Genomic DNA, 55,200 nt, shown 5'->3' with positions numbered 1-55,200 from the left:
CACCACCATGGGCACCAGCACGACGAACCACAGCACGACCAGAGCGGCCAGCAGCACACCCGAACCCATCCTGAACACCACCCGTCACATGCGTCACCTGCCGGGCGAAGCTACGGCCTGTCCTCCTCCGTTCGAGGGAGGCGCGCGGCGTGTCCCTGAGTGTCGTGTGACTGGAGTGCCCCGCCGACGGCTCGGCGCGGCGTGTCGACACGGCGACACCCCGCCGTCCGCCGGTCACCGTGGTAGGCGGGACCGCCACCGCTCGACCACGCCGCCGGGCACGTCCTCGGCCAGCAGGGCGAACGTGTCGTGGTCGCGCCAGTCGCCGTCGATGTCGAGGTACCGGCGCAGCAGGCCCTCGTGACGGAACCCCAGCCGGTGCACCAGCCCCCGGCTCGGCCCGTTCTCGGGACGGATGTCGGCCTGCAGCCGGTGCAGCCGCGCGGGCCCGAAGGCGTGGTCGCACACCAGGGCCACGGCCAGCGAGGCCATCCCCCGGCCGGCCACGGCGCGGTCGATCCAGTAGCCGAGGTTGCCCGAGCGCAGCGCGCCCCGGACGACGTTGTCGACGGTCACCTGCCCGGCGAAGCGGCCCTCCACCCGGATGACGAACGGCAGGGACAGGCCCATCGCGGCGCGGCGCAGCAGGGCCCGCCGCATCACCCGGTAGGCCCCCGGGGTGTGCCGCGCGGCCCACGGTCCGGCCGCGGTCGGCTCCCACGGCGCCAGCCACGCCTCGTTGGCCAGCCGGACCCGGCTCCACTCCTCGGCGTCCCGCCGGCGCGGCGGGTGCAGCTCCACCGGGCCCCAGGCCAGGTGCGCCGGCCAGCCGGGGCGCAGGGAGGGGTCGACCACGGCGCCGCTCAGCCGCCCAGCAACAGCGGCATGACGGTGACCAGCCCGCCGGCGGCCACCTCGGTGACGTCCTCGTCGATGACGATCAGGCAGTTCGCCCGCGCCATCCGCGCCAGCATCGCCTCGCCGCCGTCCCCCAGGGGCTCGACGACGTAGCCGCCGTCGGGGTGGCGCATGACCTGGCCGTGCAGGTACTGCCGGTAGCCCAGCGGCGAGAGCAGCCGCTCGGCGGCGATGGCCTGCACGGTGCGGCGGAACAGCTGGCGCTTGCCCAGCATCATCCGGATCGCCGGGCGCACGAAGACCTCGAAGGCGACCAGCGCCGCGACCGGCTCGCCGGGCACGCAGATGACCGGGACGGAGTCCGGGCCCAGCCGGCCGAAGGCCTGCACCGGCCCGGGGTGCATGGTCAGCTGCGAGAACTGCATGGGACCCAGGGCGGCGAGCGCCTCCTGCACCGGGTCGCCCTCGCTGGCGAAGGTGCCGGCGACGAGCACCAGGTCGCTGCGCAGCAGCTGGCTCTCCAGCACCTCGGACAGCCGGCGCGGCTCGGCCGGGAGGACGCCCCACCGGTAGGCCTCGGCCCCGGCGTCGCGCGCCGCGGCGGCCAGTGCGTAGCTGTTGACGTCGACGACCTGGCCGGGGCCGGGCGGCGTGCTGATCTCCACGAGCTCGCTGCCCGCGGAGAGGACGGCGACCCGCGGCCGGGGCCGCACCTGCACCCGGTCGCGGCCCACGGCGGCCAGCAGGCTGATCTGGGCGGGGCCGATCGGGGTGCCCACCTGCACCGCGGTGGTGCCCGGCGCGACGTCGTCCCCCGCGCGGCGCACGTAGGTGCCGGCGAGCGGGCCGGCGTGCACGGCGACGGTGGCCATGCCGCCGTCGGTCCACACCACCGGGACGACGACGTCCGCGCCGGCCGGCAGCATCGCGCCGGCGGCCACCTTCTGCGCCATCCCGGGGCCGATCGACGCCGGGCCGCTCGGACCGGCGACGGTCTCCCCCACCACCGACAGGTGCGCCGGCTCCGCGGGTGTGGCCCCCTCGACGTCCAGCGCACGGGCCGCGTAGCCGTCGAGCGCGGCCTGGTCGAAGGCCGGCAACGCGCGCTGGCTGACGACCTCCTCCGCGCAGAGCAGCCCCTGCGCGTCCAGCACGGCCAGCTCGATCGGGTCCGGCTGGGGCACCGCCGTGAGGATCTCGTCGAGGTGCTGCTCGACGCTGCGCAGCGGCACCGGCTCGGCCGTGGCGGGGGGCGGCGGCACGGCGCCGCGGTCGATCGCCGTCGTCTCGTGCACGGGAGCTCCGGCGACGGCGGGCGACGGCGACGGCACGTCCCGCACCGGGGTGCCGGAGCGCAGGTCCAGCGCCGTGGTGTCCCGGTACCCCGGGACCGTCCGGTCCGTGCCGTCCTCGGTCATGCCCACCACAGGGGTCGATGCTGCCCCCTGAGGGTCTCCGCTCAGGCCTCCGACGCGCCCGTGGCGGGCAGGTCGGCCACGAACTCGGCCAGCCACGAGCGGAAGCCCGGGCCGAGGTCCTCGCGCTCGCTGGCCAGCTGGACGACGGCCTTGAGGTAGTCGAGCCGGTCACCGGTGTCGTAGCGGCGACCGGAGAAGACCACGCCGTGCACCGGCTCCCCGCGCTCCACGAGGGTGGCCAGGGCGTCGGTCAGCTGGATCTCCCCGCCGCGGCCGGGCGCGGTCTCGCGCAGCACGTCGAAGACCTCGGGGGCCAGCACGTAGCGCCCGATGACGGCCAGGCTGGACGGCGCCTCGTCGGCCGGCGGCTTCTCGACCAGGCCGGTGATGGTGACGACGTCCGTGCCACCGGGCTCGACGGCGACCGCGCCGTACTTGTCGATGTTCTCCCGGCCGACGTCGAGCAGCGCGACGACGGAGCCGCCGTGCTCGGCCTGCACCTGCAGCATCTGCTCGAGCAGGTGGTCGCGGGCGTCGATGATGTCGTCGCCGAGCAGGACCGCGAACGGCTCGTCGCCGACGAAGGCGGCGGCCTGCAGCACCGCGTGGCCGAGCCCGCGCGCCTCGCCCTGGCGGACGAAGTGCACCTGTGCGACCTCGGTGGAGTCGTGCACGGCCGCCAGCCGGGCGGCATCGCCCTTCTTCTCCAGCGCGGTCTCGAGCTCGGGGACACGGTCGAAGAAGTCCTCGATCGCGGCCTTGTTGCGGCCGGTGACCATGAGCACCTCGCCGAGCCCGGCGCGCGCGGCCTCCTCGACGATGTACTGCAGCGCGGGCCGGTCGACCACCGGCAGCAGCTCCTTGGGCACCGCCTTGGTGGCCGGCAGGAATCGGGTCCCCATCCCGGCGACGGGGATGACGGCCTTCCGCGTCGGGCGGGCGCTCGGAGTCGGCATGCGCGCGAGCCTAGTGACCGGGCACCGACGCCCCCCGCGCGGTGCCGTCGGACGCCGCCGGGCGGGTCAGCGGGTCGTCGTCGGCGACACGCGCGCGGACACGCCGTCCACGCCACCCGTGCCGGAGCGGTCGGACCGGGACTCCCAGGCTGGCTGGCTAGCCTGCGGCGGTGACCCCCGCGGACGACGTGACCGAGGCCAAGGTCGCGCTCCGCGCCCGGATCACGGCCCGCCGCGAGGCCCGCTCCGCCGAGGAGCGCGCCGCCGCCAGCGCAGCGGTCGCCACCGCCCTGCTGCGCGGCCTGGCCGGCGTCCGGACGCTGGCCGCCTTCGCGCCCGACCCGACCGAGCCCGGGGCGGGCCGGCTGCCGGCGGCCTTCACCCAGCTCCGCTCGCGGGTGCTCCTCCCGGTGGTCCCGGCCGAGGGGCGCGAGCTGACGTGGGCGGTGGACACCGGCCGGCTGGCCCCGGGCCGCTTCGGGCTGCTCGAGCCGGTGGGGCCGCGGCTGGGACCGACCGCGATCGGCGCCGCCGAGGTCGTCGTCGTCCCCGCGCTCGCGGTCGACCGGACCGGGGTCCGTCTGGGCCGCGGCGGCGGCTACTACGACCGCGCGCTGCGGCACGTCCGCCCCGGCGCGCGGCTGGTGGCCCTGGTCTTCGACGAGGAGCTGGTCGACGCGCTGCCGGTGGAGCCGCACGACCAGCGCGTCACCGCGGTGGTGACCCCCTCGGGCGGCTGGCTCGACCTGCCCTGAGCCCCCCGCACCCGTGTTCGGGTCGGGGTGACCGGGGTCGGCGAGTCGACCGGCGGCAGCCGTGCAGGACCGTGCCCGCCCGGCGCCGGCCGGACCCACCGGCGAGGCTGCACCCCCGAGGCACGGCCCCCGACTCCCCCGTGGGTGCACGGTCATCGCGGCCGCGGCCGCCGGCGGGTCCCCGACCCGGGTCGCCTCGGCGACCGCGCGGTGACCCGCGGGACTGCGGGGCGGCCGGCCTCACGGGCCAGCGACTCGATCCGGCTCCGGCACCAGCTCGGCGATCCGCCGGGAGCGGCGGCGTCCGGCTCACCGGGCGCGGACACGGCCCCCCTCCCTGCATGCTGTCGGCGTGGCGGATGACACAGTGTCCCCACGACAGTTGCTAGGCCACTGAGCCACTGCACCGGGTGTCCCAGCCCTCCGACGCCGTAGGAGCCCGTCGTGTCACCGGAGATCGTCACCATCCTGGCGCTCGTCGTGATCTTCGCGATCGCGACGTTCCTGCCCATCAACATGGGGGCGCTGGCGTTCGTGGCCGCGTTCCTCGTCGGCACGCTGTCGGTCGGGCTGAGCACCGACGACATCCTCGCCGGGTTCCCGGCGGAGCTGGTCGTGACGCTGATCGGCGTCACGTACCTGTTCGCGATCGCGCAGAACAACGGCACGGTCGACCTGCTGGTCCGTGGCGCCGTGCGCCTGGTCCGCGGCCACGTGGCCGCCATCCCCTGGATCATGTTCGCGGTCACCGCGCTGCTCACCGCGATCGGCGCTCTGTCCCCCGCCGCGGTCGCCATCATCGCGCCGATCGCCCTCGGCTTCGCCGCCCGCTACGGGATCAACCCGCTGCTCATGGGCATGATGGTCATCCACGGCGCGCAGGGCGGCGGGTTCTCGCCGATCAGCGTCTACGGCGTCACGGTCAACACGATCGTCGAGACCGAGGGGCTGACCAGCAGTCCGGTCACCGTCTTCCTGGGCAGCCTCGTGTTCAACCTGGCCATCGCCCTGGTGCTCTTCTTCGTCCTCGGCGGGCGCCGGCTGCTCGGCCGGAAGGTGGGCGTCACGGCCCCGGCCACGGCCGAGCACGCGGAGGCCACCGTCGTCAGCGGCCACGGCGCCCCGCCCGGACCGGCCGTCGGGGGCGGCAGCGGCAGCGGCGACGCGGTGGACGGCGAGCCCGAGCGCCCGCAGAAGGTGACCCTCGACCAGGTCCTGACCCTGATCGGGCTGGCCGCGGTCGCCGTCCTGGCGCTCGTCTTCGACCTCGACATCGGCTTCGTGTCCATCACGGTCGCCACGGTGCTGGCGCTGTTCGCCGCCGCCCGGCACAAGGGCGCGGTCAGCCAGATCAGCTGGTCCACGGTGCTGCTGATCGCCGGGGTGCTGACCTTCGTGTTCGTGCTGCAGGAGGCCGGCACCATCGACTACGTCGGCGAGGCGGTCATCGGTCTCGGCGTCCCGCTGCTCATCGCCCTGCTGCTCTGCTACATCGGCGGGGTGGTGTCGGCGTTCGCGTCGTCGACCGCGATCATCGGCGTCGCCATCGCGCTGGCCGTGCCGTTCCTGCAGGCCGGCGCGATCGGCACGGTGGGCGTCATCGTGGCCCTCTCGGTGGCCTCGACGATCGTCGACGTCAGCCCGTTCTCGACCAACGGCGCCCTGGTGCTGGCCAACGCCCAGGACGTGGACCGGGACCGCTTCTACAAGCAGATACTCGCCTACTCCGGGATCGTCGTGGTCGTCGGACCGTTCCTGGCCTGGCTGGTCTTCGTCGTCCCCGGCTGGCTGTAGACCCCCGAGAGAGAGGCACCCGTGTCCGGACCCCTGGACGGCGTCCTCGTCGTCGACCTGACCCGCGCCCTCGCCGGGCCGCACGCCGGGATGATGCTCGGCGACCTCGGCGCCCGCGTCATCAAGGTGGAGAACCCCGGCAGCGGGGACGACACCCGCGGCTGGGGCCCGCCGTTCCTCCACCCGGAGGGCGCCGAGCGGGAGTCGACGTACTTCCTCTCGACCAACCGCAACAAGGAGTCGGTCACCCTCGACCTCAAGGACGACGGCGACAAGGAGCTGCTGCGCGAGCTGGTCCGCCGCGCCGACGTGCTGCTGGAGAACTTCCGCCCCGGCACCCTGGAGCGCCTCGGCTTCGGCACCGACGTGCTCGAGCAGCTCAACCCGCGGCTGGTCACCCTCTCGATCAGCGGCTTCGGCCACGACGGGCCCGAGGGCGGGCGGGCCGGCTACGACCAGATCGCCCAGGGCGAGGGCGGGCTGATGTCGCTGACCGGCTCGGGCCCGGACGACCCGCAGCGGGTCGGCGTCCCGATCGCCGACCTGCTGGCCGGCATGTACGGCGCGTACGGGGTGCTCGCCGCGCTCATCGAGCGGCAGCGCACCGGCCGCGGCCAGGTGGTGCGCACCTCCCTGCTGGCGGCGATCGTCGGCGTGCACGCCTTCCAGGGCACCCGGTGGACGGTCGCGGGCGAGGTCGGGCGGGCGCAGGGCAACCACCACCCCTCGATCGCCCCCTACGGCCTGTTCCACTGCAAGGGCGGCAGCGTCCAGCTCTCCTGCGGGTCGGAGGGGCTGTGGCGGCGGCTGTGCACCGAGTTCGGCCTGGACGCCGAGGCGCCCGGTGTGGCCACCAACGGCGAGCGCGTCGACCACCGCGACCAGGTGATCGAGCTGCTGGAGCGGGCCTTCGCCGACCTCACCCCCGAGGAGCTGCTCGCCCGCCTCTCCGGTGCCGGCGTCCCGGCGGGCAAGGTGCGCACCCTGGACGAGGTCTACGGCTGGGACCAGACGCTGTCGCAGGGCCTGCTGGTCGACGTCGAGCACCAGACGCTCGGCCCCCTGCAGCTGCCCGGCCCGCCGCTGCGCTTCTTCGCCCCCGGTCCGGACGGCGAGACCGAGACCACCCGGCGGGACCACGCCGCGCCGCCGGTGCTCGGCTCCTCGAACGAGGAGATCCGCGCCTGGCTCTCCCGGTGAGCTCCCTGGACGCCCGGGCGCTGCGGGACCTCGTCCTCGACCCCGGCTCCTGGAAGAGCTGGGACTCCCCCGTGACGGTGGGCGACGTCCCGGAGTCCTACGCCGCCGAGCTGGCCCGGGCGGCGGAGCGGACGCGGCAGGACGAGTCGATCACCACCGGCGAGGGGCAGCTGCGCGGACGGAGGGTCGCGGTGATCGCCGGCGAGTTCGGCTTCCTCGCCGGCTCCATCGGCGTGGCCGCCGCCGACCGGCTCATCGCCGCGGTCGAGCGGGCCACCGAGGAGGGGCTGCCGCTGCTGGCCGCGCCGGTCTCCGGCGGCACCCGGATGCAGGAGGGCACCGTCGCCTTCCTGCAGATGATCGGCATCACCGCGGCGATCGCCCGGCACAAGGAGGCCGGGCTGCCCTACCTGGTCTACCTGCGGCACCCCACGTTCGGCGGCGTCCTGGCCTCCTGGGGGTCGCTGGGCCACGTGACCATCGCCGAGCCCGGCGCCTCGATCGGCTTCCTCGGCCCGCGGGTGTACGAGGCGCTCTACGGCGAGCCGTTCCCCGAGGGCGTGCAGACCGCCGAGCACCTCGCCGAGCACGGGCTCATCGACGCCGTCGTCCCGCACGAGGAGATCGCCGAGGTCGCCGACCGGGCGCTGCGGGTGCTGGCCGCCCGGCAGACCTGGCACCGGGACGTCGCCGACGCCGAGCGGCCAACGCCCGAGGACGGCACCGACGCGGGGCTGGGCGGGGCGGACGACGCGGACGGCCGCAGCGCCTGGGAGGTCGTCACCGCCTCCCGCCGCGAGGACCGGCCCGGCGTGCGGCGGCTGCTGCGGACGGCGGCCACCGACGTCGTCGGCCTGTCCGGCACCGGCGCCGGGGAGAAGGACCCCGGGCTGCTGCTCGCCCTGGCGCGCTTCGGCGGGGCGCCGTGCGTCGTCCTCGGTCAGGACCGGCGCGGGCAGTCGCTGTCGGCGCCGCTGGGGCCGGCCGCGCTGCGCGAGGCGCGGCGCGGGATGCGGCTGGCTGCCGAGCTGCGGCTGCCGCTGGTCACCCTCGTCGACACCCCCGGCGCAGCGCTGTCCAAGGAGGCCGAGGAGGGCGGCCTGGCCGCCGAGATCGCCCGGTGCCTGCAGGACCTGGTGATGCTGCGGGCACCGACGCTGGCGGTGCTGCTGGGCCAGGGCACCGGCGGCGGGGCGCTCGCGCTCGCACCGGCCGACCGGGTGCTGGCCGCGGCCAACGGCTGGCTGGGCCCGCTGCCGCCGGAGGGCGCCTCGGCGATCGTGCACCGCACCGTCGACCGCGCCGACGAGATGGCCGCCGCCCACGGGGTGCGGGCCACGGACCTGTGGCGGGCCGGGATCGTCGACCGCGTCGTCCCCGAGCGGCCGGACGCCGCCGACGAGCCGGTGGAGTTCTGCCGGCGGCTGGGGCGGGTGCTCGGCGAGGAGCTGGCCGGCCTGCTCGGGCGGGACGACGGCGAGCGCTTCCGCACCCGGCTGCACCGCTACCGCCACCTCGGCCGCTGAGGTGCCGCGACGATCAGCTGAGCTGATCGTCGCGGGTCCTGGCTCACCACCGGTGCTGATCCAGGACCCGCGACGGTGAGCCCGGACGTCGGCCGGGTGCACCAGGATGCCCGGGGTGGACCGACGACCCGTCCGGCGGTCAGCCGGCGTCCGCGCCCTCCCGCAGGCGCAGGCTGTGGTCGGGGTCGAGCCGGTCGAGCACCGCCTGCAGCGCGTCGCCGAGAGCGCGGGTCTGCTCGTCGGTGAGCGGGTCGAACACCGCCGCCCGGACGGCCTCGACGTGACCGGGCGCGACCGAGCGGACGACGTCCCACCCGGCGTCGGTGAGGACGGCGACGTTGCCCCGGCCGTCCTCGGGAGAGCGCTCGCGGCGCACCCAGCCGCGTTCCTCCAGCCGCGCGACGGTGTGCGAGAGCCGGCTCTGCGACTGGTTGGCGCGGCGGGCGAGGTCGCTCATCCGCCGGCTGCGCCCGGGCGCCTCCGAGAGCATGGCCAGGACGACGTAGGCGGCGTGGCTGAGGCCGGCGTCGCGCTGGAGCTGGGCGTCGAGGACCCGCGGGAGCAGCTCGGCGACGCTCAACCACGCCCGCCAGGTCTGCTGCTGCTCCTCGTCGAGCCACCGCTGCGCCACGCCCGGAACCGTACTGGTGCGCGACACGCCGGAGGTCAGCCCTCGACGCGGATGGCGAGGGCGGCGATGTCGTCCTCGCGGTCGTAGCGGACCAGGGCCAGCACCCGGTCGAGGATCGCGTCGACCGGCAGCTCCTGCAGCCCGCCGAGCGTGGCGGCTAGGGCGGCGATGCCGACGTCGATGTCCTGGCCGGTGCTGCGGCGCTCGATCAGGCCGTCGGTGTAGAGCAGCAGCGTGCTGCCCGCGGGCAGGTCCGTCGCGTGGTCCCGGCGCGGCCGGGTGGGGTCGATGCCGACGAGCATGTCCGGCGGGGTGCTGAGCACGTCGACCGTGCCGTCGGGGCGCAGCAGCAGCGGCGGCGGGTGACCGGCGTTGGTCCAGCGCAGCCGCCGCGACCCGTCGGGCTGCGCAGGCTCGATGCGGGCCAGGACGATCGAGGCGATGGCGCCCACCGGCAGCCGGACCATCGCCCGGTCCAGGCGCTGCATCGTGTCGGAGGGGACCTCGCCGCGGTCGACGGCGTAGCCGCGCAGGAGCGTGCGCAGCTGGCTCATGTCCGCGGCGGCGGCGATGTCGTGGCCGACGGTGTCGCCGATCGCCAGCACCGTGACGTCGTCCGCGGAGCAGAAGCCGTCGAACCAGTCACCCCCCACCCGGTGGTTGCCGTGCGCGGGCAGGTAGCGGCCGGCCATCTGCAGGCCGTCGGGCTCCGGGAGCTGCGGCAGCATCGCCCGCTGCAGCGTCTCCGCGACGCTGCTGCGCTCCTCCAGCAGCTGCTGGGTGCGCCGCCACTCGCGGGCGGCGACGTCGGCGGCCTGCGCGGCGCGCGCGGTCATGATCCGCAGCTGCAGCTCCGAGGAGCAGGCGCCGGCCAGGTCGGTGAGCACCGCCAGGTCGGTGTCGGTCCAGTGCCGCGGCTGGGAGTCGATGGCGCACAGCGAGCCGATCACCCGGCCGTCGGCGTCCACCAGGGGCATCCCCGCGTAGGCGACGACCTGCAGGTCGGGGACGGCGAGGTTGTGCCGGACCAGGGGGTGGCGCCGTGCGTCCTCGATGACCAGCGGCTCGGAGGAGGCGACCACGTGCTGGCAGAACGAGTGGCTCAGCGGGGTGCGCCGCTCGCTCTGGTACGGCTCGGGAAGGCCGGCGGCGCCGGGGAAGACCTGCTCCTCGGCGCTCACCAGCGTCACGAGCGCCACCGGCACCGACAGCTGGTGGCGGACCAGCCGGACGAACCGCTCGAAGGCCTCGTCGGGCGCGGCCGGGAGCAGCGTCCCGGCGGGCAGCGGGGCCGACGCCGACGACTCCTCCGGGGACGACGCGGCGCGGGAACGGGGCGACGGGAGGGCCACAGTGCCTCCCGACTGTGCCTGCGCTCGGCCACGATCCGGTGGGTCGCGACTCGATCGAGCAGCTCCACCGTAGCGGAGGCGACCCCTCCCGCGCTGTGACGCACGCCCCTGAGCAGGGAGGACGCCCGCAGCACCGGCTCACCGGAGGGGGCGTCGCACCCCGGGCGGCGTCGTCCCGGTCAGCCGCCGGGCAGGGCCAGCCGCAGGCCGAGACCGAGCAGGGCGACCCCGGTGACGCCCTCGACGGTCCGGCTGACCCTCGGGCGCTGCAGCCACCGGCGGGCGGCCACTGCACCGAGGACGAGGACGGCGAACCAGACGAGGCTCAGCGCCGCGTGGACGAGGGCCAGCAGCACGCCCATCCCGAGGGCCGACGTGTCGGGCGGGAGGAACTGCGGCAGCACGGACACGTAGAAGGCGCCGACCTTCGGGTTGAGCAGGTTGGTCAGCAGACCGGTGCGGGCCGACCGCCAGGCTCCTCCCGGCGACGGGGACGAGCCGGCGTTCGACCCGGCAGGGTGCCGGGTCAGGCGCCACAGGATCCGCCCGCCGAGCCAGACCAGGTATCCGGCGCCGACGAGCCGGAGGACGTCGTAGGCGACGGTGGACGCGGTCAGGAGGGCCGACACCCCGACCGCGGCGGCGGCGCCCCACGCCAGGACGCCGGCGACCACCCCGAGCGCCGTGGCCACCGCGTCCCGTCGTCCCCGCGTGATGGCGGCGCGGAGGACCAGGGCGGTGTCGAGGCCAGGGGTGATGGTCAGCAGCAGGGCGACGAGGCCGAAGCCGAGCACGGCTCCCTGGGCGCTCACGCCTGGGTCCCCGCGGCGGTGGTCACGGTCCGAGCCTAGGGAGGCGGCGCCTCGGCACCGGCCGTCCCGACCACGTGCGCACCGGACCCGGATCCGGAACGACGTCGTGCATGACGCCTCGCTCACCGGGAACGACGCGGGGTGGGGAGGACACGGCCGGCCGCGGCCGGCAGCTGCCGCACAGGTGGACGACCGCTCGAAGAACCGAGGACCGCTCAGGAGGGCGTGATGAGCGTCATGCGTTTCGACCCGTTCGGGGACCCGTTCCGGAGCCTGGACCGGCTGACCAGCCAGATGATGTCCGGCACGCGGACCCCGATGGGCATGCCGATGGACGTGTGGCAGGCCGAGGACGGCTACCACGTGGCGCTGGACCTGCCCGGGGTGGACCCGGACAGCGTGGAGATCACCACCGAGCGCAACATGCTCACCATCCGCGCCGAACGCCGCGCCGAGTACGGGCAGGGCGCCAACGTGCTCCTGGCCGAGCGTCCGCAGGGACGGTTCACCCGCCAGCTGCAGGTCGGTGACGCTCTCGACACCGGCCGGGTGTCGGCCACCTACCAGGACGGCGTGCTCCTGCTGACCATCCCGCTGTCGGAGCAGGCCCAGCCGCGGCGGATCGAGGTCCAGCACGGCGGCCGGCAGCAGCAGCTGTCGGTCGGTGGCGAGCAGGGCGGGCAGCCGTCCGAGCAGACCACCAACAGGGGCGAGGAGCAGAACAGCTGAGCGCTGGGCCGGGGCGGGGCCGGGCAGCACGGTCCCGCCCCGGCTCGACGGCCGCGGTGCTGCGGTCCGGCGCGTTCGAGCCGGGCGACCCACCGTCACCGTCGACGTCCGCGACGGCAGGCTCCACCTGGCTGCCTCGTGCGACGCGCCCGCGCACTCCCCGCGGGCCGCCCCCCGGCCGGGGCGGGCCGGGGCCGGCTGACCGAGGAGGAGGAGCCGCTGCGCCCGGGTGTGGCAGGGTGCCGCCGTGGTGCCCTCGACGATCGCGACCACCGACCACCACACCGGCGGGGAACCGTTCACGGGCCGGGCGCTCGGGACCGTGGACGTCGCCGGGTTCGTGCTGCGGTGAGGTTCCTCGACGCGGCCGCCGTCGCCGCGCTCGGCCCGACCGGTGCGGTCCGGGCGATCACCGACGCGCTCCGCGGCGGTCTCGACCCCGCCACCGACACACCCCGCTCGGCGGTCGGCCTCGCACACGGCCAGTTCCTGCTCATGCCGTCCGAGGCCCCGGCCGCGGCCGGGGTCAAGGTCGTCACCGTCGCCCCGGGCAACCCGGCCCGCGGCCTGCCCCGCATCCAGGCCGTCTACCTGCTCTTCGACGGGGAGACCCTCGCGCTGCGCGCGGTGCTCGACGGCACGGCGCTGACCACGCTGCGCACCCCGGCCGTGTCGGTCGCCGCCGTCCTCCCGGCCCTGCCCGACCGGCCGCTGCGGGTGGCGGTGGTCGGAGCCGGGCCGCAGGCCACCGGGCACGTCGCCACGTTGGCCGCCGTCCGCCCGCTGGCCCGCGCCACCCACCTGGTCCGCGACCCGTCCCGGACCCCGCTGGACGCGGTGCGGCTCGGCTCCGCGGACGCCGACGAGGCGTTGCGGGCCGCGGACGTCGTCGTCTGCGCGACCTCGGCCCGATCGCCGCTGTTCGACTCGAGCCTGCTGCGCGACGACGCCGTGGTGGTCGCGGTCGGCTCGCACGAGCCCGACGCCCGCGAACTGGACGCGCCGCTCCTGGGCCGGGCCACCGTGGTGGTCGAGGACGTCGCCACCGCGCTGCGCGAGGCCGGGGACGTGGTGCTGGCGATCGCCGAGGGCACGCTGGCCGCCGCCGACCTCGTGCCCGTGCGCGACCTCGTGACCGGCGCGGTGCCCCCGCCGGCCGACCGGCCGCTGGTCTTCAAGAGCGTCGGCATGTCCTGGCAGGACCTGGTCGTCGCAGCAGCGATGGTCGGCTGACTACCCGCCCCGCCGGACGTCGACCGCTCCGACGACGGGCTCACGGGACGGGGTCGACCGCGCGTGGAGGCACCGGGAGCGGAGTGCTCCCTGTGTCCTGGTGCTGCCGGCTCGGCGCCGCGGTCAGCACCACGAGGCTGGCGAGCAGGACCCCCATGCCCACCCAGCCCAGGGCCGGCAGTCGTTCGTGCAGGACGAGGACGGCGATGACCGCGGCGACGGCCGGCTCGAGCAGGGAGAGCGCGGTGGCGGTGCTCGCGGGGACGGCGGCCAGACCCCGGCCGAACAGCACGTAGCCGACGAACATCGGCACGAGGGCCAGGTAGGCCACGGCCGCGAAGTTCGGCCAGGACGCGACGATGGGAGCGCCGGTGAGCAGCAGGACCGGCGACAGCAGGACGCCGCCGACCCCGAAGACGGCGCCCATGACCGGGCGGGAGGGCAGCCCCGTGCGCATCGCCCGCGCGGCGCCCCAGGAGTACAGGGCGTAGGTCAGGCCGGCCAGCAGGCCCAGCGCGATGCCCAGCACGGGCTGCGCACCGGGAGCGCCGGTCGCCGCCTCCTCGCCTGCGCGGGCGATGGCCAGCGCCAGCACGCCGAGCACCCCCACGGTGGCGCCGAGCGCCCAGCGGCGGGACAGCGGCCGGCGGTCGACGACGCGCTCGACGAGGGCGGCCGCCATCGGCGCCGAGCCGATGGACACGACCGTGCCCACCGCGACCCCGGCCAGGCGCATCGAGGTGTAGAAGGCCAGGGGGTACACCGCCACCGCGGCGGCGGACACCGCCAGGGTCGGCCACTGCGCGGCCAGGCCGGCGCGGTGGGCACGGATCACCCGCAGCGCGGCCGCCGCCTGCAGCAGGCCGCCGACACCCATCGCCGCCGCGCCGACCGCCAGCGACCCGACGCCGGGTGCCAGCGCCGCCGCGGTGCCCGTCGTGCCCCACAGCAGGGCCGCGGCCAGCACGCACGCGCTGCCGTACGCCTCCCCGCGCCTCACCGCGCGTCCCCGCCGGCGGCGGCGTCCACCAGCTGCAGGGCCAGGTTCCGGACCCGGTGCAGCCGGCGCGAGTCGCCCTCCAGCCCGGCCCGCGCCATCGCGCCCTCGAGCAGGAAGGACAGCTGCTCCGCCAGGTCGGCGACCCGCTCGGCCGGCACCCCGTCCAGCTCGGCGAGGTGGGCGGCCAGCAGCGCCTCGACCTCCTCCTTGTGCCGGCGCACCAGCTGCCGCCCGGGCGCACCGGCGGGCAACTCGGCCGCCGCGTTGAGCAACCCGCACCCGCGGAACCCGTGCTGGTAGGCCATCTCGGCGTGGTCGACGTAGGCGTCGAGGACCGCGGCGACCCGCTGGCGGGCGTCGGTCGCGCCGGCCAGCCGGCGGCGGTAGAGGTCCAGCCACTCCTCGTGCCGCGCCTCGAGGTAGGCCAGGACCAGGTCGTCCTTGCTGGTGAAGTTGTTGTACAGGCTCATCTTCGCCACGCCCGCCGCGGCGGTGATGGTGTCGATCCCGGTGCCGTTCACCCCGTGGTCGTAGAAGCACTCCGCTGCCGCTGCCAGCAACCGGGCCCGGGCCGAGCCGCGGGCCGACTCCGCCGGCCGGCCGATCCCGGCACCCTCTCGGCGTCTCCGTCCGGACACGAGCGACCCCTCCTCCATGTTGGGTAGACCAGTCTACCTAATCGAGCGGACGGGCGTCTCCACGCGCTCGGGACGCCACCCGACCGGTCGCCGCCGACGGCCTGTCCTGGCGGGACCCCGACGGTCACGTTCGTCATCGCCTGGCTGTGGTCCGGCAGGCGGTCGGGCTGCTCGGCCGGATCCGAGCCGCGCTGCGCCAGGGGCGGAACACGCGTACTCCTGCGGAGGCACCTGGCACGGTGCTCCACGGGTCGGTCCAGGAAGGGTCAGGCTCCCGCCAGCGGCGAACCGTTGCGCGCGGCGTCGATGACGTCGGCGATCGCGCGCGCCGACTCCTCGGCGCCTCGCTCCTCCTCCAGCAGTCCAGCGTGCGTGGCGTCGGCGACGCGGTGGCTGTTGTTGGTCGACAGCGCGGCCATCCGGTCCTGAGCAGCCGACCAGCTCGGATCCGGGTCTGCGGCGGTGAGGACGACCAGTGGCGTGCTCCCGAGAGCGGTCAGCGCCCGGGCCTGGTCGAGCAGTGCCGGCATGCTGGCGATCTCGTCGCAGGTGTTGCGCCAGCCGCGGGCGCTGGCGACGAACGCCTGCACCTGTCCAGCGGCCGGCTCGGGCAGCGTGGACCAGAAGGACGTCGGCAGCAGCCGGCCGACGCCCAGCCGAGCCAGGCTGGGCGCCAGCGCGACCGCGCCGGGCAGGCCGGCGTGAGCCGAGCCGGTGTCCGCCGAGCGGTAGGGGTCGGTCGCGTCGAGCAGGACCATGCCGGCGACCTGCTCAGGGAAGCGGGCGGCGTAGGTCATCGCGTGGTTCCCGCCGATGGAGTGCCCGACCAGCACGTACGGTCCGTTCTCGCCGGCTCGGCGCAGCAGCGTGTGCAGATCGGCGGCGGCCTGCACCCCGTCCTGGAGGTGGGGGGCGTCCTCGCTCCAGCCCTGCCCGGCGCGGTCGTAGGCGCACACCCGGGTCCTGCGGCTGACCTCGGGGACGATGCGCGCCCAGTTCGCCGACATCTCACCGAGCCCGCTCTGCAGCACGACGGTGGGACCGCCCGAGCCGGTGCAGGTCAGGTGCAGCCGGTAGCCGCCGACGTCGTGGGACTGCCCCGGCATGGCATGGCTGCGCTGGTCGAGAGCCAGCCCGACGGTCTCGACCATGCCGCCGACGCCCGCCACGGCCACGATCGCGGCCACGGGGTACAGCAGCCAGCGGCCCCCGCCGGCTGCCAGCGAGCGGCGGATGCGGACGCCCATCCAGATGGCGAGCGACAGGAGCAGCGGAGGCCACACCCAGCCGCTGAGGGTGATGGCGCGGTCGTGGGGGGTGAGGGCCAGGAGCCCGAGCCCCGTCGCGCCCAGCCCTGCGGCCGGGACCCACGCCCAGCTCTGGGGCTGGTCGGTCAGCCGGGCCGACAGCACCGCCAGGATCGCCCAGCCGAGGGCGAAACCGAGCAGCGCCGCCCCCGTGATGACGGGCTCGGGTGCTCCGCCGAAGACCACCAGGGTGAGGACGGCGGCGGTGGCCGCCCCGGTCGCCAGCGACCCGGCGATGATCCCGCGGATCGGGCCGGTAGGGGCGCGGTCGGTGGTGGACATGGCTACTGCGGCGGCGCGGTCGGTGTGGTGGTGCTCATCGTGAGTCCTTCTGCCTGGTGGTGCCGGCTGCGCCCGATGGGCCAGGGCTGGTGGTCGGTGGCGGCCGCGCCGCTCGGGCCGGTGACCTTGCCAGTCCTGCTGACGACGGAGGGGGAGGCCAGCCGTGAGCGCGAGCGCGGTGCGACCGGCGGTGCCGGCTCCCGTGAGGACGTGGAGGTCGATGTCGGTGCGCCCGCGGCGCTCTTCCGGACCTCGCCGGACGGCGGCACCTCACGCACGCCGCCGATCATGCGACCAGGACCGACACGACCAGCCGGGTCCCGGCCCACCCCGAGCACCGGGCCGAACCGCCGAGCGGACGACCACCGCGAGGTCTCCTCGCGGCCGCGGAGCCGCCCCCCGGATGACCGCAGTCTCGCCCTGGCGACCGCACTCGGGCACTCACGCAGTCCGCGTTCGCCCTCGCCACGCACGCGGAGGTGACACTCGCCGACAGCACGTGTCGGCGAGTGTGGGCCTTGCGGCGTGCGAGCGTCGATCGCGGACGGGCACCGAGTACGAGGAGTGCGGGCACGGGCGCCGGATCGCGCGCCCGCACATGCCAGGCTGCGGCCATGACGGACAACAGGTATCGGCTCTCGGAGGACGAGCTCCACGCCAGCGCGCGGGTGCCGTTGGACGAGCAGGTCGAGGTGCAGTCCGAGCCGGTTCCTCCACCCGCCGACTGGCGAGGCGACCCGATGCCGTGGGTCGATGGCGGCTCCGGCGACGCGGACGGCGACTGACCGAGCCTCGGGCGTCGAGGGGCGCGAGCACGGTGCGGGCGATCGTCCCCGACCTCGACGGCGTGGATGGCCGCCGTTCGCTCCACCGGGCGGAGAACCACCGGTTTCCGTCGCGCTGACCGGCCTACCCGACACGCGGTCCTCCGCCCGGCGGGCGTACTCCGGTGCGGCGCTGCGGGTGAGGCCGATGACGGCGTGCTCGGAGGCGTTGTTGCCCGGGCGCTACAGCTCGATGCCGTGGAGCGCGAGCACCTGTCCGACCTCGTCCGCGCCGCCCATCCCCGTGCTGTCGCCACCCGCAGACCGCGGCGCCCCGCTCGGCGCAGCGTGGACCCCGGGGTGCAGGCGGTGCCGGACTCGGTGGCGACGCCGGCGCTGGTGCAGGACCTCCACCTGGACCTGGTCGCCAGCAACCCGCTCGGGCGGGCCATCCACCCCCACATCGACGGCACCCGGCTCGCGCCGCTGGCCAGCCGGACCGCCCCCACCCCCCAGACCCGGGTGGCCGCCGAGACCGACGCCTGAGAACGATCCGAAGCGAGGGCCGTGCGCTGCCTGAGCTGCCCCGTACCGCTCCGGCGACTCGGTCGGCGCGGGCGTCCACCGCGGTCAGGCCCGCATCCTCCTCCGGCTCGGGTGGTCGGGTCGCCGGCGCAGCGGTCCGGCCGGGAAGGCGCGGTCAGCCCGCCCGGCCGCCGCTCGGCGCCGCAGAGTCACCCTCGCGCTCGCGAAGTCACCCTCGCACCGGCGCAGTGCCGTCCTCGTGGACGCAACCCCGGCACTCACCGACTTCGCGGTCGCCCTCGCGGAACCTGCACACCGGACACTCGCCGACAGCACGTGGACGGATGCCGCGGCGACGCGCATCATTGGCAGTCGCCGGGTGAGAGTGCCAACCCGGCCCGTCCGACGAGGAGTACCACCACCGTGCCCACGTACCAGTACGCCTGCAGCAACCCCGACGGGAAGCACCAGTTCGAGGTGGTGCAGAGCTTCACCGACGCTCCGGTGAGCGAGTGCCCCGAGTGCGGCAGCGCGGTGCGCAAGGTCTACGGCTCGGTCGGCGTGGTCTTCAAGGGCTCGGGTTTCTACCGCACCGACAGCCGCTCCAAGGCGTCGTCGAGCGAGTCCGGCTCGTCGTCCAACGGCAACGGCAAGAAGGACGCCGCCCCCGCCGCGTCCACCTCGTCGTCCTCGGGCTCCTCCTCGTCGAGCGGTTCCAGCTCCTCCTCGAGCAACGCCGCCGCCAGCTGACCCGCGGTCCACAGGCGGTCGCCGGGTCCACAACCCGGCGTCCGCCGTCCTCCCGCCGGTCGCGGGCGGCCAGCGTGGGCGCATGGTCCGCTTCCGCCGCCCGCGCCGGCCGCTGCACACCGGCCGCCAGGTCCTCGCCGCGCTCCTCGCCGCCACCGCCCTCGTCCTGGCCCTGCGCCCCGCCCCGGCGCCGGCCAGCGCCCCGGCCGCCGTCCCGGTCGTCGTCGCCGCGGCCGACCTCGCGGCCGGCGCCGTCCTGGCCGCCGGGGACGTCGCCGTCGCGCACTACCCGCCCGAGCTGCGCCCCGCCGGCACGGTCGAGGACCCGGCCGCGGTCGTGGGCCAGGTGCTCACCGGCGGCGTCCGGTCCGGCGAGCCGCTCACCGACGCCGCCCTGGGCGGGGCCGGTCCGACCGCCCAGCTCGGTCCCGGCCAGGTCGCCGCGCCGGTGCGCCCCGCCGACCTCGCGGTCAGCGCGCTGGTGCAGCCCGGTGACCGGGTCGACGTCCTGGCCGCGCCACCGGGCGCCGCCCGCGCCGAGGTGGTCGCCGCCGGGGCGCCGGTCCTGGCCACCCCCGCGCCGGAGGACGACGGCCTGCTGCTGCTCGCCGTCGACGCCGACACCGCCGCCCGGCTCGCCGCCGCGGCCACCACCGCGACGCTCACCCTCAGCCTCCCGCCACGCTCGACGCCGGGTGCCGGGCCGCTCGCGCCCGGGGTGGGTGGATGAGGCCCGAGGGCTTCGAGGAACCCCTGCTGCGCGGCCACGTCGCCGAGCTCGCCGTCGCCGTGGTCATCGGTGCGGCCTCCACCGCGGTCGTCGACCGGTTCGCCGAGTCGTGGGGACCCCGCTGGTCGACCTGGTGGGCGGCGGTCGTCCACTCCCTCGTCGTGCTGCCGACGGAGGCGCTCCTCGAGCGGCGCACCTACGGCGAGGAGCCCGGCCCACCCAGAGGCTCGCCGTGAGCTCGCGAACGGCGAGGAGGACGGGCGGCCCTCCTGCAGGGTCCCGCCGCGAGCCTGCGAGTGGTCGGGGCAGGAGGGTCCTCTCAGTCGCTGCCCCAGTGCGGCGGGCGGTCCTCGAGGTAGCGCCGGTCGGCGGCCGACAGCTCCTCGGGGCGCTCGCCCCAGCCGACGTCCCGGTCGTCGGGAGCCCGCTCGGCCGGCGCCGCCGGAGCCGGCCGCGGCGGCTCGGCCACCGGGCGGCCCAGTCCCTCGAGGACCTCCGCGGCGGGCAGCGCGGCCAGCGCGGCCCCGGACACCGCCAGCTTGCTGCCCCGGGTGCCCGACCCGACCACGACGAGGTCGGCGGCCGCGACGGCGGGGTCGACCAGCACCGGCCAGGACGGCGGCAACCCGAGCGGGGTGATGCCCCCGTACTCCATGCCGCTCTCGGCGACGGCGACGTCCTGCGGCGCGAAGGAGACCTTGCGGGCCCCGAGGTGGCGGCGCACCAGGCCGTTGACGTCGGCGCGGGTGGTCGCCGGGACCAGGCACACGGCCAGCTCCGTCTGCCCGGCACGGCGAGCGGCGACGACCACGCAGTTCGCCGAGACCTCCAGCGGCACCCCGTACGCCTCGGCGAAGGCGGCGGTGTCGGCGAGGTCGGGGTCGATCTCGGCGACCCAGGCGGGGGCGGTCAGCGCGCCCAGCGCCGCGGCCACCGGGGCGGCGAGCAGCTCGGGCCGCTCGGCGGCGGGGACCCAGGTCAGCGAGCCGAGCCCGGGGGCGGTCGAGGAGTCCACGGGGCGATCCTGCCCGGTGGCCGGATCGTCGCGGCGAGCGGCCGGATCACCGCTGGTCGGACGCTCCCCCGGCCCGCAGGATGGGCCCATGATCGGCCAGTTGCACTCCGTCGTCATCGACGCGCCGGACGCGTACGCCCTCGCGACGTTCTACGCCGACCTGCTGGGGATGGAGGTCAGCAAGGGCTCCCCGGGCGACGACTGGGTCGTCGTCACCGGCCAGGGGTACCGGCTGGCCTTCCAGCAGGCGCCGGACCTCACGCCCCCGGACTGGCCCGACCCGCAGCGCCCGCAGCAGTTCCACCTCGACGTCCGGGTGGCCGACATCGAGGAGGCCGAGCCCAGGGCGCTCGCGCTCGGCGCTCGGCCGCTGCCCGGCGGAGGGGGCGACTTCCGCGTCTACGCCGACCCGGTGGGCCACCCGTTCTGCCTCGTGTGGGACGCCGCGTGAGCGCCGACCTGCCCGCGGTCGACCTCGCCTCGGCCAGTCCCTTCGTCGCCGCCACCGCCTTCGAGGTCGGCGAGGTCAGCGGCACGCGCGTGACCGGGACGGTCCAGGTCGGGCCGGAGCAGCACACCCCGTGGGGCGTCGTCCACGGTGGGCTCTACTGCGCCGTCATCGAGTCCGCGGCCAGCATCGGCGCGAGCGTGGCGGTGGCCGACGGCGGGCAGTTCGCCGTCGGCGTCAACAACAACACCGACTTCATCCGCTCGATGACCGAGGGGCGGCTGCAGGTCGTCGCCGAGCCGGTGCAGCAGGGCCGCACCCAGCAGCTCTGGCAGGTGCTGCTCACCCGGGCCGACGACGGCAAGCTGGTCGCCCGCGGCCAGGTGCGGCTGCAGAACGTGCGCCGGCCCGGCGCGTGACGGCGCCCGCCCGGGCGGTGCGGGCCCTGCTCGCCGCCCGTGCGGTGGCCGCCGAGCACGGGGTCCGCTCGACCGGGCCACGGGTGCTGCAGGACGGCGTCAACGTCGTCGTCCACCTGGCGCCGGCGCCGGTCGTCGCGCGGGTGGCGACCCTGACGCCGCTGCTGCGCACCAGCCCGCTGCGCTCGTTCGCCCGCGAGGTGGCCGTCGCCGGCGCCCTCGCGGCGGCGGGCGCGCCGGTCGTCCCGCCCAGCGACCTGCTGCCTCCGGGGCCGCACCGGTACGCGGGCCTCGAGCTCTCCTTCTGGCAGCACGTCGAGGTGCTGCCCTCGGTGCCGTCGCCGGGCGAGGCGGCCCGCGCCCTGGTCGAGCTGCACGGCTCCCTCGCGGCGCTGCCGGTGGACGGCGCGCCGCTGGACACCCCGCTCGACGACCTCGCCCGCTTCGCCTCGGTGGGCGGGGCGTGGGGAGCCGCTCCGGCGCAGCTGGACCGTCTGCGCGACCGGCTGGCGGAGCTCCGCCCGAGGCTGGACGGCGAGGTGGTGCGGCTGCACGGCGACGCGCACCCGGGCAACCTGCTGGCCACCCCCGGCGGCTGGCGGTGGACCGACCTCGAGGACACCTGCGCGGGCCCCCGGGCCTGGGACCTCGCCTGCCTGCGCAGCACCTCCCGGCTCGACGGCCGGGCCGCGCTGGACGCGGTCGGCGGCCCCTCCGACGCCGAGCTGGCGCCGTGGCTGGAGCTGCGCCGCCTGCACGCCGCCGCGTGGAGGACCGTCCTCGCGGCCGGCCGGCCCCGTCCCGAGCCTGCGAGGGGTGGGGAGGACGGGGTCCTCCGTCAGGCCAGTGGCAGCGCCGGCTCGCGGTAGGTGGTGCCGGCCAGCGCCGGCGGCAGCACGTCGGGGTCGATGACGACGGAGAACAGCGCGCGAGGGTCCTGCAGGGTGGCCGGCGGACGCGCGGCGGCGCGCGGCACGACGCGGTCCCAGCGGGCGGGACGGCGGTGCGGCAGGAGCTCGCGGCCCTCGAACAGGTAGTCCCCGAGCACCTCCCCCACGAGCAGCCCCGCGCCGTGCTCGATGGGCAGCGCGACCGGGTCGCCGGGGCGGACCTCGTCGAGGAAGGCCGAGAGCTGGCGCAGGTCCTTGGCCGGGCGGCGGCCGGAGATCTCCTTGGAGAGCGCCCGCAGCTCGGCCGGGGACAGCCCGGTGGCGTCCACGTCGATGCCGGACTGGGTGCCCAGCCCGACGACGCCCGCGGCCAGGCAGGCGCCGAGCTCGTTGTGCGCGCGGGGGCGCACCACCCACACCCGGGTGCCCTCGGGCTCCGGCGCGGGCGGGACGTCGTCGGGCCCGGGCCACAGGTAGGGCAGATCCTCGGGCTCGACGCCGAAGATCGGCTGGAAGAGCGGCCGGTAGAAGTCCGGCTCCTTGGCCAGCAGGTTCGACCGGTGCGACAGGTGCAGCGCCTCGTCCCCGACCCAGGTGGGCAGCATCCCGGCCCGGGCCAGTTCCTCCTGCGGGACGCCGACCACGTCGGGAGCGAACTCGGCGATCAGCGTGTGCGTGGTGTCGGCGAACCCGCGCTCCCGCCACACCCGGACCATGGCCAGCCCGTACGCCACGAGCGCCGGCGTCCGCCCGCGCCACATCCGGACCACCGGGTGCGACGTCCAGCCGTAGTCGGGCAGTTCGAGGGCCCGCAGCACCTGGAGCGTCTCCACCCGCTGCTTGCCCAGGCGGGGCGAGTCCAGGAGCCGGGCGCTCTCCTCGAAGTCGGCGACGGGCAGGAAGGTCTGCATCGCGGCTCCTCCTTCCCGGACCGACGCGGGGTCAACCGCCCGGCGCGTCCAACGCGGAGAGGGCGGCCTCCCAGCGGGCCCGGCGCGCGGCGTCGTCCTGCTCCCACCACGCGGTGCCGCGCTCCCCCAGCCCGGTCTTGGCCAGCCGCACCCGGGCGCGGGCGGCGGCCAGCGCGGCGTCGTCCCCGGTGCGGCCGGCAGACCGCACCGCCGAGCGCGCCACCCCGAGGTGGTGCAGCAGGCGGGCGCGGACGTCGTCGGGCAGCGCGGGGTCGGCCGCCCGCCAGCGCCGGCCGTCGACGACCAGCCAGCGGCCGTCCTCGGTGCGGCCGACCTCGCGCGTCACGCAGCCAGACGGCGGACCAGGTCGGGCAGCACCGTGCCGAGCGGGGCGTCCACCCGGACGTCGACCTTCGCGTCACCCCGGGTCGGGCCGAGGTTGACCAGCCCGACGGGTATGCCGAGCTTCTCGGCGCGCAGCACGAACCGGTAGCCGCTCATCACCGTCAGGGAGGAGCCCAGGACCAGCAGGGAGCCGGCCTGCTCGACCATCGCGAAGCAGGTGTCCACCCGGTCGCGCGGCACCGTCTCGCCGAAGAAGACGACGTCGGGCTTGAGCGGACCGCGCCCGCAGGCCAGGCAGTCGACCATGACGAACCCGTCGAGCAGCTCGTCGGGCAGCTCGGCGTCGCCGTCGGGGTTGACCTCGTCGACGTGCGGCCCGAAGTGCGGGTTGACCGCGTGCAGCCGCTCGTGCAGCTCGCCGCGGTCGGCGACGTCCCCGCAGGCCAGGCAGACGGTGCGCTCCAGCCCGCCGTGCAGCTCGACGACGTCCCGCGCGCCGGCGGCCTGGTGCAGCCCGTCGACGTTCTGCGTGACCACCCCGGTCACCAGCCCGGCCCGCTGCAGGTCGGCGACCGCGGCGTGCCCGGCGTTGGGCCGGGCCTCGCGGATCTGCGGCCAGCCCACGAAGCTGCGCGCCCAGTAGCGGTGCCGGCCGCGCGGGTCGCGCAGGAACGTCTGGTAGGTCATGGGCGTGTGCCGGCGCAGCGACCCGGTGGCCCCGCGGTAGTCGGGGATGCCGGAGTCGGTGGACAGGCCGGCTCCCGAGAGGACCACGACGTCGCCGTCCGCCACGAGCGCGGCCAGGTCCTCGAGGGTGCCGGGGTCTGCGGTGGCCGGGTCGACGGCGGTGGGGACTGCGGTCACGCCGCCATGGTCCCCCGCGCCGGCAACCCGCGCCGCGACCTCAGGAGGTGGCGACCTCGCGGTCGAGCCGGCCCAGCAGCTCCTCGTACACCCGGCGCAGCCCCTTGGGTGCGAAGGTGCGCTCGAAGAAGCCGCCGATGCCGCCGGCGCCGTTCCAGGTGGTGCGCACCCGGACGGTGGTCAGCCCGGCGTCGGCCGGGTGCAGCGTCCAGGTGGTCACCATCGACGAGCGGGTGTCGGTCTCGACCAGGGTGTCGGGGTCGGGCTGGCCGACCTCGACCAGCTGGTCGCGGACCCGCTTGGAGGTGGCGGCGAAGCGCCAGGCGACACGGGTGCCCGCGCCCTGGCCGCCGGACTCGACCCGGTAGCCGCTGAACTGCTCGGGGAGCACGCGGGGACGCGTCCCCTCGTAGTCGGCGAGAGCGGACCGCACCCGGTCCACCGGCGCTCGGACGACCCGTTCCGCGGTGGCGACGACCTGACCCATGGCCCCCATCCTGCCGTCGCCCCCACCGGGGACGTCGCCAGGGCTGCCAGCCGGCGCACGGCAGCCGCTCCGCGGGCCGGACCGGCTCGCCGTCGGCAGCGGGGACGACGGTCCGCGGGGCGCGGCCGCACCGGGCACCGCCGTCCACGACCCGCGGTGCGGGGACCCGGGCCCGCCCTGCACCATCACACCGCCGCCGTCCTGCGAGGAGGAGCCCGTGACCACACCGCCGCTGCCCACCGTCCCGGCCGACCTGACCCCGGAGGAGCGCGACCGGTTCTTCCTCGGTCTGGCCGTCGAACAGGCGCGCATCGGCTGGGAGGAGGGCGGGGTCCCGATCGGTGCGGCGTTGGTGGACGGCGACCGGGTGCTGGCCGTCGGCCGCAACCGCCGCGTGCAGATGGCCAGCGCCATCCGGCACGGGGAGACCGACTGCATCGAGCGGGCCGGCCGGCTGCCGGCGTCGGTGTACCGCCGCAGCGTCCTCTACACGACCCTCTCCCCCTGCCTCATGTGCGCGGGGACGGCGCTGCTCTACGACATCCCGCGCGTCGTCGTCGGCGAGAACCGCAGCTTCCAGGTCTCCGAGGAGCTGCTGCGGTCCCGCGGCGTGCAGGTCGACGTGCTGGACGACCCGGACTGCCTCGCCCTCATGGAGCGGATGCTCGCCGAGCGGCCGGAGCTGTGGCTCGAGGACATCGGGGAGGAGTCGTGACCGCGTCCGAGGCCCCGACGGCGGAGGTCGTCGACCCGGACTACCCGGTCACGCCGGTCCCGGCGCACGCGCGGAAGTCGTTCTTCTCGATCGCGGTCGTGCTGCTCGGCTTCACCGTGTTCACCCCGACGATGCTGGCCGGCGCCACCCTGGGGCCGGCGTTCGCCTTCGACGACCTCGTGCTCGTCATCCTCGCCGGTTCGCTCATCCTCGGTGCGTACGTGGCCGTGATGGGCTGGGTCGGCGCGCGGACCGGCCTCACCACCGTCGTCATGGCCCGCTACACGCTGGGCACCCGCGGTGCCAAGCTGGCCTCGATCCTGCTGGGCGGCACGCAGATCGGCTGGTACGGGGTCGTCGTCGGCACCATCGGCGACCTGACCGCCGAGGCGCTGGACTGGCGCTCGTACGGTGCCCGGGCCGCGGTCATGGTCCTCACCAGCGTGCTGATGTGCGCCACGGCCTACTGGGGCTACCGCGGCATGTACTGGGTCTCGCTGGTCTCCACCCCGCTGATCCTCGTCCTGGCGTTCTGGGTGGTCGGCCGGTCGCTGCAGGAGGTCGGCGGCCTCGGGGGACTGACGAGCGTCCGGCCGACGGCGTCGATGGCCGTCGCCGTCGCCATCACCACCGTCGTCGGCACGTTCGTGTCCGCCGGCACCCAGGCGCCCAACTGGACCCGGTTCGCCCGGCGCGGCTCGCACGCGGTGTGGGCCTGCGTCATCGGCTTCCTCGTCGGCAACGGGCTCATGGTGTTCTTCGGCGCGATCGGGGCGCTGACCTTCGGCGAGGGCGACTTCGTCCTGGTCCTGTACCAGCTCGGGCTGGTCGGCTGGGGTCTGGTGCTGCTGTTCGGGAACCTCTGGAAGAGCAACGCCGACACGGCCTACGCCTTCGGGGTGGCCGGCGCCGAGCTGTTCGACCGTCCCAGCAAGGGCCCGTTCGTGATCGGCGGCGCGGTGGTCGGCACCGTGCTCGCGCTCACCGGGGTGCAGAACCACCTCGTCGAGTACCTGGGACTGCTCGGCACGTTCATCCCCCCGCTGGGCGGCGTCATCATCGGCGACTTCCTCGCCCGCTGGCGGCGGCGCGGCATCCCCACCGGCACGATCCCGCCCGCGGTGCGGTGGCCGAACCTGCTCGCCTACGCGGTGGCCGCCGCCCTCGCGTGGCTCAGCGGTGAGCTCGGCATCGGCATCCCGCCGGTCATCGGCATCGTGGTCGCCATCGCGCTGTCGACGGGGCTGTCCCGGGTGGGCTCCCGGCCCGCTGCCTCGGTCGACGCGGCGTGAGGAGACTCACCCCGGCCCGGAGTCCGCCCCGGGTACCCAGGAAGGGTGACCGCACCGCTCTCCCTCACCCGCACCGGCACCGGCACCGGCGAACCGCTGCTGCTGCTCCACGGCATGGGCAGCTCGCAGCGCGACTTCACCGCCGTCGTCGGGTCCCTGGCCGAGCGCTTCGACGTCCTGGACGTCGACCTGCCCGGGGTCGGCCGCTCGCCGGCCCTCGACGAGCGGCCCACGGTCGCCGCGATCACCGACGCGGTCGAGCGGACCCTCGACGACCAGGGCGTCGGCCGGGTGCACGTGCTCGGCAACTCGCTGGGCGCCCGGGTCGCCCTCGAGCTGGCCGTCCGCGGCCGCGCGCGGTCCGTCGTGGCGATCGCGCCGTCCGGGCTCAACATGCCGCCCGAGCGGGCCCTCCAGGGCGGCGGGATGACCCTGGCTCGGGTGGCCCTGCGCACGATCGCGCCGCTGGTCGACCCGCTGTCCCGCTCCGCACTCGGCCGGGCTGCGCTGCTGGCCCCGCTCAAGGCGCGCCCGTGGAGCACCTCCGCCGAGGAGGCCGTCGGGGCGCGCGAGGGCTTCGCCGACTCCCGCGACTTCTGGCGCACCCTGCTGTGGGGGCTGCTGCTCGACGTCCCGCGGGGTCTGGACCGCATCGACTGCCCGGTCACCCTCGTGCAGGGCGTGGCCGACTGGGTCGCCTCGGGACAGACGGTGCGCTACCTGCCGCTGGTCCCCGGGTCCCGCTTCGTCCCGCTGCTGTGGGCCGGGCACGCACCCCAGTCGGACCGACCGCGGACCATCGTGCGGCTCGTCGAGGAGGCCGCCCGCCGGGCCGGTCAGCCGGCGGACTCCTCCGCGTTCAAGAACGAGCACCGGAACCGGGCGGCTGACATCGCCTCGGTGAACAGCGACTCCCAGGCCGGGTCGGCCGACGAGAAGGCCGTGTAGACCCGCTCCTCGAGCACGACCGGCAGCCCGTCGGGGCCGGGGTAGGACCGCCGCAGCAGCACCCGCGTCTCGCCGTCCACCTCGTCGTGCGCCGGCGTCCAGCGGGCACGGGCCACCGCGTCTGCGAGCCGGGCCTGCTCCCGTCCGGACAGGCGCTGCCGGCCGGCGGCCGGCGGGACGGCCGGACGCGCGGACCAGACGCCCAGGGCGTAGAGCAGCAGGCCGACGAGGGCCAGCAGCACCACCAGCTCGAAGAGCAGGACGACCACGGGGACGACGGTAGCCACCACAGGGCGCCGCGGACGGGGTCCGCCGCATGGCCCGCTAACCTCGACGGGTACGCCCCGGTCGGCCCCGCGCCGACGAGCCCCCGTAGCTCAGGGGATAGAGCATCGGTTTCCTAAACCGTGTGTCGCAGGTTCGAATCCTGCCGGGGGCACTGGCGTACCTGCAGCTCAGCGGCTTGTCCGGCGCCTCAGGTGAGGCGCCGGAGGCGATGGCGAGCGATGCGGCCGTGTGGCGCTGCTCGTGGGGCACCGGGCCCTCGATGCCAGCAGGAACCGCTGCCCGGTCGAAGTGGCCCCGGCAGAAGTCCTGCACCCGAAGCGGCGTGCCGGACTGCGACGGGAAGGCCAGGCCGTCGGCGGTGCAGGCGGCGCTGCCCGGCTCTACTCCGTCCCAGACGTGCAGTCCAGCCGACGACCAGCCTTGAGAGCCAGTGGCCCTGGACCGATGCCTCTGTCAGAGCAACACTGTCTTGTTCGGTCCGCGCTGACCCAGCAGGTCGGCACGCCGAAGTGAACGACGCGAGCAAGCCCTTCAGGCACTGCCTGGTGTCGAAGAGAGTGCACCGTGAGGCGGGGTCTCGTACCAGGGAGGAGCGATGGCCTGGTCTGTCAGGGGACGATGGTGGGAGCACTGCAGCTGCAAGATGTGGTGCCCGTGCTGGCTCGGCCCAGCCGAACCCGACCAGGGATGGTGTTCGGGGGTCCTGTTCTTCGACGTGCAAGAAGGACAGTCTGACGGCGTAGACCTCCGCGGCGGGAAGGTCGTCTTCCGGGCCGATTGGCCTGCAGACTTCTTCAGCGGTAACGGCATTGCCCGTCTGTATCTCGATGAGTCGGCGAGCCAGGAGCAGCGGACGGAACTCGCGGAGATATTCTCCGGCAGGCGGGGTGGGCACCTCGAGGCCGTCTGGCAGGGGACGATCTCGGAGTGGCTCCCTCCGGAGATCACCAGGATCGAGCTGAACGACGGCGAGACTCCGTCGATGCGCATCGGGGATGTCGGTCGCGTGGAGTACCAGGCGCCTCTGCAGGACCCGACGGGCAGGGCAACGGCAGTGCAGGATGCGGCGGCCGCCACGGCGTTCGCACTCGGGACCGTCACTCTGACCCGAAGTGACGGCAGCAGCTGGTCGGGACCGGACATGCGAGAATGGGAGAGCGGCGGCTCCGGCACGTCGGGCACCTTCGACTGGAGTTCCTGACCTGTCGAGCGCCACTCGAATCCACGGCTTGCTCGGGCTCCTCGGTCGAGGTGAGCCGCCGTCGCACCATCTCGGAAAGTCGGCTCGGCGGCTGTCCTCCGGTGCGGGCCGAGCTGGGTGCCCACCATGAGCGATGGGATCACGCCGGCTGCTGTCCCTGCGGGCATGCGACCGTGATCGCCGAGCCGACCCCTGACCAGGCTGGCACCGACCCAGCAACCCGTCGGCAGGGCCCGTCCACACGTCTGGTCGCTTCCCGCAACCGGCTCCCGTCGGGCTGCACCGGTCGGGAAAGGGTGGGCCGTGGCCCATCCCGGCGGGAAGCGGCAGCTCCCGTCATCGGCCTGGAGCCGATGGCCGCACTCGGTCCGCAGGACGTCCAGCCGAAGCCCTCGAGGACCGCAGCGCACGAACGGTATGACCGCAGCTCAGCCGCGATGTTCATTGACGATCAACAGCGTCCGGTCACCCGCTGGACGCAGCCCTGAACCGTGTGCCGCAGGTTCGAGTCCTGCCGGGGCACCTCGGCCCTGGTTACGCAGCGACGCCGTGGGTACCGTCCGCCGTGTCCGGGGGAGCCGTCGGTCGAATCCAGGACGCCGGTCCCCCATCGCCGTCGCGGAGGCCGCGGCGCGGAGGTGACCGGCATGAGCACCGGTGAGCGCCTCACCTGGGAGACGTGTCCGACCTGCGGCCGGTGCGCGGCGGTGGGCTGGCGCGATGGGGTCCCCGTCGCGGTCGACTGTCCCGGCGGCTGCCGCCCGAGCGCCGACGAGTTCACCCGGCGCGCCCCGTCCGCCGCGGTGCCCTCGCCCACGTCCCGCTGGACCGCCGCGGCCCGCACCTGGACCTGAGCGCACCCGGCCGCTGCGGGTACCGGCCCCTCCATGGCACTCCGCAACGCGGCCGTCGCGGCCGGCGGCCAGTGGGTCGACCCCGACGACGGCATCCGCTACCCCTCCGGCGAGGTCCACGCGTGGGAGCGCGGCCGCAACGAGACGGTCTGCGGCCTGTCGCTGAGCCGGTCGCGGCTGGCCCGCTTCCCGCACGTCAGCTGGGCCGACGTGCAGCCGGAGTCCGGCCGCCACGCCGAGGAGGTGCAGGAGGTCTGCCGGCGCTGCCGGGCCGCACTCGGCGGACGGCGGGACGAGCGCGGCTGGACGCGGACGAACCCACGGCCCTGAGCGTCAGCGCCGCCGTGAGGACACGTCCCGGAACGGCGGGTGCAGCGCCACGGACACGCCCGATCCGGCCACGGCGTGTCCCCCGCCAGGGCGACACGTCCCCGGCGGGGCGGCACTCCCCGGCGTTCCGAGGCGTTACCGTCTCTGCACGCATGTCGAGTCCCGGCAACGGCGCCGGGGACGAGCGGAGGGGGACACCCAGCATGGAGACGAGCGTGGTCGACGTCCCGGACCGGGGACGGTTCGAGGTCCGGCTCGGTGACCGTGTCGTCGGTCTGGCCAGCTACCACGTCGAGAACGGCACGATGGCGCTGCCGCACACCGAGGTCGACCCGTCCGTCGGCGGCCGCGGCATCGGCTCGGCGCTCGTCGCCGGCGTGCTCGCCGCCGCCCGTGAGCGCGGGCTGACCGTGCTGCCCTACTGCTCGTTCGTGCGCCACTACATCCAGCAGCACCCCGAGGAGCTCGACCTCGTCGCCGACGACGACCGGCCGCACTTCGGCCTGGCCACCGCCGACCGCTGATCCGCTCGGTCGTCCGGCCTGCGCGACCACCGAGGGCTGCCTACGCTCCCCCGGGTGCCCACCGCGCTGCTCTGGTTCCGCCGCGACCTGAGGCTGGCCGACCACCCGGCCCTGCTCGACGCCCGCGAGGCGGCCGGGCCGGGTGGCGCCGTCCTGCCGCTGTTCGTCTTCGACCCCCGGCTGTGGGGGCCCTCCGGACTGCCGCGGCGGCAGTTCCTCCTCGACTGCCTCGCCGACCTCGGCGGGCAGGTGGACGGCGCGCTGGTGCTGCGCTCCGGCGACCCGGCCCGGGTCGTGCCCGACCTGGCCCGCGAGGTGGACGCGGTCAGCGTGCACGTCTCGGCCGACACCGGCGTCTACGGCCGGCAGCGCGACGCGGCGGTCGAGCGGGCCCTCGGCGACGTCCCCCTCGTGCGCACCGGCTCGCCGTACGCGGTGACGCCGGGCCGGGTCACCAAGTCCGACGGGACGCCGTTCCGCGTCTTCTCCCCCTTCGCGCGGGCCTGGCGAGAGCACGGCCGGCGGGCCCCCGCGCCGCGACCGGGGTCGGTGCCGTGGAGCACCGGCGTCCGCTCCGAGGACCCGCCCGAGGTGCCGGGCCTGGACGGCGTCCGGCTGCCCCCGGCCGGCGAGGCCGCCGCCTCCGCCGCCTGGCGGACCTTCCGCGCCGAGCGGCTGGAGGGCTACCGGACCACCCGCAACACCCCGGGCACCGACGGCACCAGCCGGCTGTCGGCCTACCTGAAGTACGGCTGCGTGCACCCGCGCACGCTGCTGGCCGACCTCGACGACCTCGACACCGACTCCGCCGACAGCTTCCGCAACGAGCTGTGCTGGCGGGACTTCTACGCCGACGTCCTGTGGCACCGCCCGGAGTCCGCCCGCGAGCCGCTGGACGAGCGGATGCGCGCGATGACCTACGACACCGGCCCGGACGCCGACGCGCGGTTCGCGGCGTGGGCGCAGGGCCGCACCGGCTACCCGATCGTCGACGCCGGGATGCGCCAGCTGCTCGGCGAGGCCTACGTGCACAACCGCGTCCGGATGATCGTCGCGTCGTTCCTGGTCAAGGACCTGCACGTCGACTGGCGGCGCGGCGCCCGGTACTTCATGCAGCACCTCGTCGACGGCGACCTGGCCAGCAACAACCACGGCTGGCAGTGGGTCGCCGGGACCGGCACCGACGCCTCGCCCTACCACCGCGTCTTCAACCCCACCCGGCAGGGCAAGGAGTTCGACCCGGACGGCGACTACGTGCGCCGCTGGGTGCCCGAGCTGCGCGACGTCCCGGCGAGGTACGTGCACGAGCCCTGGCTGGCGCCGGACGGCGTCCCCGGCGGCTACCCGCTGCCGGTCGTCGACCACGCCGAGGAGCGCCGGGTGGCCCTGGAACGCTACGAGCAGGTGCGCGAGCGCTGATCAGCCGCGGGAGCGGATCCAGTCCGGCAGCAGGCCGGAGTCGAACAGCCGCTCGCGCAGCGGTGCCACCAGCCCGACCAGCCGCTGCGTGCCGTCGGCCCCGAGGTGCGCCCAGCCGGCCACCGCGAGCCGGTCGGTGGTCGCCTCGACGTCCGCCCGCAGGGCACGGCCCGCGTCGGTGAGGCCGCCGTCGTCGACCAGTCCGCGGTCGCGGCAGCGCCGCTCCCCCGCCGTCCACTCCGCGTCGCTCCAGCCCCGGGTGGTGCGCACGAAGTCGGTGCTGCCCGAGGCCAGCCCGCCGGTGACCAGGGCCTCCACGGGGTCCAGCCCGGCGGCCATGAGCGCGGTGACGTGGCCGTCGCCGCGGTGCTCGCGCACCAGCAGGCCGGCGTGCCACAGCTGCAGCAGCGGGTCCTCGGGCCAGTCGGCGCCGCTCCAGGCCGCGTAGAGGGGCCGCCCGGCCGCACCCAGCCCCGCAACCGCCTCGCGGGCCAGCTCCAGCACCTCCGCGACGTCGGGCTCGCCGAGCACCCGGTGCAGGGCCGTGCCGACGGCGTCCCTCCGCGCGGTGGCCCACTCCTCCGGCGTCCCGGCCGCCCAGACGGCCGGGACCGCACGGGCGACGAGGTCGGGCGAGAAGACGTAGAAGGTGGCGACCACGAGCGCCGGGTCGGCCGCGCCGAACGCCGACGACCGGGCGGCGAAGTAGCCGGCCCGGGTCGCCGGCACGCCGAAGCGGTCGTAGGCCCGCTGCACCTCGGGGGCGAAGAAGGCGACGACGTGGAGGGTCTCCAGCGACCCCCAGGCGCTGCGGGCCAGCTGCGGTGTCACCTGGGTCACCGCCCCATCGTGGCGGAGCTGCTGGTCAGGGGTGAAGCTGGGGGCATGACCTGCCGAGCCGCCCGTGCCTGAGGGACACACGCTGCACCGGCTGGCCCGGGACCAGTCGCTGGCCTTCGCCGGCCGTCCGGTGCACGTGACCAGCCCGCAGGGCCGCTTCGCCGCCGGCGCGGCGCTGCTCGACGGCCGGGTGCTCGACGAGGTGACCTCCTACGGCAAGCACCTGTTCGCCTGCTTCGGCGCCGACACCCTGCACGTGCACCTGGGCCTGTACGGCACCTACACCTCCGGCGAGGGCACCCCGCCGCCTCCGCGCGGTGCGCTGCGGATGCGCTGGGAGGGCGAGGGGCCCGACGGCCTGGGCGTGTGGACCGACCTGCGTGGCGCCACCGCCTGCGAGGTGCTCACCGCGCCGGAGGTCGACCGCATCCTCGACCGCCTCGGCCCCGACCCGCTGCGGCCGCGCAGCGACGGCACGGGAGCCCACCGGCGGATCGCCGGCAGCCGCACCGCGATCGGCGCGCTGCTCATGGACCAGTCGGTGCTCGCCGGGGTCGGCAACGTGTACCGCGCCGAGATCCTCTTCCGGCACGGCGTCTCGCCCTTCCGCCCGGGGCGGGACGTCGACGCCGACACCTGGGCGGCGATGTGGGCCGACCTGGTCGTGCTCATGCGCTCCGGCGTCCGGATGGGCCGGATCGTCACCACCCGGCCGGAGCACCGCGACCGCCGCAGCGGCGCGGTCCGGCGGGAGGACGCGCACTACGTGTACCGGCGCACCGGGCTGCCCTGCCGGGTCTGCGGGACGCCGGTGCAGAGCCAGGTGATGGTCGGCCGCAACCTCTACTGGTGCCCGGTCTGCCAGGCCCTCTGACCCGGTGACCGGAGGCTCCTCCCGGCCTATCGTGGAGCATGGCCGGCGGGGGGCGTGCTCTCGGGGTGGCCGCGCTCGCCGCGGCGTGCCTGGCCCTCGGTGTGCCGGTCGCGGCGGCCGACCCGGGCAGGGACGCCGAGGTCGGCCACGACGTCTCCTTCCCGCAGTGCGGCGACCCGCTGCCCGACGACCCGGCGTTCGCCGTCGTCGGCGTGAACGGCGGGCTGGCGACCCGGCCCAACCCCTGCCTGGCCGAGCAGCTGGCGTGGGCGGCGGAGGAGACGACCGGCGCGGTGGCGGCCCAGCCGCGGCTGCAGCTCTACGTCAACACCGCCAACCCCGGCCAGGTCCGCCACCAGGTGACCACGTGGCCCGCCCGCGGCCGCACCCCGTACGGCCGCTGCGAGGGGACCAACAGCCGGGCCTGCTCGTGGCAGTACGGGTGGGAGCGCGCCGCGGTCACGGTGACGGAGTTCTTCGTCCCCGCCGCCGAGGCCGCCGACGTCGACCCCGACCCGGGGGAGCACACCTGGTGGCTCGACGTCGAGACGACGAACACCTGGCAGACCGGATCGGCACCCGCCCGCGCCCGCAACCGCGCGGCGCTCGAGGGGATGGTCGCCCGGCTCGCGGCCACCGGCGCGGAGGTCGGCCTCTACTCCACCGGCCGCCAGTGGCGGCGGATCGTCGGCGTGGTCTCCGAGGACAGCCCGCTGCACCACCTCGACAGCTGGCTGGCCGGGGCGAGCTCCCTCGCCGGCGCCCGCGCCACGTGCCGGTGCGACCCGCTCGTCGACGGCGGGGACGTGGTCCTCGCCCAGTACGTCGTCGGCGGACTGGACCACGACCACAGCTGCGTCTGAGACGACGGACACGGGCTGCCTCCTGGACCCGGGCTTCCCGGAGCCTGGTGCTCGCCCACCCGGGCGGGACAGGATGCGTGACGTGTCGGCCGCCGAAGACCCCGGTCCCCCGTCCCCTCCCCCGCGGCTGCGGGTGGCCGTCGTCGGCGCCGGTCCGGCGGGCATCTACACCGCCGAGGCGCTCACCCGGCAGCAGGAGGTCCCGGTCGCCGTCGACCTGATCGACCGGCTGCCCACCCCGTTCGGCCTGGTGCGCCACGGCATCGCCCCCGACCACCCGAAGATGCGGGCGATCCGCGACACGCTGCACCGGGCCCTGGACCACCCGGCGGTGCGCTTCGTCGGCAACGTGGAGATCGGCCGCGACCTCTCCTGCCGCGAGCTGCACGCCGCGGTGGACGCCGTCGTGTACACCTACGGCGCCGCGCTGGACCGGCAGCTGGCCATCCCCGGCGAGGAGCTGCCCGGCAGCCTGGCCGCCACCGCGCTGGTCGCCTGGTACACCGGCCACCCCGACGCCGACCGGGCGACGGTCGAGGCGGCGTTGGCAGGTGCCCGGTCGGTCGTCGTCGTGGGGGTCGGCAACGTCGCGCTCGACGTGGCCCGCGTGCTGGCCCGCACCCCGGCCGAGCTGGAGCCCACGGACATGCCGCAGCACGTGCTCGACGCCCTCGCCGGCGCCCCGGTCGAGCGGGTCACGGTGCTGGGCCGCCGCGGCCCGGCGCAGGCGACCTTCACCACCCAGGAGCTGCGCGAGCTCGGCGAGCTGGCCGAGGCCGACGTGCTGGTCGACCCGGCCGACCTGGAGCTCGACCCGGCCGCCGAGGAGCGGGTGGCGGCCGACCGGGTGGCGTCGCGGAACCTGGCGGTGCTCCAGGAGTGGGCGCAGCACACGGCGCAGCCGGGCCGGACGACGGTGACGCTGCGCTTCTTCTCCCGCCCGGTGCGCCTGCTCGGCGAGGACCGGGTGACCGGCGTCGAGGTCGAGCGCACCGTCGTCGACGCCGACGGCCGGGCCTCGGGCACCGGCCAGACGACCGTGCTGCCGGCCGACCTGGTGGTCCGCTCGGTCGGCTACCGCGGCGGCGAGCTGCCCGAGCTGCCGCTCGACCCGCGCCGCGGCACCGTCCCCAACGACCTGGGCCGGGTGCTGCGCGGCGGGGAGCCCTCCCCCGGCGAGTACGTCGCCGGTTGGATCAAGCGCGGGCCGACCGGGGTCGTGGGCACCAATAAGCACGACGCCCGCGAGACGGTGGCCACCCTGCTGGCCGACGTCGCGGCCGGCGTCGTCCGCCCCGGCAGCAGCGGGGACGACGACCTGGTGACGACCCTGCGCGCCAACGGCGCCGACCCGGTGCTGCTCGAGGACTGGCGGGCCATCGACGCCGCCGAGGTCGCGCTGGGCGCCACCCGCGGCCGGGCGCGGACGACGCTGCACGAGTGGGAGTCGCTGCTGGCCGCCGTGAAGGACGCGGCCGCCCGCACCCGCTGAGAGAGGACCCCCTTGCCCCCCACTGCTCGCGAGCTCGCAGCGGGCCCCTGCAAGGGCGCCGTGGGCGTGTGCACAGCCTCCTGTGCCTGACCTCAGGTCAGCTCGCGCAGCAGCGCCCGCGCCCGCTCCTCGGTGCCCGCGGCGACGAACCGGAACAGCCGCTCGGTGTCCGGCCGCAGCCGCAGCGGCGCGCCGTCCGGGCCCAGCGCCACCCCGCCGGCGGCGGCGAGCAGCGCCAGCCCGCCGGCGACGTCGTGCACGTGGGTGCCGCTGCGGTCGAGGTTCTGCCACGCCCCGGCGGCACCGTCGGCGACCAGGCAGACGTCCACCGCGGTGCATCCGGTCACCCGCACGCGGCGGGCGCTGGCCGGCACGACGACGGCCGCTCCCGACGGCGCGGTGGGCGCGACGACCGTCCCGGCGTCCCGCGGCCGGACCGGCACGCCGTCGCGCCGGGCGCCGTCCCCGACCGCACCGGACCAGCGGCGGCCCGACGACAGGTCGGCGACCAGGCCCGCGACCGGGCGGCCGTCCTGCACCAGCGCGGCGGAGAAGGCCCACGGGGCCAGCCCGGCGCGGAAGTTGCCCGTGCCGTCGAGGGGGTCGAGCACCACCCACGGCTCGTCGCCGGGGACCGGGCGGTCGGAACGCTCCTCGCTCAGCACGGTCACCCCGAGCGGGCGCAGCGCGTGCGCGGCGGCCAGGTGCGCGGCCTCGTCGGCGCCCAGCGACGGGCTGCCGTCGGCCTTGGTCGACTCCTGGCCGGCGTCCCGCGCCAGCGCGACGGCGACCTCCACCCGGGTCGCGGCCAGGGCGGCGAGGTGCAGGAAGCGGGCGCGCAGCGGGGCGTCGTCCGGCGGCGTGGGGACCGCGACGACGTCGTCGGTGGCCGCGCCGCGCACCCGCTCGCAGCCCCAGGCCGACGCGACGGCGAGGACGGCGGGCTGCGCGACCAGGGCACCGCGCCGGCGGACCAGCACCGCCTCGGCGCGCCCGTCGTCGGCCCACGCGCGGCGCAGCAGGGCGACGCCGTCCCGGTCGTCGACGAGCAGGCGGAGGTCGGGGTCGGTGAGTGTGGTCGCCAGGGCGGCCGGCGCGACGTCGAGGGCCCGGGCCGCGGCCTGGACCTCGGCGGAGCCGGTGGCCACGCGGAGGTCCAGCGGCTCGGATCCGGCCAGCTCCTCCAGCTGCGGCTCAACCACTGTTGCGCAGGGCCGTGGCGATGCCGTTGATGGTCAGCTGGATGTTGCGGCGGACCAGCTCGTCGTCGTCCCCACTCCGCCCCTCGTACCCGCGACGCCGGCGCAGCATCTCCACCTGCAGGTGGTGCAGCGGCTCCAGGTAGGGGAAGCGGTTGCGGATCGACCGCGCCAGCGAGGGGTTGTCGGCCAGCAGCCGGTCGTCGCCGGTGACCGCCAGCAGCATCCGGCAGCTGCGCTCGTGCTCGGCGGTGAGCTGGTCGAACACCCGGTGCCGCAGGTGCTCGTCGGGCACCAGCTCGGCGTAGCGGGCGGCCAGGTCGAGGTCGGTCTTGGCCAGCACCATCCCCATGTTGGACAGCATCGTGCGCAACCACGGCCAGCGCCTGTGGAGCTCCTGCAGCCGGCCGAGCCGGTCGGGGTCGCCGGAGGCCTCGCCCTCGCGGACGTAGCTCTCCAGCGCGGTGCCGGTGCCGTACCAGCCGGGCAGCATGATCCGCGCCTGCGACCAGCTGAACACCCACGGGATGGCGCGCAGGTCGGCGATCGAGTCGCCGGCCTTGCGCGACGGCGGCCGGCTGCCGATGTTCAGCTCGGCCAGCTCGCCGATCGGCGTGGCCGCCCGGAACCAGTCCACGAAGCCCGGTGTCTCGTGCACCAGCGCGCGGTAGGCCCGCTGGGCGCGGGCGGCGAGGTCGTCGAGCAGCGCGTAGGCGGGCTCGGCGTCGTCCCCCAGGCCCTCGGTGTCGAGCAGGGTGGCCTCCAGCGTGGCTGCGACCATCGCCTCGAGGTTGCGCCGGGCGCGGTCGGGCTCGCCGTACTTGGCGGCGATGACCTCGCCCTGCTCGGTGATCCGCAGCGCACCGGCCACCGCGCCGGGCGGCTGGGCCCGGATCGCGTCGTAGCTCGGGCCGCCGCCGCGGCCGACGGTGCCGCCGCGGCCGTGGAACAGCCGCAGCCGCACGCCCTCGCGCCGGGCGACCTCCACCAGCGCCAGCTCGGCCCGGTACAGCGCCCAGTTGGCCGCGAGGTAGCCGCCGTCCTTGTTGCTGTCGGAGTAGCCGAGCATGACCTCCTGCACGTCCCCGCGGTTGCGCAGCAGGGCCCGGTAGAGGGGCAGGCCGAGGACGGCGGTCATGGTCTCCGCGGCGCGCTGCAGGTCGGCGATCGTCTCGAACAGCGGCGAGATGCCGACCGGGCAGCGGGGGCCCGGGTGGGCGGGGGACGGGTCGCCGGGGTCGAGCAGGCCGACCTCCTTGAGCAGGACGGCGACCTCGAGGACGTCGCTGACCGACTCGCACATGCTGATCACGTAGTTCGGGACCGCCTGCGGGCCGAGCGCCCGCACCTGCTCGGCCGCGGCGCACAGCACGTCGAGCTCGCCGCGGGCCAGGTCGGAGAGCTCGGCGTCCGGGCGGACCAGGGGACGGCGCATCCGCAGCTCGCCGACCAGCAGCTCGACCCGCTGCTCCTCGTCGAGGGCGGCGTAGTCGGGGCAGACCCCGGCCCAGGCCAGCAGCTCGGCGAGGACCTCCTCGTGCACGGCGGAGTTCTGCCGCATGTCCAGGCCGGCCAGGTGGAAGCCGAAGTCCTCCACGGCCTCCCGCAGCCGGGCCAGCCGGTCGTCGGCCAGGGCGCCGGCGCCGTGCGTGCGCAGCGAGGCGTCGATCGTGGCGAGGTCGGCCAGCAGCTCGTCGGGGACCGCGTAGGGCTCGAGCGCGGTGTGCGGCGGCGGGCCGGGCACCGACCCCAACACCCGCCGCGCGGTGGCGGCCAGCCGGGCGTGGATGCCGTACAGCGCGCGGCGGTAGGGCTCGTCCGCGCGGAACGGCGAGCTGTCCCGGGAGGCCTCGGCCAGGTGCGCCAGCTCCGGCGTCGGCGTGATCAGCCGGTCGGACATCGACAGCTCGTCGTGCAGCGCCAGCAGCTCGGCGAGGTGGTGGCCCAGCGCCGTCTCGGCCTGCCGGGTGCTGGCCAGGCGGACGGCGTCGGCGGTGACGAACGGGTTGCCGTCGCGGTCGCCGCCGATCCACGAGCCGGGCAGGAGCACCGGCCGGTCCAGCCGTGCCGAGGGCCAGCGCTCGCGGAGCGCCCTGCGCAGCTCGGCGTTGATCGCCGGGACCACCTCGAACAGCGACAGCTCGTAGTAGCGCAGCGCCTCGTCGATCTCGTCGGCCAGCCGCAGCCGCGACAGCCGGAGCAGCGCCGTCTGCCAGAGCGTGAGCACCGCGCGCTCCAGCTCCGCCGACCACGCCGGGTCGTCGGCCTCGCCCGGCGCGGACCGGTCGCGCCGGCGGATCAGCTCGGTGATCTGCCGCTGCACCCGCGAGACGGTGCGACGGCGCACCTCCGTGGGGTGCGCGGTGACCACCGGGCTCACCAGGGCCCCGGCCAGCTCGCGGGCGACGACGTCGGCGTCGAGGTGCGCGGCGTCGAGCAGCTGGAAGGTCGCCGCCAGGCTGCCCTGCTGCGGCGGCGAGCCCTCGATGCGGTGGAACCGGCGGCGGCGCTCGTGGTGCAGGTCCTCGGCGAGGTTGGCCAGCAGCGAGAAGTGGCTGAACGCGCGGATGACGTGGTTCGCCGAGCGGACGTCGAGGGCGGCGAGCCGGGCGGCGACGTCGGCGCGGTCGACCTCCGAGCGGCGCAGCCGGAAGGTCTCCACGCGGGTGGACTCGACGAGCGCGAGGACGTCGTCGCCCGACTGCTGGCGGACGACCTCGCCGAGGACCCGGCCCAGCAGCCGGATGTCCTCGCGCAGCGGGGCGTCGGCGACGTCCTCCTCGACTCCTCCGTGGTGGCGCAGGTCGGCGACGTCGACGGTGGCTTCGGACACCCGGTGAGTATCGACCGCCCGTGTGACGCGTGGGTGTCGTGGCGTGGCCCCGCGGCGTCCGTGGGCGCCCCACCCCCCTGCTCCCGCTCCCGGTGATCATGGGGTCGTCGCAGGGGGACGCGCCGGGCGACGGCGTGTCCGCAGGCGAGAACCCCGTGATCACCGCGCTCGGCGCGCACCGGGCCCACCGCGCCGGGACGATGCGGGGGTGCAACGACTCACCGCCTCGCCCGTCCCCGGCCTGTCCCCCGCCCAGCACGGCGAAGGCCCGACGTGGGACGCCGGCCGCGGCGAGCTGCTGTGGGTCGACATCTCCGGCGGGCTGGTGCGCCGGGCCGCGGTCGACGCCGAGGGCGCGCTCACCGAGACCGGGGTGCACCGCGGCGGGGACACCGTCGGCGCCGTCGTCCCGGCGGCCGGCGGCGGGTGGCTGCTCGCCGCGGACGGCGGCTTCACGCACCTCGCGGCCGACGGCACCGCCCGGGTGCTGGTCACGCTGACCGGTGAGGGCGGCACCGAGGCCGACGGCGGCACGCGCATGAACGACGCGGCCTGCGACCCGGCCGGCCGCTTCCTCGCCGGGACGATGGCCTTCGACCAGCGCCCCGGTGCCGGGACGCTGTACCGGCTGGACCTCGACGGCACCGTCACGACCGTGCTGGACGAGCTGACGGTCTCCAACGGCATCGACTGGTCACCGGACGGCCGCACCGTCTACCTCGCCGACTCCGGCCCCGGCCTGGTGCACGCCTTCGCCTACGACGTCGGCACGGGCGCGTTCACCGACGGCCGGGTGCTCCTGGAGTTCGACCCCGACGACGGCGTCGCCGACGGGCTCACCGTCGACGACGAGGGCTGCCTCTGGACCGCGCTGTGGGGCGGCGGGCAGGTGCGCCGCTGGTCGCCGGAAGGTGAGCTGCTCGCCGTCGTCGAGGTACCCGGGGTGGCCCAGACGTCGAGCTGCGCGTTCGCCGGACCCGCGCGCGACCTGCTGGTGGTGAGCACCTCGGCCGAGGGGCTGGACGACGACGCGCGGGCCGCCCAGCCCGACGCCGGCCGGCTGTTCACCGCCCGCCCGGGGGTGACCGGTCCGCCGGCGGGGGTCTACCGCGGCCCGCTGGAGGGGCTGCGCCAGCAGGGCTGACCCCCGTTGTCCGCTGGGACGGGAGGGACCGCTGGGGTGCGGCCGCGCGGCGCTCCCGGCCGGGGGCGGCGGCCGACCTAGCATCGGTCGCCGTGTCGAGGACCCGGGCGGACGCCCTGCGCACCGCCGCCCGCGGCACCGGGCAGCTGCTGCTCACGGTCGGCTACGTGCTGCTGCTGTTCGTCGTCCACGAGCTGTGGGTGACCGACCTGCTGAGCAACGCCCGCCAGGACGAGCTGACCGCGGAGCTGCGCGAGGAGTGGTCGGCGCCGACGGCCGCCGTCCCGGCCGAGCTGCAGGGCGGCGAGGCGTTCGCGATGCTGCACATCCCGCGGCTGGGTGCCGACTACGCCCGGGCGGTCGTCGAGGGCACCGGCACCGAGGAGCTCGAGCAGGGGCCGGGCCACTACACCGGCACCGCGATGCCCGGGGAGCTGGGCAACTTCGCCGTCGCCGGGCACCGGGTGGGCCGCGGGTCGCCCTTCCTGGAGATCGACGAGCTGCGCCAGGGCGACCCGGTCGTCGTCGAGACCGCCGGCAGCTGGTTCGTCTACCGGGTCCTCGGCCCGGCCGAGCAGGTGCCCGGCCAGCAGGTCGTCTCCCCCTCGGACGTGTCGGTCATCGCGCCGACCCCCAACGGTGCGGCCGACGGCCCGCCGACGGGCGCCTACCTGACCCTGACCACCTGCCACCCCGAGTACTCCGCGCGCCAGCGCCTGGTCGTGCACGCCGTGCTCGACGGGCCCCCGCTCAGCCGCGCGGAGTCACCCGACGGGCCGCCGGCCCTGCGGGGAGTGTGAGGAGCGACCGTGTACTCCTGGATCTGGCGGCACCTGCCCGGCGGGACGGCGGTGCGGGCGCTGCTGGCCCTCGTGCTCGTCGCGGCGGTCAGCGCGTTGCTGCTGTTCGTCGTCTTCCCGTACGTCGAGCCGTACGTCCCGTTCGCCGACGTCACCGTCGACGGCTGAGCCGGCCCTGCCCTGGGCTGACTCCGCGCCCCGGTCCGCTCCTCGCTCGTTCCTCGCTGCGACGCTCCCGGTGCTGTCGTCAGCCGCCGAGCTCGCGCAGCGCCTGCGCGGCGAGGTCGTCGCCGTCCGCGGCGCCGAGCCGGAAGTGCTCCACCGCGCCGTCGAGATCGCCGCGGTCGGCGAGCAGCACGGCCAGGTTGTGGTGGCAGTAGCCGTCGCCGGCGGCGATGCCCGCGCGGTAGGCCTCCTCGGCCGCCTCCACGTCGGCCAGGTCCTCGACGTAGAAGTTGCCCAGCGGCAGCCACGCCTGGACCTCGCCGAGCTTGGCGCCGCGCTCGAGGGTGAAGCGGGCCTCCGCCCCCCGGCCGGTGACGCGCAGCAGCGCGGCCAGCGCCACCCGGGCGCCGGGGAAGCGGTCGGCCCCGCTGCGCAGGTCGACCTCCAGCGCGACGTCGTGCGAGGCGGCCCACCGCCAGCAGGCGACCACCGCGGCGGCGACGTCGTCCCCCGCGGCGGCGAGCTCGGCCGCCACGGCGATGGCCTGCTCGTGCTCGCCCTGCTCGTGCAGCAGGAACGCCAGCTGCAGGCCGCCCTGGGTGTCCCCGGCGGCGCCCGCGCCCCGGTAGGCGCGCATCGCGCCGGCCAGGTCGCCGAGCTGCTCGAGCACCAGCCCGAGGTTCACCCAGGCGTCGCGCTCGCCGCCGGCCAGCGCCTTCTCGTAGGCGTCGACGGCCTCCTCGACCCGGCCGCGCGCGGCCAGCGAGTTGCCCAGGTTGAACCAGCCGAGCGCGTCCCCCAGCTCGGCGGCCCGGCGGAAGCAGCGCTCGGCGTCCTGGGAACGTCCGGCGTCGGCCAGGTCGCAGCCCAGCTCGATGACGGCGTCGGCGTCCCGGCAGGCGCGCAGCCCCCGGAGGCGCCCGTCGAGGTCCTCCCGCATGCGGCGATCATGGCCACGCCCGGGCGCCCCGTCCTCCCCCGGCCGGGCGGTCTCACCCGTCGGAGGAGGTGCAGGTCACCCGGCAGGAGTCAGCCGCCCGCACGGGCACGGAGGCGGCCCCGTCCAGAGGCTCGCCGCGAGCCTGCGAGCGGTGAGGAGGACGGGGTCCTTCGTCAGGCGCGCTCGGCCCGCAGCGCCTCGCGCACCTTCGTCCTGCCGCTGGTGCGCACCAGGGCGCCGGCGTAGACCCGCCCGCCGAGGCGGACGGCCAGGCCGACGGCTCCGAGCATGAGGACGACGGCCAGCGCCACCTCCCAGCCCGCTGCCTCCCCGGCCGCCTGGCGCACCGGCATGACCAGCGGGGAGAGGCCGGGCACGAAGGAGGTGACCGTGGCGAGCGTGCCGCCGGGGTCGCCGGCCGCCTGGACCGCCACGAGGAACCCGACCACCAGGAGCATCGACGCCGGGACGAGCACGCTGCCGAGGTCCTCCTGCCGGCTGACCAGCGACGCCGCCACGGCGAAGACGCAGGCGTAGAACGCGTAGCCGAGCACGAACCAGGCGACGACGGTGGCCACGGTCCCGATCAGCTCCCCCGGGACGTCGACCAGGTCGAACACCAGCGCGCCGGTCACCCCCACCGCGCCGATGACGACGATCTGCCCCAGCCCCAGCAGGCCGAGCCCGAGGATCTTGCCGGCCAGCAGCTGCCACGGCCGCATGGTCGCGAGCAGCAGCTCCACCACCCGGCTGGCCTTCTCCTCCACCACGCCCTGGGCGACGAACTGCCCGAACAGGATCAGCAGGCCGTAGAGGACGACGACGCCCATGATCGCCACGACCACCCGCTGACCGTCGTCCTCCCCCTCGTCGCCGACCGGGGTCACCGCCACGTCCGGCAGGGACTGCAGGTCGACGCCGGCCTCGAGCAGCCGGTCGGCGACGGCCAGCCCGCTGACCGCGCCGCCGACGACCGCCTCCAGCGCGGGGTCCCGGTCGAGGAGCAGCAGCTCGGGGGCCGGCCCGGTGCCGTCGACCAGGGCCGCGTCGACCTCCTCGGCCTCGACGGCGTCGCGCGCCGCGGCCGCGTCGGGGACGTCGACGACCTCGACGTCCACGCCGACCGCCTCGCCCTGCGCCTCGACCGCGGGTCCGATCCGGCCGTCGTCGGCAACGACGGCGACGCGGCTGGTCCCCTCCCCGCTGCTGACCACCACCTGGAAGGCCATCGTGCCCAGCAGCAGCAGGAGGATGACCACCGAGCTGATGACGAAGTTCTTGTCGCGGATGCGGCTGGAGACCTCCCGCGCCGCGACCAGCCGGACCAGCGCGGCGCTCCCCGGCGAGCGGGGTCCGGACGACGTCACGCGGCGACCTCCCCGGCCGGCTCGGCGACCGCCTCGCGGAACAGCTCGACCAGGCTCGGCTCGCGCCAGGCGAAGTGCGCGACCCGGCCGGTGCGCAGCGCCGCGGCGAGCACCGCCTGGTCGTCGGTGCCGGGCGCGAGCTCCAGCAGGGTGTCGCCGGCCAGCTCGGACTCCACCCGCACGCCGGGCAGCGCGGCCGCCCACCCCGGCGGCGCGTCCGGGACGACGACCCGCAGCAGCCGGCCGGGCTCGCGGCGGCGCAGCTCGGGAACCGGCCCGGCGGCCACCATCGACCCGCGGGCGAGGATGCCCACGGCGTCGCAGAGCCGCTCGACCAGGTCGAGCTGGTGGCTGGAGAAGACGACCGGGACGCCGCCGCGCACCTGCTCGAGCAACGCCTCGGCCAGCGCGTCGACGCCCACCGGGTCCAGGCCGGAGAACGGCTCGTCGAGGATGAGCACCTCGGGCCGGCTGACCAGGGCCGCGGCCAGCTGCACCCGCTGCTGGTTGCCCAGCGACAGCTCCTCCACCCGGGAGCGGCGGCGGTCGGCGAGGCCCAGCCGGTCGGCCCAGTGCTCCGCGGCGCGGGCGGCGGCGGCGCCGTCCAGCCCGTGCAGCCGGGCGAAGTAGGCCAGCTGCTCGCCGACCCGCATCTTGGGGTAGAGGCCGCGCTCCTCCGGCATGTAGCCGATCCGGCGGCGCAGCGCCTGGTCCAGCGGCCGGCCCTGCCAGCGCACCTCGCCGGCGTCGGCGCGGACCAGCCCCATCGCGATCCGCATCGTCGTCGTCTTCCCGGCGCCGTTGGAGCCGCAGAAGCCGAACATCGAGCCCGGGGCGACCGCGAACGAGACCCCGTCGAGCACCCGGTTGGCGCCGTAGCTCTTGTGCAGACCGTCGAACTCCAGCACGCGTCCCCCCTGTCACCCTCCGTTGCCGGGTCAACGTATCGGTCGGCACCTCTCGCGCCGGGACGCCTGGTGGGGTGTCATCGGCCCATGAGCCAGGAGAACGTGCCGGCGCAGCCGCCGACCGGGGTCGGGCTGGAGGGGCTCCGGACGGCGGCCGCCGGGTGCAGGGCGTGCGAGCTGTGGCAGGGCACCACCCAGACCGTGTTCGGCGAGGGGCCGGAGACCGCCCGCATCGTCTTCGTGGGCGAGCAGCCCGGCGACCAGGAGGACCGCAAGGGCGAGCCCTTCGTCGGCCCGGCCGGCCGGCTGCTCGACCGGGCGCTGGGTGATGCCGGCATCGACCGCCGCGACGCCTACATCACCAACGCCGTCAAGCACTTCCGGTTCACGCAGAAGGGCAAGCGGCGGATCCACCAGACCCCCGGGCCCGAGCACCTGCGGGCCTGCCGGCCGTGGCTGGAGGCGGAGTTCGCCGTCCTGCAGCCGGAGGTGGTCGTCTGCCTGGGCGCCACGGCGGCCAAGGCGCTGATCTCGCCGACCTTCCGGATCACCAAGGACCGCGGCCAGCTGCTCCCGTGGACCCCGCCGGGCGTGGCCCGCGCCGAGGCCGGCGACGACCGCCCCGCGGACGACGACGAGGACGCGCCGCACCAGACCTGGATGCTGGCCACCACGCACCCCTCGGCGATCCTGCGCACGCCGGACGAGGCCCGCGAGGCCGCCTACGAGGCGCTCGTCGCCGACCTCAGGGTGGTCGCGCACGCGCTCGCCTGAGGGCGCGCGGCCGGGTGAGCGGTCGCGGTCGGCGACGTGCGAGGACACGCCGTGGGCGGCAGCCGCGACTGCTCACCCGGCCCCTGCGGGCCGCCCTCAGCCGTGGGCGGAGGGCTGGGCCGAGCGGGAGGCGCGGAAGACCCAGAACGAGGGCACGACCAGCGCCACGACCGCCATCGCGACGACGACCACCACGCCGCCGGACACCATCGCCGCGGTGACCCCCGCGGCGCTCGCGATCGCGCCGGCCCGCAGGTCCCCCAGCCGGGGCCCGCCGGCGACGACGACGAGGAACACGCCCTGCATGCGCCCGCGCATCCCCTCCGGCGCGGCCAGCTGCAGCATCGAGGAGCGCAGCACCGCGCTGACCATGTCGCCGGCGCCCGCCACCGCGAGGCAGAGCACGGCCAGCCACAGCGTCGAGGCGAACCCGAAGCCGATGATCGCGATGCCCCACACGACGATCGCGACGAGGACGACCGCGCCCTGCCGGTCCACCCGCGACACCCACCCCGACGTCAGCCCCATGAGCAGCGCGCCGATGGAGATGCCGGCGAACAGCCAGCCCAGGCTGTTCGGCGAGTCGGCGTAGCGGCCCTCCGACAGCTCCGGGAAGACCGCCTGCGGCCAGGCGAAGAGCATCGCGAGGACGTCGACGACGAAGGTCATCAGCAGCACCGGCTGGGTGCGCAGGAAGGCGAAGCCCTCGGCCACGCCCCGCACGGCGGCGCCCAGCCGCAGCGGCCCGGCGTCCCGTCCGGGGGGCAGCGGCGGCAGCCCGCGCAGCAGCAGGACGGCGACCAGGAAGCCGAGCGCGTCGACGGCGTAGGTGACCGGCAGGCTGCCGACGGCGATGAGCAGCCCGGCCAGCAGCGGGCCGGCGATGACCCCGACCTGGCGCACCGTCATCGCCAGGGCGTTCGCCGCCGGCACGCCCTCGGCGCCGACCAGCGCGGGGATGACGGCGCTGCGGGTGGGCTGGTTGACCGCGGTGAACCCGGAGACGCAGGCGGTGAGCGCCCACAGCAGCGCCAGGTTCCCGCCCCCGGGCAGCAGCGCCTGCACCGCCAGCAGCGCGCTGGTGACCGCCGAGCCGACGCCGGTGACCAGCATCAGCCGCCGGCGGTCCATCGAGTCGGCGATCGCGCCGCCGAGCAGGCCGAAGACGATCAGCGGCACCAGGGCCACCACCGAGGTGACGCCGACCAGCAGGGAGGAGCCGGTGAGCGCGTAGACCTGGTACGGGACGGCGACCAGCGTCATCTGCTGGCCGAGCATCGTGGCCGCCACGCCCCAGAACAGCCGCCGGTAGTGCGGGTTGCGCAGCGGGCTGGTGTCGATCGCCCAGGCGCGGCGCTGCCGGGGCGGCACCGGTACCGGCTCCTCGACCGGACCGCCGCCCTCGACGGGGTCGACCGGGTACGGCGCCTGGCCCGGCGGGTCCGCGGGACCGCTCACCACGTCACCTGTTCGCTCCCGCGGAACGCTCCGCTCCCCGCTCGCCGGCGCCCGCCGCGCTGCTCGCGCCCCCGTCCGCTCACGGGGCCAGCCGCTGGACGACCCAGCCGCCGCCCTCCTCGTCGTCGCGGACGAAGCGCAGCCGGTCGTGCAGCCGGTCGGTCCCGCCCTGCCAGAACTCGACGGAGTCGGGCACCACCCGGTAGCCGCCCCAGATCGCGGGTCGCGGCAGCTTCTCGCCCCCGGTCTCGGCGTCCAGCCGGCGCAGCCGCTCGACCAGCTCCTCGCGGGAGTCGACCGTCGTCGACTGGATCGACGCGGCGGCGGCCAGCTGCGCGCCGCGGGGGCGGGGGTCCCACAGGTCGTCGCTGGCGGCGTCGCCCACCCGCTCGACCCGGCCGGTGACGCGCACCTGCCGCTGCAGCGCGTGCCAGGGGAAGACCAGGGCCGCGCGCGGGTTGACCGCCAGCTGGGCGCCCTTGGTCGAGGCGTAGCTGGTGACGAAGACGAAGCCGGCCTCGTCGTAGCCCTTCAGCAGCACGATGCGCGCGTCGGGGGCGCCGTCGGCGTCCGCGGTGGCGACCACCACGGCGTTGGGCTCGGGCAGCTCGGCGGCGACGGCGTCGGCGAACCAGCGGTCGAACTGCTCGACCCAGGTGGGGGCGAGGTCGTCCTCGCGGAGGCCCCGGGTCTCGTAGTCCCTGCGCATGCGGGAGAGGTCGGGCACGGCCTCCATGCTGTCACCCGCCGTCCCCGCGAGATCTGCACAGTGGTGGTCGTCGAGCGCCCGATGACCGCCACCGTGCAGATCTCGCGGGAGGGAGCGCCGTCCGCTGCGCCCCGGGTGTCCCGGCGCCGTCGGCACGGCCTAGGGTCGCAACCGCAGTCGTGCGCCGCCTCCCGCGCGGGCACGAGTCCCGCGCGCAGAGGAGCATGCGAGATGGCCGACGACTTCGTACCCGGCCTGGAGGGCGTGATCGCCTTCGAGACGGAGATCGCCGAACCGGACAAGGACGGCGGCTCCCTCCGGTACCGGGGCGTCGACATCGAGGACCTGGTCGGCAAGGTCACCTTCGGCAACGTGTGGGCGCTGCTGGTCGACGGCAAGTTCGGTCCGGGCCTGCCGCCGGCCGAGCCCTTCCCCATCCCCGTGCACACCGGCGACGTCCGCGTCGACGTCCAGGCCGCGCTGGCCATGCTCACCCCGATCTGGGGTTACAAGCCGCTGCTGGACATCTCCGCCGAGGAGGCCCGCGAGGAGCTCGCCCGGGCGGCGGTCATGGCGCTGTCCTACGTCGCCCAGTCCGCCCGCGGCATCGGCATCCCGGCCGTCCCGCAGAAGCGCATCGACGAGGCCTCCACCATCGTCGAGCGCTTCATGGTCCGCTGGCGCGGCGAGCCCGACCCCCGCCACGTCGCCGCCGTCGACGCGTACTGGACGTCGGCCGCCGAGCACGGCATGAACGCCTCCACCTTCACCGCCCGCGTCATCGCCTCCACCGGCGCCGACGTCGCCGCCTCGCTGTCCGGCGCCATCGGCGCGATGTCCGGCCCGCTGCACGGCGGCGCCCCCTCCCGGGTGCTGCACATGCTGGACGGCGTGGAGCAGACCGGGGACGCGGAGAAGTACGTCAAGGACCTCCTCGATCGGCACGAGCGGCTGATGGGCTTCGGCCACCGGGTCTACCGCGCCGAGGACCCGCGCGCCCGCACGCTGCGCAAGGCCGCCAAGGAGCTCGGCGCCCCCCGCTTCGAGGCCGCGCTGGCCCTCGAGCAGGCCGCCCTCAAGGAGCTGCGCGAGCGGCGCCCCGACCGCCCGATCGAGACCAACGTGGAGTTCTGGGCGGCGATCGTGCTGGACTTCGCCGAGGTGCCCAGCCACATGTTCACCTCGATGTTCACCTGTGCCCGCACCGCCGGCTGGTGCGCGCACATCCTCGAGCAGAAGAACACCGGCCGCCTCGTGCGCCCGTCGGCCCGCTACGTCGGCCCGGCCCCGCGCAGGCCCGAGGAGGTCGAGGGCTTCGACACCATCAAGGTCAAGCCCATCGACCAGCCGGCCTGAGTCGGCAGCACGACCTCCGACGGCCCGGGCCCGCACCAGCGGTCCCGGGCCGTCGCCGCTCCCCACCCGATCTTGAGAGGTAGTCCTCCGGATGAGCATCACCATCCCCGCCGACCTCCTGCCCTCCGACGGCCGCTTCGGCTGCGGTCCGTCGAAGGTGCGTCCCGAGGCCCTCGAGGCGCTGGCCGGCAGCGGCGCCACCCTCATGGGGACCTCCCACCGCCAGGCGCCGGTCAAGGGCCTGGTCCGCCAGGTGCGCGAGGGGCTGACCGAGCTGTTCGACCTGCCCGACGGCTACGAGGTCGTCCTCGGCAACGGCGGGACGACGGCGTTCTGGGACGCCGCGATCATCGGGCTGATCCGCGAGCGCAGCGCCCACGGCACCTACGGCGAGTTCTCCAGCAAGTTCGCCTCCGGCGTGGCCGAGGCCCCCTTCCTCGCCGACCCGGTCATCGCCAAGGCCGAGCCGGGGTCGCTGGCCCTGCCCACCGCCACCGACGGCGTCGACGTCTACGCGTGGGCGCACAACGAGACCTCGACCGGTGTCATGGCCCCGGTGCAGCGGCCGCACGCCACCGACGACGCGCTGGTGCTCATCGACGCCACCAGCGCCGCCGGCGGGCTGCCGGTCGACGTCACGCAGACCGACGTCTACTACTTCGCCCCGCAGAAGAACTTCGGTGGGGACGGCGGGCTGTGGGTGGCGCTCATGTCGCGCGACGCCCTCGACCGCATCGCCGAGATCAAGGCGTCGGGCCGCTGGGTCCCCGGGTTCCTGGACCTGTCCATCGCCGTCGACAACTCGGCCAAGGACCAGACCTACAACACCCCGGCCGTCGCCACGCTGTTCCTGCTGGCCGACCAGATCCGCTGGCTGCTGTCCCTGGGCGGCCTCTCCGGCGCCGTCGCGCGCACCCAGGACTCCTCGAGCCGGCTCTACGGCTGGGCCGAGCAGTCGCAGTTCGCCACGCCGTTCGTGGCCGACCGCGACCAGCGCTCCTGGGTCGTCGGCACCGTCGACTTCGACGAGTCGGTGGACGCCGCCGAGGTGGCGAAGGTGCTGCGCGCCAACGGCGTCGTGGACGTCGAGCCCTACCGCAAGCTGGGCCGCAACCAGCTGCGGGTGGGCATGTTCCCCTCCGTCGAGCCGGACGACGTCAGCGCGCTGACCGCCTGCATCGACTTCGTCGTCGGCAAGCTGTGACCCCCCGGGTGCGGGAGCGCGCGTCCGCGCTCCCGCACGGGGCCGCGCCACGCCGGGCGAGCCTGCCGACACGCTCCCGCGTGCGCGGATAGCCTCGCAAGCGGACTCCCCCATCCCGGGACCGGTCCGCCCGCCGTCCCGACCCCGAGCACCCACCCAGGAGGCCGCCCATGCGTCAGCTGCGGCTGGTGGCGCTCTCCGACGACGGCACGAGCCTCGTGCTGGCCCTCGACGGCGCCGAACCCGGCGAGGAGGGCGAGCGGTTCGAGCTGCCGATCGACGAGCGGGTCCGCGCCGCCGCCCGCGGGGACGCCCGCCGGCTCGGCCAGATCGACGTGGAGATCGGCGCGACGCTGCCGCCGCGGGTCATCCAGGCCCGCATCCGCGCCGGGGAGACCCCCGAGCAGGTGGCGCAGGCCTCCGGGATCCGGGTCGAGCGGATCATGCGCTTCGCCCACCCGGTGCTGCAGGAGCGCGAGCGGGTGGCCGAGCGGGCCCGGGAGGCCCGGGTGCGGCTGTCCGAGGGCGCGCCGTCGGTCCCGCTGCAGCAGTTCATGTCCGAGCGGCTGCGGCTGCTCGGCGCCGACCTCGACGCCGTCCGCTGGGACGCCCACCGCGCCGGCGACGGCGTCTGGCAGGTCACCGCGGCCTGGCAGGCCGGCGCCAAGTCCGGCGTCACCCGGTGGGCGTACGACGTCCCGACCCGCACCGTCGCCCCGGTCGACGCCGCCACCACCGACTTCGCCGAGGGCACCCGCCTGGTGCGCGTCGTCCCGCACGTGCCGACCGAGCGGCCGACACCGGTGCGCAGCCGGCCGGTCGTCGTCGTCCCCGACGACGGCGTCGCGGCCCCGGCCTCCTCCCGGCTCGCCCGGGACGAGGACGGCGACCCGGCCCCGGACGACGACGTGCGACCGGTGCTGCCGGCCGACGGCTCCCCCGCCGGCACCCGCCGCACCGACGCGCCCGCCGACGAGGACGACATCAGCGAGCACGACACCGTGGTCCTGGGCCGCCCCGGAGGGGACGACGACGAGGACCCGCGGGCCCGCATCCCGGCGTGGGAGGACATCGTCTTCGGGGTCCGCCGGCACCGCTGACCTGCGGTTACCCGTGCGGGTGCGCTCGGCGACGAGTGACGCCGGCCACTCCGCGGGAGGTGTCCGCGCGGAACTGCCGGGTACCACGGGAGACATGTCAGCCTCGGTGTCCATGCCCCTCGGCGGCGTACAGGTCGGTTCCTTCGACTCCTACGAGCAGGCCCAGGCCGCCGTCGACTACCTCGCCGACCAGAAGTTCCCCGTCGAGAACGTCACGATCATCGGCTCGGACCTGCGCCAGGTCGAGCGGGTCACCGGCCGGCTCACCTGGGGCCGGGTGCTCGCCGCGGGCGCGGCCGGTGGCGCCTGGTGGGGGCTGTTCGTCGGCCTGCTCCTCGGCATCTTCGCCGTGGACGGCTCCGCCTGGATCGGCTCGCTCCTGACCGGCCTGCTCATCGGTCTGCTCTTCGGCATGCTGTTCGCCGCGATCGGTTACTCCGCCAGCCGGGGACGGCGCGACTTCACCAGCACCAGCACCGTGGTCGCCGGCCGCTACGACGTCATGTGCAACCCCGCCCGCGCCGAGGAGGCCCGGGCGCACCTGGCCCGCTTCTCGCTCCGCGGCTGAGGCTGCCCTCCTGCAGCGTCGGGCCGTGGCCCCGTCCAGAGGGTCGCCGCGAGCTCGGACGGCCCCGCTCGGAGGCTCGCCCCGAGCTTGCGAGGGGTGAGGAGAGCGGGGTCCTTCTCGAGGAGGACGGGGTCCTTCCTCAGCGCAGCGTCGCGAACGCCACCGCGGCCGCGGCGGCGACGCCCAGGGAGTCGACGCCGGCCCGCATGGGGATGCGCGCCCGCACCCGCGCGACCCGCTGCGCCTCCGGGGTCAGCCCCGGCCCCTCCGCCCCGAGCAGCACCGCCGTGCGCGGGTGCGCCCGCGGGTCCACCTCCGCCAGGTCGACCGCGTCGTCGGCCGGGGTGAGTGCCACGGTCAGGTAGCCCGCCCCGTGCAGCCGGTCCAGCCCGCCGGGCCAGTCGGGCAGGACGGCGAACGGCAGCGCCAGCACGTGGCCCATCGAGACCCGCACCGACCGGCGGTAGAGCGGGTCGGCGCAGCGCGGGTCCAGCAGCAGGCCGTCGACGCCGAGGGCCACCGCGGAGCGGGCGATCGACCCCAGGTTCTCCGCGTCGTTGAGCGCCTCCAGCACGGCCAGCCGCCGGGGCGCGGCCGGGTCCGGCCCGGCCAGCAGCGCGTCGAGGTCGGCCGGGGGACGGCGGTCGGCCGAGGCCAGCACACCGCGGGTCAGCCGGAAGCCGATGACCTCCGAGAGCACCCACTTGTCCGCCTCGTAGGCCGCCACCCCCTCCGGCAGGTCGAGCGCCGCCAGCCGCCCGGGCACGCCCAGCACAGCGCGCACCTGGTAGGGGGAGGCCAGCAGCCGCTGCACCGCCGGGACGCCCTCCACGATGACCGGTCCGGTGCCGCGCTCGCTGCCCGGCCTGCGGTCCCCGGCCTTGAGGTCGCGGAAGTCGGCCACCCGCGGGTCGTCCGGGTCGGTGATCGTCGTGGGGCTCGGCGGCACGGCGTCGATCCTCCCAAGCCGTGCTCGGCGGGCGGTCGCGCCGTCCGGCCCGCAGGATCGTCGGCGTGCCCTCCTCCCCCGTGACCGTCGTCGGCGCCGGCATCGCCGGGATCGCCTGCGCCCGCGCCCTGGCCGCGGCGGGGACGCCCGTCCGCGTGCTCGACCGCGGTCGCCGGCCGGGCGGGCGCATGGCCTCCCGGACGCTGTCCCGGCGGACCGTCGACATCGGCGCCTCGTACCTGACCGCGCAGGAGGGCTCGCCGTTCGCCGCGGTGGTCGACGACTGGGTCGCGCGCGGCCTGGCCCGCCCGTGGACCGACACCTTCGCCGTCGCCGGGCCCGACGGGTTGCGGTCCGCCACCACCGGTCCGCCCCGGTACGCCGCGCCCACCGGGCTGCGCTCGCTGGTCGCCGACCTGGCCACGGGGCTGGACGTCGAGAGCGGGCGCACGGTCGCCACCGCCGGCCCCGGCCCGCGGGTGGACGGCGAGGACGTGCCGGCCGTCGTCCTGGCCATGCCCGACCCGCAGGCCCGCCGCGTGCTCGACGCCGACACGGCCGGGCGGCTGCTCGACGACCGGCCGTGGGAGCCGTCGCTGGCCGTCGTGCTCGGGTGGTCCGAGCGACGCTGGCCGGCCGACCTGCACGGCGCGTTCGTCCACGACGACCCGGCGGTCACCTGGGTGGCCGACGACGGCGACCGGCGCGGGGACGGCGCCCCGGTGCTGGTCGCCCACACCACGGCGGGGCTGGCGGCCGCACACCTCGAGGACCCGGACGCCGCCGCCGGCCCGGTCACCGCCGCGGTCGGCCGGGCGCTGGGGATCGACGTCCCGCCGGCCTGGACGGCGGTGCAGCGCTGGACGTACGCGCGCCCGGCCGAGCCGCGCTCGGAGCCCTTCGGGCTGGCCGACGGCGTCGGCGTCTGCGGTGACGGGTGGTCGGCGCCGTCCCGGGTGGAGAGCGCCTGGACCTCCGGGCACCTCCTCGGCGCCGAGCTGGGCCGCGCTCTGCTCGCGGCGTGACAGTCGCGATCATGGCGCCCTGACCACCCCAGGCTCCCCGCGGTGGTCCCGGCGCCGTGATCGCGGAGAGTGGCGGCTAGCTGTCGTAGCCAGGGACGTTGTTGACGGTCGGCGTGGCGCCTTGGTGACGAAGGAGACCTCCGGAAGGAGTGGCGGTGCTTGACGTCGCCGTTGCCAACCGGAGGTCTCCGTGGCCCACGCTAACGCCCGTACCACCGTGTTCGCCCGCACGCTGATCGTCGACCGTGTCCTGGCCGGTCACCGGCCCGGTGAAGTGGCCAAGCAGCTGGGCGTCAGTCGGCAGACGGTTCACAAGTGGGTGCGCCGCTGGCGCGCCGAGGGCGAGGCCGGGCTGGCCGACCGCTCCTCGCGGCCGCACCGCATGCCCCGGCAGACCTCGCCGGAGACGGTCGCGGCGATCG

The 55,200-nt window shown here is 75.9% G+C and carries 60 protein-coding genes and 1 tRNA gene (1 of these 61 only partly in view); 36 read left to right on the top strand and 25 right to left on the bottom strand.

Features of this window, described 5'->3' with window-relative positions:
* The 4 genes from sepX to galU form a co-directional block, all read right to left on the bottom strand.
* Window positions 1-69, bottom strand: partial view of a divisome protein SepX/GlpR gene (sepX, locus tag BLS21_RS22500; protein ID WP_091223788.1) — the 5' portion only. The gene continues 645 nt to the left of window position 1, outside the view; 69 of the gene's 714 nt are visible here — the first part of the coding sequence; it begins with the start codon at window positions 67-69; the stop codon falls past the left edge of the window.
* 165 nt (window positions 70-234) lie between these two features.
* Window positions 235-855, bottom strand: coding sequence for a GNAT family N-acetyltransferase (locus BLS21_RS22495; RefSeq protein ID WP_091223731.1), 621 nt, complete (start codon window positions 853-855; stop codon window positions 235-237).
* An 8-nt stretch (window positions 856-863) separates the two neighbouring features.
* Window positions 864-2,276, bottom strand: coding sequence for a molybdotransferase-like divisome protein Glp (gene glp / locus BLS21_RS22490; protein WP_245700682.1), 1,413 nt, complete (start codon window positions 2,274-2,276; stop codon window positions 864-866).
* Window positions 2,277-2,317: 41 nt separating this feature from the next.
* Window positions 2,318-3,232, bottom strand: coding sequence for a UTP--glucose-1-phosphate uridylyltransferase GalU (galU, locus tag BLS21_RS22485; RefSeq protein WP_091223729.1), 915 nt, complete (start codon window positions 3,230-3,232; stop codon window positions 2,318-2,320).
* Between the two features lie 170 nt (window positions 3,233-3,402).
* On the opposite strand from galU, the gene BLS21_RS22480 reads away from it, so the two are divergent.
* The 4 genes from BLS21_RS22480 to BLS21_RS22465 all read left to right on the top strand — a co-directional run bounded on the left by BLS21_RS22480 (window position 3,403) and on the right by BLS21_RS22465 (window position 8,507).
* The gene (locus BLS21_RS22480; protein WP_091223727.1) at window positions 3,403-3,987 is read left to right on the top strand and encodes a 5-formyltetrahydrofolate cyclo-ligase; all 585 of its coding nucleotides are present in this window, start codon (window positions 3,403-3,405) and stop codon (window positions 3,985-3,987) included.
* Between the two features lie 444 nt (window positions 3,988-4,431).
* Window positions 4,432-5,781 carry an SLC13 family permease gene (locus BLS21_RS22475; protein WP_091223725.1) on the top strand — a complete coding sequence of 450 codons (1,350 nt, stop codon included), beginning with the start codon at window positions 4,432-4,434 and terminating at the stop codon, window positions 5,779-5,781.
* Window positions 5,782-5,802: 21 nt separating this feature from the next.
* On the top strand, window positions 5,803-6,981 hold the full coding sequence (locus tag BLS21_RS22470; protein ID WP_091223723.1) for a CaiB/BaiF CoA transferase family protein: 1,179 nt from the start codon (window positions 5,803-5,805) through the stop codon (window positions 6,979-6,981).
* Complete coding sequence (locus BLS21_RS22465; RefSeq protein WP_245700680.1) at window positions 6,978-8,507, top strand: carboxyl transferase domain-containing protein; 1,530 nt, start codon at window positions 6,978-6,980, stop codon at window positions 8,505-8,507. The genes BLS21_RS22470 and BLS21_RS22465 overlap by 4 nt, the downstream gene beginning before the upstream one ends.
* Window positions 8,508-8,646: 139 nt before the next feature.
* Here the strand turns inward: BLS21_RS22465 and BLS21_RS22460 are convergent, their stop codons facing one another.
* The 3 genes from BLS21_RS22460 to BLS21_RS22450 all read right to left on the bottom strand — a co-directional run bounded on the left by BLS21_RS22460 (window position 8,647) and on the right by BLS21_RS22450 (window position 11,302).
* Complete coding sequence (locus BLS21_RS22460) at window positions 8,647-9,138, bottom strand: MarR family winged helix-turn-helix transcriptional regulator (RefSeq protein ID WP_091223721.1); 492 nt, start codon at window positions 9,136-9,138, stop codon at window positions 8,647-8,649.
* Window positions 9,139-9,173: 35 nt separating this feature from the next.
* A complete protein-coding gene (locus BLS21_RS22455) occupies window positions 9,174-10,490 on the bottom strand; it encodes a PP2C family protein-serine/threonine phosphatase (protein WP_091223719.1) in 1,317 nt (438 codons plus the stop codon).
* Between the two features lie 179 nt (window positions 10,491-10,669).
* On the bottom strand, window positions 10,670-11,302 hold the full coding sequence (locus BLS21_RS22450) for a LysE family translocator (protein ID WP_091223717.1): 633 nt from the start codon (window positions 11,300-11,302) through the stop codon (window positions 10,670-10,672).
* A gap of 228 nt (window positions 11,303-11,530) precedes the next feature.
* Here BLS21_RS22450 and BLS21_RS22445 point away from each other — a divergent pair, with 228 nt between their 5' ends.
* Window positions 11,531-12,031 carry an Hsp20/alpha crystallin family protein gene (locus BLS21_RS22445; protein ID WP_091223715.1) on the top strand — a complete coding sequence of 167 codons (501 nt, stop codon included), beginning with the start codon at window positions 11,531-11,533 and terminating at the stop codon, window positions 12,029-12,031.
* Between the two features lie 348 nt (window positions 12,032-12,379).
* Window positions 12,380-13,264: an ornithine cyclodeaminase family protein gene (locus BLS21_RS22440; RefSeq protein ID WP_091223713.1), complete on the top strand. Its 885-nt coding sequence runs from the start codon at window positions 12,380-12,382 to the stop codon at window positions 13,262-13,264.
* A gap of 40 nt (window positions 13,265-13,304) precedes the next feature.
* Here the strand turns inward: BLS21_RS22440 and BLS21_RS22435 are convergent, their stop codons facing one another.
* From BLS21_RS22435 to BLS21_RS26300, 3 genes are all read right to left on the bottom strand, one after another.
* Window positions 13,305-14,264, bottom strand: coding sequence for a DMT family transporter (locus tag BLS21_RS22435; protein WP_217636246.1), 960 nt, complete (start codon window positions 14,262-14,264; stop codon window positions 13,305-13,307).
* Window positions 14,261-14,902, bottom strand: coding sequence for a TetR/AcrR family transcriptional regulator (locus BLS21_RS26305; RefSeq protein WP_281241967.1), 642 nt, complete (start codon window positions 14,900-14,902; stop codon window positions 14,261-14,263). Before BLS21_RS26305 ends, BLS21_RS22435 begins: the two co-directional genes overlap by 4 nt.
* A gap of 266 nt (window positions 14,903-15,168) precedes the next feature.
* Window positions 15,169-16,491 carry an alpha/beta fold hydrolase gene (locus BLS21_RS26300; RefSeq protein WP_091223709.1) on the bottom strand — a complete coding sequence of 441 codons (1,323 nt, stop codon included), beginning with the start codon at window positions 16,489-16,491 and terminating at the stop codon, window positions 15,169-15,171.
* A gap of 614 nt (window positions 16,492-17,105) precedes the next feature.
* Here BLS21_RS26300 and BLS21_RS25390 point away from each other — a divergent pair.
* The 5 genes from BLS21_RS25390 (at window position 17,106) to BLS21_RS22400 (ending at window position 19,496) form a co-directional block, all read left to right on the top strand.
* The gene (locus tag BLS21_RS25390; protein ID WP_175479704.1) at window positions 17,106-17,276 is read left to right on the top strand and encodes a hypothetical protein; all 171 of its coding nucleotides are present in this window, start codon (window positions 17,106-17,108) and stop codon (window positions 17,274-17,276) included.
* Between the two features lie 237 nt (window positions 17,277-17,513).
* Entirely contained in the window at window positions 17,514-17,801 is a 288-nt protein-coding gene (locus BLS21_RS22415; RefSeq protein WP_091223705.1) for a hypothetical protein, read from the top strand.
* Between the two features lie 402 nt (window positions 17,802-18,203).
* Window positions 18,204-18,530 carry an FmdB family zinc ribbon protein gene (locus tag BLS21_RS22410; protein ID WP_091223703.1) on the top strand — a complete coding sequence of 109 codons (327 nt, stop codon included), beginning with the start codon at window positions 18,204-18,206 and terminating at the stop codon, window positions 18,528-18,530.
* 82 nt (window positions 18,531-18,612) lie between these two features.
* A complete protein-coding gene (cpaB, locus tag BLS21_RS22405) occupies window positions 18,613-19,260 on the top strand; it encodes a Flp pilus assembly protein CpaB (protein ID WP_091223701.1) in 648 nt (215 codons plus the stop codon).
* The gene (locus tag BLS21_RS22400; protein ID WP_091223699.1) at window positions 19,257-19,496 is read left to right on the top strand and encodes an MscL family protein; all 240 of its coding nucleotides are present in this window, start codon (window positions 19,257-19,259) and stop codon (window positions 19,494-19,496) included. Before cpaB ends, BLS21_RS22400 begins: the two co-directional genes overlap by 4 nt.
* An 83-nt stretch (window positions 19,497-19,579) precedes the next feature.
* Here the strand turns inward: BLS21_RS22400 and BLS21_RS22395 are convergent, their stop codons facing one another.
* Window positions 19,580-20,275, bottom strand: a complete 696-nt coding sequence (locus BLS21_RS22395) for a YbaK/EbsC family protein (protein ID WP_091223697.1) — start codon at window positions 20,273-20,275, stop codon at window positions 19,580-19,582.
* Window positions 20,276-20,363: 88 nt separating this feature from the next.
* On the opposite strand from BLS21_RS22395, the gene BLS21_RS22390 reads away from it, so the two are divergent.
* From BLS21_RS22390 to BLS21_RS22380, 3 genes are read left to right on the top strand one after another with little or no spacing between them, the layout of a single operon-like run.
* A complete protein-coding gene (locus BLS21_RS22390; protein WP_091223695.1) occupies window positions 20,364-20,726 on the top strand; it encodes a VOC family protein in 363 nt (120 codons plus the stop codon).
* Window positions 20,723-21,142 (top strand): PaaI family thioesterase, encoded by a 420-nt coding sequence (locus BLS21_RS22385; protein WP_217636245.1) that lies wholly within the window; start codon window positions 20,723-20,725, stop codon window positions 21,140-21,142. The genes BLS21_RS22390 and BLS21_RS22385 overlap by 4 nt, the downstream gene beginning before the upstream one ends.
* Window positions 21,139-22,011: a phosphotransferase family protein gene (locus tag BLS21_RS22380; RefSeq protein WP_091223693.1), complete on the top strand. Its 873-nt coding sequence runs from the start codon at window positions 21,139-21,141 to the stop codon at window positions 22,009-22,011. The genes BLS21_RS22385 and BLS21_RS22380 overlap by 4 nt, the downstream gene beginning before the upstream one ends.
* Here BLS21_RS22380 and BLS21_RS22375 read toward each other — a convergent pair.
* From BLS21_RS22375 to BLS21_RS22360, 4 genes are read right to left on the bottom strand one after another with little or no spacing between them, the layout of a single operon-like run.
* Entirely contained in the window at window positions 21,981-22,943 is a 963-nt protein-coding gene (locus BLS21_RS22375) for an MSMEG_6728 family protein (protein ID WP_091223691.1), read from the bottom strand. The two genes, BLS21_RS22380 and BLS21_RS22375, sit on opposite strands and share 31 nt — an antisense overlap.
* A 31-nt stretch (window positions 22,944-22,974) precedes the next feature.
* Window positions 22,975-23,289: a biopolymer transporter Tol gene (locus BLS21_RS22370; protein WP_091223689.1), complete on the bottom strand. Its 315-nt coding sequence runs from the start codon at window positions 23,287-23,289 to the stop codon at window positions 22,975-22,977.
* The gene (locus BLS21_RS22365; RefSeq protein WP_091223687.1) at window positions 23,286-24,152 is read right to left on the bottom strand and encodes an NAD-dependent protein deacetylase; all 867 of its coding nucleotides are present in this window, start codon (window positions 24,150-24,152) and stop codon (window positions 23,286-23,288) included. Before BLS21_RS22365 ends, BLS21_RS22370 begins: the two co-directional genes overlap by 4 nt.
* A gap of 40 nt (window positions 24,153-24,192) precedes the next feature.
* On the bottom strand, window positions 24,193-24,639 hold the full coding sequence (locus BLS21_RS22360) for an SRPBCC family protein (RefSeq protein WP_091223685.1): 447 nt from the start codon (window positions 24,637-24,639) through the stop codon (window positions 24,193-24,195).
* A 217-nt stretch (window positions 24,640-24,856) separates the two neighbouring features.
* Here BLS21_RS22360 and BLS21_RS22355 point away from each other — a divergent pair, with 217 nt between their 5' ends.
* From BLS21_RS22355 to BLS21_RS22345, 3 genes are read left to right on the top strand one after another with little or no spacing between them, the layout of a single operon-like run.
* On the top strand, window positions 24,857-25,354 hold the full coding sequence (locus BLS21_RS22355; protein WP_217636244.1) for a nucleoside deaminase: 498 nt from the start codon (window positions 24,857-24,859) through the stop codon (window positions 25,352-25,354).
* The gene (codB, locus tag BLS21_RS22350) at window positions 25,351-26,646 is read left to right on the top strand and encodes a cytosine permease (protein WP_175479703.1); all 1,296 of its coding nucleotides are present in this window, start codon (window positions 25,351-25,353) and stop codon (window positions 26,644-26,646) included. The genes BLS21_RS22355 and codB overlap by 4 nt, the downstream gene beginning before the upstream one ends.
* Before the next feature lie 45 nt (window positions 26,647-26,691).
* The gene (locus tag BLS21_RS22345; RefSeq protein WP_245700678.1) at window positions 26,692-27,594 is read left to right on the top strand and encodes an alpha/beta fold hydrolase; all 903 of its coding nucleotides are present in this window, start codon (window positions 26,692-26,694) and stop codon (window positions 27,592-27,594) included.
* Here the strand turns inward: BLS21_RS22345 and BLS21_RS22340 are convergent.
* The gene (locus BLS21_RS22340) at window positions 27,483-27,863 is read right to left on the bottom strand and encodes a hypothetical protein (protein ID WP_139177253.1); all 381 of its coding nucleotides are present in this window, start codon (window positions 27,861-27,863) and stop codon (window positions 27,483-27,485) included. The genes BLS21_RS22345 and BLS21_RS22340 overlap by 112 nt on opposite strands.
* Window positions 27,864-27,960: 97 nt before the next feature.
* Here BLS21_RS22340 and BLS21_RS22335 point away from each other — a divergent pair.
* The 6 genes from BLS21_RS22335 to BLS21_RS22310 all read left to right on the top strand — a co-directional run bounded on the left by BLS21_RS22335 (window position 27,961) and on the right by BLS21_RS22310 (window position 32,210).
* Window positions 27,961-28,033 (top strand) — tRNA-Arg (locus tag BLS21_RS22335).
* Between the two features lie 444 nt (window positions 28,034-28,477).
* Complete coding sequence (locus tag BLS21_RS22330) at window positions 28,478-29,083, top strand: DUF1326 domain-containing protein (RefSeq protein ID WP_091223680.1); 606 nt, start codon at window positions 28,478-28,480, stop codon at window positions 29,081-29,083.
* Between the two features lie 647 nt (window positions 29,084-29,730).
* Entirely contained in the window at window positions 29,731-29,937 is a 207-nt protein-coding gene (locus tag BLS21_RS22325) for a hypothetical protein (protein WP_139177252.1), read from the top strand.
* Between the two features lie 33 nt (window positions 29,938-29,970).
* Window positions 29,971-30,267 (top strand): hypothetical protein, encoded by a 297-nt coding sequence (locus tag BLS21_RS22320; protein WP_091223675.1) that lies wholly within the window; start codon window positions 29,971-29,973, stop codon window positions 30,265-30,267.
* Window positions 30,268-30,419: 152 nt separating this feature from the next.
* The gene (locus tag BLS21_RS22315; RefSeq protein ID WP_245700675.1) at window positions 30,420-30,791 is read left to right on the top strand and encodes a GNAT family N-acetyltransferase; all 372 of its coding nucleotides are present in this window, start codon (window positions 30,420-30,422) and stop codon (window positions 30,789-30,791) included.
* Window positions 30,792-30,845: 54 nt separating this feature from the next.
* Entirely contained in the window at window positions 30,846-32,210 is a 1,365-nt protein-coding gene (locus tag BLS21_RS22310; RefSeq protein WP_091223671.1) for a cryptochrome/photolyase family protein, read from the top strand.
* Here the strand turns inward: BLS21_RS22310 and BLS21_RS22305 are convergent, their stop codons facing one another.
* Window positions 32,211-33,050: an SCO6745 family protein gene (locus BLS21_RS22305; RefSeq protein WP_091223669.1), complete on the bottom strand. Its 840-nt coding sequence runs from the start codon at window positions 33,048-33,050 to the stop codon at window positions 32,211-32,213.
* Between the two features lie 64 nt (window positions 33,051-33,114).
* Here BLS21_RS22305 and BLS21_RS22300 point away from each other — a divergent pair, with 64 nt between their 5' ends.
* From BLS21_RS22300 to BLS21_RS22290, 3 genes are all read left to right on the top strand, one after another.
* Window positions 33,115-33,924, top strand: a complete 810-nt coding sequence (locus BLS21_RS22300; protein ID WP_091223667.1) for an Fpg/Nei family DNA glycosylase — start codon at window positions 33,115-33,117, stop codon at window positions 33,922-33,924.
* A gap of 65 nt (window positions 33,925-33,989) precedes the next feature.
* Complete coding sequence (locus BLS21_RS22295) at window positions 33,990-34,787, top strand: glycoside hydrolase family 25 domain-containing protein (protein WP_217636243.1); 798 nt, start codon at window positions 33,990-33,992, stop codon at window positions 34,785-34,787.
* Window positions 34,788-34,869: 82 nt separating this feature from the next.
* Window positions 34,870-36,279 carry an FAD-dependent oxidoreductase gene (locus BLS21_RS22290; RefSeq protein WP_175479702.1) on the top strand — a complete coding sequence of 470 codons (1,410 nt, stop codon included), beginning with the start codon at window positions 34,870-34,872 and terminating at the stop codon, window positions 36,277-36,279.
* Window positions 36,280-36,371: 92 nt separating this feature from the next.
* On the opposite strand, the gene BLS21_RS22285 is transcribed toward BLS21_RS22290, so the two are convergent.
* Window positions 36,372-37,481 (bottom strand): inositol monophosphatase family protein, encoded by a 1,110-nt coding sequence (locus BLS21_RS22285; protein ID WP_091223641.1) that lies wholly within the window; start codon window positions 37,479-37,481, stop codon window positions 36,372-36,374.
* Window positions 37,474-40,311 carry a phosphoenolpyruvate carboxylase gene (ppc, locus tag BLS21_RS22280; protein WP_217636242.1) on the bottom strand — a complete coding sequence of 946 codons (2,838 nt, stop codon included), beginning with the start codon at window positions 40,309-40,311 and terminating at the stop codon, window positions 37,474-37,476. Before ppc ends, BLS21_RS22285 begins: the two co-directional genes overlap by 8 nt.
* A 208-nt stretch (window positions 40,312-40,519) precedes the next feature.
* Here ppc and BLS21_RS22275 point away from each other — a divergent pair, with 208 nt between their 5' ends.
* The 3 genes from BLS21_RS22275 to BLS21_RS25385 all read left to right on the top strand — a co-directional run bounded on the left by BLS21_RS22275 (window position 40,520) and on the right by BLS21_RS25385 (window position 42,423).
* Complete coding sequence (locus BLS21_RS22275; protein WP_091223639.1) at window positions 40,520-41,455, top strand: SMP-30/gluconolactonase/LRE family protein; 936 nt, start codon at window positions 40,520-40,522, stop codon at window positions 41,453-41,455.
* Window positions 41,456-41,547: 92 nt separating this feature from the next.
* Window positions 41,548-42,255, top strand: coding sequence for a class E sortase (locus BLS21_RS22270; protein WP_091223638.1), 708 nt, complete (start codon window positions 41,548-41,550; stop codon window positions 42,253-42,255).
* 9 nt (window positions 42,256-42,264) lie between these two features.
* Window positions 42,265-42,423, top strand: coding sequence for a hypothetical protein (locus tag BLS21_RS25385; RefSeq protein ID WP_091223636.1), 159 nt, complete (start codon window positions 42,265-42,267; stop codon window positions 42,421-42,423).
* Between the two features lie 79 nt (window positions 42,424-42,502).
* On the opposite strand, the gene BLS21_RS22260 is transcribed toward BLS21_RS25385, so the two are convergent.
* From BLS21_RS22260 to BLS21_RS22250, 3 genes are all read right to left on the bottom strand, one after another.
* Window positions 42,503-43,360: a tetratricopeptide repeat protein gene (locus tag BLS21_RS22260; protein ID WP_091223633.1), complete on the bottom strand. Its 858-nt coding sequence runs from the start codon at window positions 43,358-43,360 to the stop codon at window positions 42,503-42,505.
* A gap of 173 nt (window positions 43,361-43,533) precedes the next feature.
* The gene (locus BLS21_RS22255) at window positions 43,534-44,727 is read right to left on the bottom strand and encodes an ABC transporter permease (protein WP_091223631.1); all 1,194 of its coding nucleotides are present in this window, start codon (window positions 44,725-44,727) and stop codon (window positions 43,534-43,536) included.
* On the bottom strand, window positions 44,724-45,635 hold the full coding sequence (locus BLS21_RS22250; protein WP_091223629.1) for an ABC transporter ATP-binding protein: 912 nt from the start codon (window positions 45,633-45,635) through the stop codon (window positions 44,724-44,726). Before BLS21_RS22250 ends, BLS21_RS22255 begins: the two co-directional genes overlap by 4 nt.
* 87 nt (window positions 45,636-45,722) lie before the next feature.
* Between BLS21_RS22250 and BLS21_RS22245 the strand changes: the two genes are divergently transcribed.
* Window positions 45,723-46,409, top strand: a complete 687-nt coding sequence (locus BLS21_RS22245) for a UdgX family uracil-DNA binding protein (protein ID WP_091223627.1) — start codon at window positions 45,723-45,725, stop codon at window positions 46,407-46,409.
* A 96-nt stretch (window positions 46,410-46,505) separates the two neighbouring features.
* On the opposite strand, the gene BLS21_RS22240 is transcribed toward BLS21_RS22245, so the two are convergent.
* On the bottom strand, window positions 46,506-47,867 hold the full coding sequence (locus tag BLS21_RS22240) for an MFS transporter (RefSeq protein WP_091223625.1): 1,362 nt from the start codon (window positions 47,865-47,867) through the stop codon (window positions 46,506-46,508).
* A gap of 79 nt (window positions 47,868-47,946) precedes the next feature.
* The gene (pdxH, locus tag BLS21_RS22235) at window positions 47,947-48,603 is read right to left on the bottom strand and encodes a pyridoxamine 5'-phosphate oxidase (RefSeq protein ID WP_091223623.1); all 657 of its coding nucleotides are present in this window, start codon (window positions 48,601-48,603) and stop codon (window positions 47,947-47,949) included.
* A gap of 204 nt (window positions 48,604-48,807) precedes the next feature.
* On the opposite strand from pdxH, the gene BLS21_RS22230 reads away from it, so the two are divergent.
* The 4 genes from BLS21_RS22230 to BLS21_RS26295 all read left to right on the top strand — a co-directional run bounded on the left by BLS21_RS22230 (window position 48,808) and on the right by BLS21_RS26295 (window position 52,804).
* Window positions 48,808-49,932 (top strand): citrate synthase 2, encoded by a 1,125-nt coding sequence (locus tag BLS21_RS22230; RefSeq protein WP_091223621.1) that lies wholly within the window; start codon window positions 48,808-48,810, stop codon window positions 49,930-49,932.
* 91 nt (window positions 49,933-50,023) lie between these two features.
* Window positions 50,024-51,136 carry a phosphoserine transaminase gene (gene serC / locus BLS21_RS22225; RefSeq protein ID WP_091223619.1) on the top strand — a complete coding sequence of 371 codons (1,113 nt, stop codon included), beginning with the start codon at window positions 50,024-50,026 and terminating at the stop codon, window positions 51,134-51,136.
* Between the two features lie 170 nt (window positions 51,137-51,306).
* A complete protein-coding gene (gene sepH / locus BLS21_RS22220; RefSeq protein ID WP_091223617.1) occupies window positions 51,307-52,236 on the top strand; it encodes a septation protein SepH in 930 nt (309 codons plus the stop codon).
* 94 nt (window positions 52,237-52,330) lie between these two features.
* Complete coding sequence (locus BLS21_RS26295; RefSeq protein WP_091223615.1) at window positions 52,331-52,804, top strand: YflT domain-containing protein; 474 nt, start codon at window positions 52,331-52,333, stop codon at window positions 52,802-52,804.
* 139 nt (window positions 52,805-52,943) lie between these two features.
* Here BLS21_RS26295 and BLS21_RS22210 read toward each other — a convergent pair whose 3' ends face one another.
* A complete protein-coding gene (locus tag BLS21_RS22210; protein ID WP_091223613.1) occupies window positions 52,944-53,753 on the bottom strand; it encodes a TrmH family RNA methyltransferase in 810 nt (269 codons plus the stop codon).
* Between the two features lie 65 nt (window positions 53,754-53,818).
* Between BLS21_RS22210 and BLS21_RS22205 the strand changes: the two genes are divergently transcribed.
* Complete coding sequence (locus BLS21_RS22205; protein WP_091223611.1) at window positions 53,819-54,778, top strand: NAD(P)/FAD-dependent oxidoreductase; 960 nt, start codon at window positions 53,819-53,821, stop codon at window positions 54,776-54,778.
* A gap of 190 nt (window positions 54,779-54,968) precedes the next feature.
* Window positions 54,969-55,200, top strand: a 232-nt coding sequence (locus BLS21_RS22200; protein WP_139177144.1) for a leucine zipper domain-containing protein, incomplete at its 3' end; no start/stop codon positions are given.

This window comes from Geodermatophilus siccatus, from assembly GCF_900103785.1.
Taxonomy (GTDB): domain Bacteria; phylum Actinomycetota; class Actinomycetes; order Mycobacteriales; family Geodermatophilaceae; genus Geodermatophilus; species Geodermatophilus siccatus.
This window is presented reverse-complemented; position numbering and strand designations above follow the sequence as displayed.

Coding starts and splice junctions, on each gene's coding strand:
- BLS21_RS25390 (WP_175479704.1), top strand. CDS start 17,106: ATGACGGACAACAGGTATCGGCTCTCGGAGGACGAGCTCCACGCCAGC.
- cpaB (WP_091223701.1), top strand. CDS start 18,613: ATGGTCCGCTTCCGCCGCCCGCGCCGGCCGCTGCACACCGGCCGCCAG.
- BLS21_RS22360 (WP_091223685.1), bottom strand. CDS start 24,639: ATGGGTCAGGTCGTCGCCACCGCGGAACGGGTCGTCCGAGCGCCGGTG.
- BLS21_RS22320 (WP_091223675.1), top strand. CDS start 29,971: ATGGCACTCCGCAACGCGGCCGTCGCGGCCGGCGGCCAGTGGGTCGAC.
- BLS21_RS26300 (WP_091223709.1), bottom strand. CDS start 16,491: ATGTCCACCACCGACCGCGCCCCTACCGGCCCGATCCGCGGGATCATC.
- BLS21_RS22330 (WP_091223680.1), top strand. CDS start 28,478: ATGGCCTGGTCTGTCAGGGGACGATGGTGGGAGCACTGCAGCTGCAAG.
- BLS21_RS22375 (WP_091223691.1), bottom strand. CDS start 22,943: ATGCAGACCTTCCTGCCCGTCGCCGACTTCGAGGAGAGCGCCCGGCTC.
- BLS21_RS22315 (WP_245700675.1), top strand. CDS start 30,420: ATGTCGAGTCCCGGCAACGGCGCCGGGGACGAGCGGAGGGGGACACCC.
- pdxH (WP_091223623.1), bottom strand. CDS start 48,603: ATGGAGGCCGTGCCCGACCTCTCCCGCATGCGCAGGGACTACGAGACC.
- BLS21_RS22230 (WP_091223621.1), top strand. CDS start 48,808: ATGGCCGACGACTTCGTACCCGGCCTGGAGGGCGTGATCGCCTTCGAG.
- serC (WP_091223619.1), top strand. CDS start 50,024: ATGAGCATCACCATCCCCGCCGACCTCCTGCCCTCCGACGGCCGCTTC.
- galU (WP_091223729.1), bottom strand. CDS start 3,232: ATGCCGACTCCGAGCGCCCGCCCGACGCGGAAGGCCGTCATCCCCGTC.
- BLS21_RS22325 (WP_139177252.1), top strand. CDS start 29,731: ATGAGCACCGGTGAGCGCCTCACCTGGGAGACGTGTCCGACCTGCGGC.
- BLS21_RS22400 (WP_091223699.1), top strand. CDS start 19,257: ATGAGGCCCGAGGGCTTCGAGGAACCCCTGCTGCGCGGCCACGTCGCC.
- BLS21_RS22390 (WP_091223695.1), top strand. CDS start 20,364: ATGATCGGCCAGTTGCACTCCGTCGTCATCGACGCGCCGGACGCGTAC.
- BLS21_RS22260 (WP_091223633.1), bottom strand. CDS start 43,360: ATGCGGGAGGACCTCGACGGGCGCCTCCGGGGGCTGCGCGCCTGCCGG.
- BLS21_RS22445 (WP_091223715.1), top strand. CDS start 11,531: ATGAGCGTCATGCGTTTCGACCCGTTCGGGGACCCGTTCCGGAGCCTG.
- BLS21_RS22245 (WP_091223627.1), top strand. CDS start 45,723: ATGAGCCAGGAGAACGTGCCGGCGCAGCCGCCGACCGGGGTCGGGCTG.
- glp (WP_245700682.1), bottom strand. CDS start 2,276: ATGACCGAGGACGGCACGGACCGGACGGTCCCGGGGTACCGGGACACC.
- sepH (WP_091223617.1), top strand. CDS start 51,307: ATGCGTCAGCTGCGGCTGGTGGCGCTCTCCGACGACGGCACGAGCCTC.
- BLS21_RS26295 (WP_091223615.1), top strand. CDS start 52,331: ATGTCAGCCTCGGTGTCCATGCCCCTCGGCGGCGTACAGGTCGGTTCC.